Annotated in this window: 44 protein-coding genes and 1 pseudogene (1 of these 45 running past the window's edge); 27 read left to right on the forward strand and 18 right to left on the reverse strand. The window is 31.3% G+C overall.

Translation table 11 applies throughout. The features are described 5' to 3' along the window. The first annotated feature begins 200 nt into the window (after positions 1–200). The 6 genes and pseudogenes from ABD816_RS06640 to ABD816_RS06665 all read left to right on the forward strand — a co-directional run bounded on the left by ABD816_RS06640 (position 201) and on the right by ABD816_RS06665 (position 6462). Entirely contained in the window at positions 201–704 is a 504-nt protein-coding gene (locus ABD816_RS06640; RefSeq protein ID WP_344925795.1) for a hypothetical protein, read from the forward strand. 180 nt (positions 705–884) lie between these two features. Further along, complete coding sequence (locus ABD816_RS06645) at positions 885–1754, forward strand: hypothetical protein (protein WP_344925798.1); 870 nt, start codon at positions 885–887, stop codon at positions 1752–1754. A gap of 248 nt (positions 1755–2002) precedes the next feature. Continuing rightward, entirely contained in the window at positions 2003–3565 is a 1563-nt protein-coding gene (locus ABD816_RS06650; RefSeq protein WP_344925800.1) for a right-handed parallel beta-helix repeat-containing protein, read from the forward strand. 57 nt (positions 3566–3622) lie between these two features. Continuing rightward, positions 3623–4362, forward strand: a pseudogene (locus tag ABD816_RS22285) (IS982 family transposase); the annotation flags it as partial. 262 nt (positions 4363–4624) lie between these two features. Then, positions 4625–5200 carry a hypothetical protein gene (locus tag ABD816_RS06660; protein WP_344925804.1) on the forward strand — a complete coding sequence of 192 codons (576 nt, stop codon included), beginning with the start codon at positions 4625–4627 and terminating at the stop codon, positions 5198–5200. A gap of 275 nt (positions 5201–5475) precedes the next feature. Next, positions 5476–6462 (forward strand): YARHG domain-containing protein, encoded by a 987-nt coding sequence (locus tag ABD816_RS06665; protein WP_344925806.1) that lies wholly within the window; start codon positions 5476–5478, stop codon positions 6460–6462. Positions 6463–6832: 370 nt separating this feature from the next. On the opposite strand, the gene ABD816_RS06670 is transcribed toward ABD816_RS06665, so the two are convergent. Next, positions 6833–7141, reverse strand: coding sequence for a winged helix-turn-helix transcriptional regulator (locus ABD816_RS06670; protein ID WP_344925807.1), 309 nt, complete (start codon positions 7139–7141; stop codon positions 6833–6835). 88 nt (positions 7142–7229) lie between these two features. On the opposite strand from ABD816_RS06670, the gene ABD816_RS06675 reads away from it, so the two are divergent. Beyond that, entirely contained in the window at positions 7230–8006 is a 777-nt protein-coding gene (locus ABD816_RS06675) for an MBL fold metallo-hydrolase (RefSeq protein ID WP_344925808.1), read from the forward strand. A gap of 628 nt (positions 8007–8634) precedes the next feature. Here the strand turns inward: ABD816_RS06675 and ABD816_RS06680 are convergent. The 3 genes from ABD816_RS06680 to ABD816_RS06690 form a co-directional block, all read right to left on the reverse strand. After that, positions 8635–11220 (reverse strand): phosphoenolpyruvate carboxylase, encoded by a 2586-nt coding sequence (locus ABD816_RS06680; protein ID WP_344925810.1) that lies wholly within the window; start codon positions 11218–11220, stop codon positions 8635–8637. Positions 11221–11583: 363 nt separating this feature from the next. Further along, on the reverse strand, positions 11584–12063 hold the full coding sequence (locus ABD816_RS06685; RefSeq protein WP_344925812.1) for an Lrp/AsnC family transcriptional regulator: 480 nt from the start codon (positions 12061–12063) through the stop codon (positions 11584–11586). A 74-nt stretch (positions 12064–12137) separates the two neighbouring features. Further along, positions 12138–13349, reverse strand: coding sequence for a M14 family zinc carboxypeptidase (locus tag ABD816_RS06690; RefSeq protein WP_344925813.1), 1212 nt, complete (start codon positions 13347–13349; stop codon positions 12138–12140). 327 nt (positions 13350–13676) lie between these two features. Between ABD816_RS06690 and ABD816_RS06695 the strand changes: the two genes are divergently transcribed. The 4 genes from ABD816_RS06695 to ABD816_RS06710 all read left to right on the forward strand — a co-directional run bounded on the left by ABD816_RS06695 (position 13677) and on the right by ABD816_RS06710 (position 16081). After that, positions 13677–14165, forward strand: coding sequence for a helix-turn-helix domain-containing protein (locus ABD816_RS06695; protein ID WP_344926183.1), 489 nt, complete (start codon positions 13677–13679; stop codon positions 14163–14165). Positions 14166–14234: 69 nt separating this feature from the next. Then, positions 14235–14612: a DNA topoisomerase IV gene (locus tag ABD816_RS06700; RefSeq protein WP_344925814.1), complete on the forward strand. Its 378-nt coding sequence runs from the start codon at positions 14235–14237 to the stop codon at positions 14610–14612. Further along, positions 14612–15412: a TerC family protein gene (locus ABD816_RS06705; protein WP_344925816.1), complete on the forward strand. Its 801-nt coding sequence runs from the start codon at positions 14612–14614 to the stop codon at positions 15410–15412. The genes ABD816_RS06700 and ABD816_RS06705 overlap by 1 nt, the downstream gene beginning before the upstream one ends. Positions 15413–15502: 90 nt before the next feature. Next, complete coding sequence (locus ABD816_RS06710) at positions 15503–16081, forward strand: PhnA domain-containing protein (protein WP_344925818.1); 579 nt, start codon at positions 15503–15505, stop codon at positions 16079–16081. A gap of 182 nt (positions 16082–16263) precedes the next feature. Here the strand turns inward: ABD816_RS06710 and ABD816_RS06715 are convergent, their stop codons facing one another. From ABD816_RS06715 to ABD816_RS06725, 3 genes are all read right to left on the reverse strand, one after another. Continuing rightward, positions 16264–20610, reverse strand: a complete 4347-nt coding sequence (locus ABD816_RS06715) for a VPS10 domain-containing protein (protein WP_344925820.1) — start codon at positions 20608–20610, stop codon at positions 16264–16266. Between the two features lie 845 nt (positions 20611–21455). Continuing rightward, a complete protein-coding gene (locus ABD816_RS06720) occupies positions 21456–24095 on the reverse strand; it encodes a DNA gyrase/topoisomerase IV subunit A (RefSeq protein ID WP_344925822.1) in 2640 nt (879 codons plus the stop codon). A gap of 122 nt (positions 24096–24217) precedes the next feature. Then, positions 24218–26077 (reverse strand): DNA topoisomerase IV subunit B, encoded by a 1860-nt coding sequence (locus ABD816_RS06725; RefSeq protein WP_344925824.1) that lies wholly within the window; start codon positions 26075–26077, stop codon positions 24218–24220. A gap of 323 nt (positions 26078–26400) precedes the next feature. Here ABD816_RS06725 and ABD816_RS06730 point away from each other — a divergent pair, with 323 nt between their 5' ends. From ABD816_RS06730 to ABD816_RS06745, 4 genes are all read left to right on the forward strand, one after another. Then, positions 26401–26997 carry an LURP-one-related family protein gene (locus ABD816_RS06730; protein WP_344925826.1) on the forward strand — a complete coding sequence of 199 codons (597 nt, stop codon included), beginning with the start codon at positions 26401–26403 and terminating at the stop codon, positions 26995–26997. 601 nt (positions 26998–27598) lie between these two features. Further along, positions 27599–28147 carry a class I SAM-dependent methyltransferase gene (locus ABD816_RS06735; protein WP_344925828.1) on the forward strand — a complete coding sequence of 183 codons (549 nt, stop codon included), beginning with the start codon at positions 27599–27601 and terminating at the stop codon, positions 28145–28147. Then, complete coding sequence (locus tag ABD816_RS06740) at positions 28144–28647, forward strand: hypothetical protein (protein ID WP_344925829.1); 504 nt, start codon at positions 28144–28146, stop codon at positions 28645–28647. Before ABD816_RS06735 ends, ABD816_RS06740 begins: the two co-directional genes overlap by 4 nt. 20 nt (positions 28648–28667) lie before the next feature. Then, a complete protein-coding gene (locus tag ABD816_RS06745; protein WP_344925830.1) occupies positions 28668–29360 on the forward strand; it encodes a metallophosphoesterase in 693 nt (230 codons plus the stop codon). A gap of 113 nt (positions 29361–29473) precedes the next feature. Here ABD816_RS06745 and ABD816_RS06750 read toward each other — a convergent pair whose 3' ends face one another. Next, the gene (locus tag ABD816_RS06750; protein ID WP_344925832.1) at positions 29474–30316 is read right to left on the reverse strand and encodes an oxidoreductase; all 843 of its coding nucleotides are present in this window, start codon (positions 30314–30316) and stop codon (positions 29474–29476) included. Between the two features lie 552 nt (positions 30317–30868). Between ABD816_RS06750 and ABD816_RS06755 the strand changes: the two genes are divergently transcribed. The 3 genes from ABD816_RS06755 (at position 30869) to recQ (ending at position 35808) form a co-directional block, all read left to right on the forward strand. Continuing rightward, positions 30869–32914, forward strand: coding sequence for a hybrid sensor histidine kinase/response regulator (locus ABD816_RS06755; protein WP_344925834.1), 2046 nt, complete (start codon positions 30869–30871; stop codon positions 32912–32914). Positions 32915–33067: 153 nt separating this feature from the next. Continuing rightward, on the forward strand, positions 33068–33592 hold the full coding sequence (locus ABD816_RS06760; RefSeq protein WP_344925835.1) for a DUF6438 domain-containing protein: 525 nt from the start codon (positions 33068–33070) through the stop codon (positions 33590–33592). 74 nt (positions 33593–33666) lie between these two features. Beyond that, positions 33667–35808: a DNA helicase RecQ gene (recQ, locus tag ABD816_RS06765; RefSeq protein ID WP_344925837.1), complete on the forward strand. Its 2142-nt coding sequence runs from the start codon at positions 33667–33669 to the stop codon at positions 35806–35808. Here the strand turns inward: recQ and ABD816_RS06770 are convergent. The 3 genes from ABD816_RS06770 to ABD816_RS06780 form a co-directional block, all read right to left on the reverse strand. Beyond that, positions 35805–36461, reverse strand: coding sequence for a hypothetical protein (locus ABD816_RS06770; protein ID WP_344925839.1), 657 nt, complete (start codon positions 36459–36461; stop codon positions 35805–35807). The two genes, recQ and ABD816_RS06770, sit on opposite strands and share 4 nt — an antisense overlap. A gap of 243 nt (positions 36462–36704) precedes the next feature. Next, positions 36705–37349 carry an MOSC domain-containing protein gene (locus ABD816_RS06775; RefSeq protein ID WP_344925841.1) on the reverse strand — a complete coding sequence of 215 codons (645 nt, stop codon included), beginning with the start codon at positions 37347–37349 and terminating at the stop codon, positions 36705–36707. Between the two features lie 34 nt (positions 37350–37383). Then, positions 37384–38187 (reverse strand): tRNA pseudouridine synthase A, encoded by an 804-nt coding sequence (locus tag ABD816_RS06780; protein ID WP_344925843.1) that lies wholly within the window; start codon positions 38185–38187, stop codon positions 37384–37386. A 150-nt stretch (positions 38188–38337) separates the two neighbouring features. Between ABD816_RS06780 and ABD816_RS06785 the strand changes: the two genes are divergently transcribed. Together ABD816_RS06785 and ABD816_RS06790 are read left to right on the forward strand one after the other, a co-directional pair. Beyond that, a complete protein-coding gene (locus ABD816_RS06785; RefSeq protein ID WP_344925844.1) occupies positions 38338–38715 on the forward strand; it encodes a LysM peptidoglycan-binding domain-containing protein in 378 nt (125 codons plus the stop codon). 465 nt (positions 38716–39180) lie between these two features. Next, the gene (locus ABD816_RS06790) at positions 39181–42486 is read left to right on the forward strand and encodes a reprolysin-like metallopeptidase (RefSeq protein WP_344925846.1); all 3306 of its coding nucleotides are present in this window, start codon (positions 39181–39183) and stop codon (positions 42484–42486) included. 82 nt (positions 42487–42568) lie between these two features. On the opposite strand, the gene cmk is transcribed toward ABD816_RS06790, so the two are convergent. Together cmk and porQ are read right to left on the reverse strand one after the other, a co-directional pair. Beyond that, positions 42569–43270, reverse strand: a complete 702-nt coding sequence (gene cmk, locus ABD816_RS06795) for a (d)CMP kinase (RefSeq protein WP_344925847.1) — start codon at positions 43268–43270, stop codon at positions 42569–42571. Beyond that, positions 43270–44289 carry a type IX secretion system protein PorQ gene (porQ, locus tag ABD816_RS06800; protein ID WP_344925849.1) on the reverse strand — a complete coding sequence of 340 codons (1020 nt, stop codon included), beginning with the start codon at positions 44287–44289 and terminating at the stop codon, positions 43270–43272. The genes cmk and porQ overlap by 1 nt, the downstream gene beginning before the upstream one ends. Before the next feature lie 329 nt (positions 44290–44618). On the opposite strand from porQ, the gene mreB reads away from it, so the two are divergent. After that, entirely contained in the window at positions 44619–45653 is a 1035-nt protein-coding gene (mreB, locus tag ABD816_RS06805; protein ID WP_344925851.1) for a rod shape-determining protein, read from the forward strand. A gap of 178 nt (positions 45654–45831) precedes the next feature. Here the strand turns inward: mreB and lon are convergent, their stop codons facing one another. Next, positions 45832–48282, reverse strand: a complete 2451-nt coding sequence (gene lon, locus ABD816_RS06810; protein WP_344925853.1) for an endopeptidase La — start codon at positions 48280–48282, stop codon at positions 45832–45834. A gap of 218 nt (positions 48283–48500) precedes the next feature. Between lon and ABD816_RS06815 the strand changes: the two genes are divergently transcribed. The 5 genes from ABD816_RS06815 to ABD816_RS06835 all read left to right on the forward strand — a co-directional run bounded on the left by ABD816_RS06815 (position 48501) and on the right by ABD816_RS06835 (position 52584). Further along, entirely contained in the window at positions 48501–49049 is a 549-nt protein-coding gene (locus ABD816_RS06815; protein ID WP_344925854.1) for an RNA polymerase sigma factor, read from the forward strand. Positions 49050–49087: 38 nt separating this feature from the next. Continuing rightward, positions 49088–49651 (forward strand): hypothetical protein, encoded by a 564-nt coding sequence (locus tag ABD816_RS06820; protein WP_344925855.1) that lies wholly within the window; start codon positions 49088–49090, stop codon positions 49649–49651. Beyond that, positions 49632–50732, forward strand: coding sequence for a DUF4097 family beta strand repeat-containing protein (locus tag ABD816_RS06825; RefSeq protein WP_344925856.1), 1101 nt, complete (start codon positions 49632–49634; stop codon positions 50730–50732). Before ABD816_RS06820 ends, ABD816_RS06825 begins: the two co-directional genes overlap by 20 nt. A 20-nt stretch (positions 50733–50752) precedes the next feature. After that, positions 50753–51484 carry a head GIN domain-containing protein gene (locus ABD816_RS06830; RefSeq protein ID WP_344925858.1) on the forward strand — a complete coding sequence of 244 codons (732 nt, stop codon included), beginning with the start codon at positions 50753–50755 and terminating at the stop codon, positions 51482–51484. Positions 51485–51849: 365 nt separating this feature from the next. After that, on the forward strand, positions 51850–52584 hold the full coding sequence (locus ABD816_RS06835; protein ID WP_344925859.1) for a tyrosine-protein phosphatase: 735 nt from the start codon (positions 51850–51852) through the stop codon (positions 52582–52584). Positions 52585–52647: 63 nt separating this feature from the next. Here the strand turns inward: ABD816_RS06835 and ABD816_RS06840 are convergent, their stop codons facing one another. The 4 genes from ABD816_RS06840 to ABD816_RS06855 all read right to left on the reverse strand — a co-directional run bounded on the left by ABD816_RS06840 (position 52648) and on the right by ABD816_RS06855 (position 56224). After that, positions 52648–53478, reverse strand: a complete 831-nt coding sequence (locus tag ABD816_RS06840; protein WP_344925861.1) for a cupin domain-containing protein — start codon at positions 53476–53478, stop codon at positions 52648–52650. Positions 53479–53666: 188 nt separating this feature from the next. Next, positions 53667–54890 carry a hypothetical protein gene (locus tag ABD816_RS06845; RefSeq protein WP_344925863.1) on the reverse strand — a complete coding sequence of 408 codons (1224 nt, stop codon included), beginning with the start codon at positions 54888–54890 and terminating at the stop codon, positions 53667–53669. Positions 54891–55093: 203 nt separating this feature from the next. Beyond that, a complete protein-coding gene (locus ABD816_RS06850; RefSeq protein WP_344925865.1) occupies positions 55094–55762 on the reverse strand; it encodes an SMI1/KNR4 family protein in 669 nt (222 codons plus the stop codon). Between the two features lie 147 nt (positions 55763–55909). After that, complete coding sequence (locus ABD816_RS06855; RefSeq protein WP_344925868.1) at positions 55910–56224, reverse strand: hypothetical protein; 315 nt, start codon at positions 56222–56224, stop codon at positions 55910–55912. 734 nt (positions 56225–56958) lie between these two features. Here ABD816_RS06855 and ABD816_RS06860 point away from each other — a divergent pair. After that, positions 56959–57671, forward strand: the 5' end (the start) of a protein-coding gene (locus ABD816_RS06860) for an OmpA family protein (RefSeq protein WP_344925869.1). 1138 nt of this gene lie beyond the right edge of the window; 713 of the gene's 1851 nt are visible here — the first part of the coding sequence; the start codon lies at positions 56959–56961; the stop codon falls past the right edge of the window.

Below are 57671 nucleotides of genomic sequence, written 5' to 3' on the forward strand. Positions count from 1 at the left end.
CATAATTTGGAATATGGTCACTAAAGGAATCCCATATCAAAATCCAGAAGACTATCTCTACCTCGACCAAAAAAGAAAACTAGGTCTGGTCAAAAGAATTAGAAAACAAATTGATAAATTTGGATTATCTAATGATGATTTGCAAATAACTGTAAATCAGTGATGTATTTTTACGTTAGTCAGAATTAAAAAACGGAACTATGATAACATTAAATCTTAAAGAAAAAACCTATGAATTCCCAAAATTTAGAGAGCAACTAGTTGAGTTTCTGAAAATATACTTGGCTATTAAACCACTTCAATTTTTTTATAAAACTAAATCGGAAAATACTATAAATCAACTAAAAGTTTTACCTAATGGGACTATTGGCTATGAATTATATAAGATGCTCGACAATAATAACCTTAAAGTAATACCTAAATTTGAAAATCATGACTTGAAACACATAATACTTGGATATGGAATGACATCTATTGAAGAAATTAAAATGCAGGCTTATCTATTTGGAAACGGAAATAAAACAATTTTTTGCATCCTTTTTTTAGCTTCTGGATTGATTTTTCCTGAAGAATGGAAATCATTTTATAAAGAGTTTAAAAAAGGTAAAAAATCAATATACATACACGATTTACAATTTAAAGAAACAATAACAAAACAAACTGAAATAATAAAAACTACCTACAATAATGGCTCCTATAATTAATATGGGTTTTAGTGTTTAATCTAAAGTTTATTGTCTATTTAGTTTGTCGTCAAAGATTTAAATTTAGTATTTTAGAAAATATAAAAACAAAACATAAATTTTAGCTAAGTACTGTCTCGAAAACCTGTGATTTTTTGCTCCCACACTACGCATAGCTAAACGTTGTAAACTATTAGTAAGATGAAAATATCTCAATATCTATTACATAATAATACACCTCAATGTAGAGAACTTGAGATAATACCTACCATTACTATAAAAAACAATCGTTTAGTTGAAAATTACTATCAGGATTATAAAACTAAATCTAAAATGAATTGGTTTATAAACGATCGGAAAGGTGAGGTAATATTCTTTGATGAAAACGATTGTGAATGGTTAAGCCCCTGCTTTATTAGAAATAAAAATGAACTTTATGGATTTTCACTAATTGAAAAAAGCAATTCTAAAAAAATTTTTTTGACGAAAGTAAAAACGCAAGTAGACTTTGAGTCATTTGAGCCCATTGGAAGATTTTATGCGAAAGATAAAAACCATTTTTATTATGGCCCTGGAGGAAAAAAAATTAAAGAAGATTACTTAGAATTATTTTTTGACGAAACATATAGAGAAGAATGGAATGAATTATATCCTGATAGAAATATTCCATCAAAGATTAAACGATGGAATTCAAAAATAGCGGTTTCCAATGAGAAGGTTTATTGGAATGGTATGTTAAAAAAAGACATTCATCCCAGTTTAAAACGAATCACTAAGTTATATTGGGCTGACGACTATTCAGTATTTGAATATGATTTACAAAGATTAAAAAAAATAGATCAATTTGATAGAAAGACCTTAATTTATAAAAATTTTATTAATAAGAATGGCTCAATAGTTAGTTTAATAACCGATATAAATAAACCTGCATATTGTTACAATGGTAATCTTAAACCAAATGAGAAGTATGATTTTAAAAAGTTTACTCCTCTTTTTGAAGAATTAAGAGGAAAAATAAGCAATGACTTTTGGTGGTATAAAATGGAAAACAGTTTACAAAACGATGTATAAAACATAGCTAATAAGTGCTAAACCGATAGGTTTGTGTATATTTAAAAAGTCCGCCTAGTTTTTAATTTGGCTTTTTAAAAGAGAAAATTAAAAACAAAATATAAAAATTCGGCTCTGCGCTAATCCGAAAAGTTAGTGTCCTTTTGCACGCTACGTTTCATACACTGTACCGTTAAGTACAATAACTCATTAAACCCAAGCTTTAAACAATAATAAAAACTTAATATTCCATCAAAATATAATAGAAAATGAAAACATATATTTTAATTGTATTGACTATCTTGTTTGTAGGTTGTAAAGATAAAATAAACAATACAGCTGAAAACAAAAAAAATCCAGTAAGTGTTAAAGAAATTAAGTATGTAAATGCGGAATCAGGCTTAAACTATAGAGACAACCCGAAAGGCAAAAAGCTCGGTAAATTCAACTTTAATGATAAATTGATCATAGCATCACACACGGGTATTTTTCAAACGGTCAGTGATGGACCTGATTCTATTAATGGCGAATGGGTTAGCACGCTAATCAGTGATCAAGAGGTATATATATTGAGTAGTTTTCTATCAGATATCAAATCTAAATCAACAGCTGAAATCAATTCTGAAATTGACTCCTTGAATGAGGTGGAGATAAAGAAAAGTATTGCGGAGGAACTTAGTAAGTCTACGCAGCAACGTATGGATGAATATCAATTTATAAAAGAAGAGTATTTAAACTCCTATAAAAACAGGTATAAAGACTTACCTCCTGGCAGCAGGATGCTTGAAAGCATGAAACTTGAAGAAAAATGGACTGAACAAGTAAATGAAGATATCAAACCGGTAAAAGACACTGTTGTTGTAATTGATGAAGTTAGTTTACTAAAAAACTTAAAATCAAATAGAGTTTTTCTAATTGATACTGCAGTTTTAAATTTCCATCAAAACGAAGTGATTTTAAGTAAAGAAAGTATGCTATTTAATCGCCACTTTCTCTCCACACAATTAGGAATTTTATTACTAAGAAATCTCAAAAATGTGGAATTCATTGGTAGAAAACAACGTGTATATTTCATCAGTTATGCATACGGTCAGTCTTTGCTCGAACTATTAGATGTTCAGAAATTTGTGTTCAAAAACTTTTGCTTCTATTATCCACCTAGTGAGTACGATCTTGAGCAACAAAAAGAAAACCTAAACAAAGAAGACACACACTATGCTGCTATTGAAATCAGCGGAGGGCATGGCAAGTTTATTAATTGTAATATCAAAGGTGCTTTTTTAGGAGCTGACATTTATAATATTTATGATGATGAAGGCATAACCTTTGAAAAATCTACTTTCACTAATATTCAGAAAAATGTAATAGCGTTGAATACAGCAACGAATATTGTTTTTAATAATGTAACAATTCGTAACAACGATTGTAAGTCAGTTTTTCAGATGAAGGAGGATGAAGGTCTTGGTTCTCACGGTAATGAAGAAATTAGTATTAACAACAGTTTAATTAGTGACAATAAAACCAAAAAACTAATAGGGTTCGGAAAAAGTTTTGACAATAGAGTTATGTCAAGTAATGTAAAGTTTAGAAAATGTAAAATTCAGAATAATAGCTTTCAAAGAACTTTCTTAGATTTTAACTATAAAGAACAAAGAAATGCTGCATTCTATAACTGTAAAATAACTAACAATAAAATATTTGATGATTATGAAGGGTATTCTCCTTTTTTCCTGAGTGGTAACCTGGATTATTCTGTTAAATTTAACAACACCTCATTTAAAAGCAACGATTGGAAAATTACTAAAGAAGAGCGTGAAAAATATTTTGAATAAAGAACACAATTCAAACAATATATATAATAAATTACTGTACTTAACATAGTATCATAATATATGAGTATTGACAGTGAATGTCAGCTATTTCGAATTTTACCTGCTGATTTATCTGATAAAATAGAGCGTAGTGTTTACAATAGAAAAAAGCGCAAATTATTTCCTTTTAGAAAATCGCTTCGCAAAGAAATTGGTATTGAGGTTGAATCGGTTTCAGCGCTGTTATAGTGTTGACAGTATGCCTGTAGAAGTTTGTAAATTATCAAGAAGCTCCAGAAGTAAAATATGCAAAGATCAAGACTTTAGTTTACCTGAAAAAGGTTATTGTGCCAGTCAATCAAGCCATTATTATGGTTATAAACTTCACGCTGTTTGTTCTGTTCAAGGTTTTATAGAGTATGGATAATAGCCCTACTTCTGTACGTGATATTAACTATTTGAAGGATGAAAAACATCAATTAAAGGATTGTGTACTACTTGGTGGTAGAGGGTATTTATCAGCATAATATCAACTAAACTTATTTGAGCATCATAATATTAGCCCTGAAACTCCTATGAGGGTTAATCAAAAGAATTATAAAGAACAACCTTATAATTTCAAGAAATCCAGAAAACGTATCGAAACATTATTTTCTCAACTTTGCAATCAATTCATGATTCGAAGAAATTATGCTAAATCTTTTGAAGGGTTTAAAAATCGAATCTTATCTAAGATCACTGCAATGACAGTTATTCAATACATCAACAGGTTTGAATTCAATAGAAACATCAATAATTTGAAAATTAATATTGTCTAAATGCACAACGGGTTATTATAATAACTTAGGGTACTGCTTTTACATTGTTACTATAATTAATGCGGGAGCAAGTGCTAGACCGAAAGGTCTGTGTATTTTAACAAAGTCCGCTAAATATAAAATTTGGCGTTTATAGGAGAAAAAATAAAAGCAAAATATTTATATTTAGCTAATTAATAAAGTAGAACGATAGTGCTTATCACCTGCCCTACATTTCTTATACTGAACGTTAACGATAATTTAACAAAACTAAAACTTACCAATGAAATTGACACTAATTTTGATGATTTCCATAATACATTTAAGTTGTTCTCAAACTGAGATGTCTGAAGAAGAAATTTATAAGATTGTTCAAAACCACTATGATGAAGACCAATTTTTCGACAAACCCGAAATACAAATTAAACTAATAAAAGACCTGGATTCAGAATACAAAGCGGTCATTGTAAATGTTGAAAATGAAAAATACGCTTATGGTTTTGTAAATAAAAGTTTAAAAAAATACAATCCTTTTCAAGAATTTGATAAAAAAAAAGATAGGATAACTCACGCTTCTAGTTGGGGGATTCAATTAATAAAAACGATTAACGGTCAAACAAATAAAGAGAAACAAGTTTATTCAACTTTTTTAGGAATAATACCATACGAAGGGTATTCTAAAGTAGAAATGAGTTGGAACTGTAAACAGGCTGAAACAATAGAATTAGTAGATAGAAAATATTTTATGTTTACATATCCTAAAGGGAACATGAGAAGATGCAACACAATATATCTAATTAATGATAAAGGAGAAAAATCTAAAGTTGAGTACAAAAACGGAAAATTCGCCTTGAACTAAAAACTATTACTAACAATGGCTTCTATGTAAAGCCCTTTCCCTAGTCCTATTTAAAGTGTTGAAATGTTTTTATTATAATAACTTAGGGTACTGCTTTTACATTGTTGCTATAAAAAATAGCGCAAGTCATTGCTAACACGAAGGCTTGGGCATATTTGGAAAGTCGCCAAATTATTAAATTTGAAAATTCGGCTTATGTTTAATCCGAAAAGTTATCGTTTGTTTTCAGCGCTACTTTTCAAATACGAAGCCGTTATGCGTAACCACTCTATAAAATGGATAAGTCAATTTATACAATATTATCAATTCTCTTTTTTGCAGTTTCTTGTAATACTAAAAAGGAGAATCAAAAACTTGAAAACACAATAAAAAGCAACACAGATTTATCAATTGTATTTACGGCATCAGAACTGAAAAGTAAGAGTTTAGAAGAACTACGGCTAATCAGAAATGAAATATACGCAAGAAAAGGTTATGTTTTTAAAAGTGAAGTCCTGCAAAATCATTTTGAAAATAAGGAATGGTACGTCCCTAAAGAAAAAGAAAAAATAACTCTTTCTGAAAATGAAAAACATAACGTTGATTTGATTAAACAAATCGAAGCTGAAAAGAAAAAAGAATTCACTCTTACTAAGCCTTCAAATGAAGATTCATCAAAATATAGTGATACAATAGTCGTAAATTATAAAGACAACAAAAAGATATTAGATATCTTAACTCTATTTCCAGAAACTAATATGGGGAGTTGGGATTGGAGTCAAAAGGAACGAATTGATTTAGTTAACGAGATTAAAAAAAATAATTTTTTCATTGATATTGACCCTATATTTTTGAACATAAAATACGTAGAGCCCAATACAATTGGACTAAGTGTTATTGATGGATTTTGGACTTTATCAGTATATGATATTGACTTAAATACGAAACTTGTAATTACAAATAACATTGTAGGTGATGGAAATTCTTTTACCGCATATAAATTAAAAAATCAGAAACTTAAAATACTGAATCTTGATACAATTTTTGGAGATTATTTTAATAGTTTACTGAAAAATAACTCAGAAGGGTGTGCATCTTTACTAAATGAGAATGAAATTACATTCGATTATGACTTTAGCCATCCAGAGTTTATAAAAATATCATCTTGGTATTTACATAAAATAGAAACTGATTGCTTTAAAGGAAATACAATAATTTTAAAATTGAATAAATCAAAAAGCTTATTTGAAACCAAAGAAGTTCTTTGGGAAGAAAACAAATAAGGCAACGCATAATCGAGTAGACAGCTCTCTCTATAATTGAGGAGAGTGCACCTCTCACACCAATAAGCGTAAGGGTCGGGTTCTTGGCAGTTCGTTAATGATGTTTAATTTTCTGATAATATTCCTGTAAGCTGTTACGTTCAAATTTGGCACTGTAGTGGGTAACTGTTATGTGTTTTTCCTTTACTTTCCCTAAGTAATTGGCTTATAATAAATTGTCTTTAATAGTCTACCTGAGGTGCGGTATTCTTTCTTTTTGGTTTTGCTATCATAGTTTAAAACACCTTTTTTCACCTGATAAAAGTAAAAAGCTTTTTAAAATCGTAACAATAAAACTAGATATTTTATACTTTAATAAGCAGTTAAAAAATTACTTAGAACCAAACTTATCTAATACGGAAAGAATATCGCCTAAAGATTTTCCTTTTTCAGACAGACTGTAATAAACCTCGACTGGAAATGAATCTACTTTTCGTTTTGATATCAAATCAACATTTTCTAAATGTTTAAGACGTTCTGCAAGAACTTTTTTTGATATTCTAGGAATTTCCCTCCAAAGATCATTAAATCTAATATCCTGATTATTAAATAAAAAATATAAAATAGGTGGTGTCCATTTACCTGATATCATATCTAAAGCTTTTTTAAGTCCACAACCTTCAAAATCTTCATATTTCATATTGAACTCATTTAATAAGATTACCAAAAAGTAACCCTCGTTAAAAAAAAGAATTTACTTTTTAAATTTATTCAAAAATATAAAAATAATGAGAATTCAACTCTGGCGAAATGCTACATTGAAGTTAACGATAAACAGAATTAATTTTTTAATAGATCCAATGCTAGGTGAAAAAGGTTCTTTTGGTTTTTTCCCTTGGACAGAAGATAGAAAAATGAATCCTTTAGTAAACCTTCCTTTTACTAAAGAGGATCTTACTCGGGAGTTAGAAGCTATTGACGCGGTAATTGTTTCACATCTTCATCCAGACCATTGGGATGAAGCAGCCATTAGATTATTAGATAAAACAATACCTCTGATTTGCCCTAATGAAATTGCTTCAAAAATCAGATCATTTGGTTTTTCTAATGTAAAGGAAATTAGCAATTTTTTATCTTTTAGAGGTGTTAAAATACATCTGACTTCAGGACAGCACGGCACTGGGGAAATAGGCAATAAAATGGGGAAAGTCAATGGTTTTGTTTTGAATTATTTAAATAATAATATCTACATTACAGGAGATACTATTTGGTGTAAAGAAGTACAAAATACTATTAATAAATATCACCCAAAACACATTATTGTTGCAGGAGGAGCTGCTACATTTTCTTTTGGGAATCCAGTTACTATGACATCAGACGATATTAAAAATATCGCATCTTTCGCAAATGAATCTAAAATTTGGATTACTCATCTTGAAGCTATAAGTCCTTGTAAAGAAAATAGAAGTTACTTGATAGAGTTACTGAAATCATTTAACTTGGAAAAGCAATGTCGCATATTAAAAGATGGAGAAAAGTCCTATTTAATTAACTATCGTAAATAGTACAAATGATAAAAGGGTTATGCCAAGAAAGCACGAATCAATAATAATCTAAATAATAGAATTTAAATGTTTATTATTAATCTAACCTATAAGACAGAATTGGAAAAAGTTGATCAGTATATAAACGCCTTTTTTGAATTTCATTAAAAATAGAAAACTGGAAAAAATAGTTGACAAATATCTTGACGAAATAGTTTCGTTGGAGATAAATTCCTTACCGATAAGAATAGAACCTGAAATGGCAGAAAAAAATTCTGACAAAAACCAGGAATGGAATAATTGGTTTCCTATTCAAAGCACAATTACTGACATTGGATTGAACTTCTATATCATAATGACATGCTTGTCATAATAATAGAAAATAAAGGTCATATAATTGTTGAAAGAAAATTAAATTTAACAGGTACAAAACAAAAATTCTGGTAAATATAGATTTTATTTGGCAAAATGAACGGTCGCAAATCACACGAGAAACTATTTATTCTCAAGAAATAATAGAAAATAAAAAGTGAAATTTCATTATTAAATAGATATTATCACGACTAGTTAACAACCAATATCTATAAAAAAAGCAAAGCGAAATGATGCATTTCGCTTTGCTTTTTAAAAACTTAATATGTATAAAAAATTATGCCGAATTACGACTGGCATTAATATTACCAAACAAAGAACGAGTTACCATTTTTTCATAAATTTCAAGTTCCTGAGCATTAATATCACCCGATCTTATAATTTCCTGAATTTTTTTCAAGGCGTATTGTTGTATTGTTAATAATGGCAATACAATATTTTCACGTATGTCAATAGATGCCTTTCCTGCAGGTTCATTCTCCATTAACTCCTTATATCCTGCTAACTCAAGTAAAAGTCCCTTAGTTAATTCGTATTCATCATGAATAATCGTCCAGAAAGCTCCATATTCCGTATCATCTTTCATGTATGCTGTTAGCGCAAAAAATGATTTGGTTAGACTCATCATACTATTTCCTACTAAGGTTCTAAAGAATGCAGAGTCTTTATACAACGCGGTTACTCTATCAAACTCTCCACGCTCTTTTAACGTTTTTAAAGCAGTACCTACTCCATAGAATCCAGGTACATTCTGTTTTAATTGGCTCCAACTTCCTACAAACGGAATTGCTCGTAAGTCATTAAAATCCAATGAGCTACTTTTACTACGTTTAGAAGGTCTACTTCCAATATTTGCTTTTCCATAGTATTTGAGCGTGCTCATATGCTCTAAATATGGTAAAAATTTAGGATGATTTTTAAAATCCACATAACTTTGATAGCTAATATCAGCTAATTCCTGCATGGTTTCCTTATTTTCTTTCGAAAAGAGGTTTTTTTCATTTGCAGTAAGTTCATTCTCTACTCCTGCTCCTAATAATTGTTCCAGATTATATTGACAGGAATTTAACGTTCCAAAATTAGAGCTTATCGTTTGTCCTTGCACTGTGATCTGAATTTCTTCATCCTCTACAGTTGGTCCTAATGATGCGTAAAATTGATTCGTGTTTCCTCCTCCACGCGCTGGTGGACCACCACGACCATCAAAAAAGATTACTTTAATATCATATTTTCTGGATATTTTGGTCAGTGCTTCTTTTGCCTTAAAAATACCCCAATTTGCCATTAAATACCCACCATCTTTAGTACCATCAGAGAATCCTAACATAATTGTCTGTTTCATTCCTCGACGTTTTAGATGCTCCATATACACTGGATTACTGTACATAGACTCCATTACTTGATCTGCAATCCGAAGATCTGGTACGGTTTCAAACAATGGAATGACATCTACAGTAGGATGTTCCCAATCACAAAGCCTAATCATAGCAAAGGTTTGCATAATATTAAGCACACTCCCATTATTACTGATAATATAACGGTTGGCTCCTCGCTCACCATTATTACTTTGTATTGTTTTTATAGCGTATATAGATTCTATAGTCGCCCTTGTCATATCATCATCAAAAATAGATGGATCTAATGCCCCATTTGCACTGGTAAGCATTTCAATCTGTTTATCTTCTGATAGAGACTCATAGTTATCAGGAAAAAAACCTAATCCTAATTCATTAGTCTTTCTTACTACTTCTGTAAGTACTTTATGATGTACTCTGGAATCTTGTCTGATATCAAGGGTTCCAAAATGAAAACCAAAAATCTTTATTTTATTAATTAAATCCTGTAATTCTTCTAAAAACAATGACTGATGATTTGTTATCAATTCTTCTCTAACTTCTAATAAGCCATTCATCAAAGTTTCTACAGATAGTGGCTTTGCGGTTTTTGCATAATAGAAATTATCATATAACGCTTCCTCTAAAACCATTAATTTATCCTGAAGATTACCAAAGGTAATTCTACGCTTTAATTTACGTATATCCCTGTAGTAATTAATTAAAATAGTTTTACGAAGCCTTTTTGCTACTTTTAGTGTTGTTTCTGTAGTAACAAATGGATTACCATCTCGATCTCCACCTGGCCAAAATCCAAGATTGATTAAATCATTCTCCAGATCTTCTCCTTTAAAAATATTTTGTTGTATGTAATTATATATTTTACTAACAGAGTGGTAAAATACATTCTCCAGATACCATATTAAACTTACCGCTTCATCATAAGGTGTAGGCTTCTCTTTTTTGAAAAAAGCAGTTTTACCAAGCTGCGCCAATAATTTTTTAATCATTTGCGAATCATTCTGAGTGATCGCAGTATCAAGATCATGAATGATCCCTAAAACAGTTCCTGGATAGAATTGAGTAGGATGTGCGGTTAATGTAGGTCTGATCTTAAAACGTCTTAAATATTCTTTAAGCTCATCTAATTGTCCTTTTGCTTGCGCCTCTTCTTTTATACTTCTTAGCGTTCCTCTGCCATCCATATTATTAACACTAGGAAATGCAGCATCTTCTATCGCATCAAATAATACAACCTGGCGTTCTATATATTGTATAAATCTGAATAACAAATCATGTTTCTCCTTTTCTGAAGGATTATTTTGATATAAGTTAAAGAAATTTTCTACTATTTCTGAAGGGTTTTGCCTTTGCTCATATCCTTTTTCACACACTTCTTTAAAAAGTGGTAGTAGCACCCCTGTATTTGTAATTTCATCGAAAGGAAGGGTAATAAATATACTATTGTATATCTGATACTTAGTAAGAACATCGTGGTTAAAACGTTCTATTTTTGGTTGTCTTGCCATAATTGCAATTAATTATATGCTGGTTAATATATTATTTATCCTTATCATCATACCATACCTATATTCACTGAACAAAAAAATAAGTTTTTATAGTGAATCTAAAATAGTTGGTAGACAATGTTCAAAGATACCAATAGCTATAGACACTGAATGAACAATTAATTAAAAAAATGAAAATTTATTCAAAAAAGCATTTAAATTATTAAATCCTAATTGAAAGCTTACTATTTTTCAGATTTTTATACTAATCAGTATCGTATCTTATCTATTGAATATATGTTAATAATGAATCTGGATCTACTGCATTAAAAACCCCTTCAAGATATAATTCTTAAAGGGGTTTCATATACTAAAATCGTCTATTTACAATTCCTGAAAAATAGAATGCATCAGACGTTTCTTATCATTAATACTTTCTTCTAGCGATATCATAGTTTCAGTACGGTATACACCATCAATATCATCTAATTGAAAAATAATATCTTTCGCATGATTTGTATCCTTTGCTCTTACTTTACAGAAAATATTAAATTTTCCAGTGGTAATGTGCGCAACGGTAACAAATGGTATCTCGTTGATCCTTTGTAATACAAATTTAGTTTGCGATGTATTCTGAAGATATATCCCAACATATGCAATAAAAGAATATCCTAATTTTTTATAATCTAATGTTAATGAAGAACCTTCTATTATACCAGCTTCTTCCATTTTTTTTACACGTACATGAACTGTTCCCGCAGAGATTAATAATTTCTTTGCGATATCCGTAAAAGGAGTACGGGTATTTTCGATCAGCATATCTAATATTTGGTGATCAACTTCATCTAATTTAAACTTTGCCATAATAATTCTATAAATTTTCCCGATTATTTATATTGCAAAAATAACAGAAAAAATATCTATTCATATATTTTTTTCTAACTTTTTCTCAATTTTGTTGAGAATAATTCATCATTTAGGCAAAAATTTAACAGCTTAGCTCCTTCGATCACCTCTACTGTAACGTTTTCGCAACGTATCTCTCTTTTGTTACCTATAATTTCTCTATGTCCATAAAATTTTTCCAAATTCGCAATTTTTACGATTTTAGGAATGAATTTTATGCTTTTTTCGGATAATTCTTCAACATACTGAATTGCGATATCGACATTTCTACCATTGAGCATAATATCTCTTACAATAATATCATAAAAACATTTTCCGTTTTCCGGAATTTCAAAATATCGCTTGTATCCTTCTCCAGAAATAGTATCTCTGTTTGCTATGTATTTAATAGCAGTAATTAACGAATAAAAAATAAACTCACGGGTTTTCTCTCGATCATAATCGGTTGGATAATGACCTGCTTCAAACAGTATAGTGGGAATCCCCAGAGAAGTCAAGGTATCACCAACACAATTAATATTAAAGCCATCATCATATCTACCTACACAATTTGGTATATATTCCTGTAGTACCGTGTTCATTTCGGCAATAATTTCCATCGCTATTTTCCTGCAAGGGACTATAGCTCTCTCTACATCTCCCGCAGGAGATAAAAACGATACTGTTGCAGAGTGACTAGACGTTCCTGCACTAAAAATAGTGCGTTGTCCATGCAAATTAAAGGCAACATCTGGTTGCACCCGTTGAATAAGGTCACTAAGTATGATACTTTCACGCTGAGTTTTATTTTGTGCATCTCTATTAAGATCTACTTGATTATGATTTAGCCTTGTATAAGCTTTTGCTCCATCAGGACTTAACATAGGTACTATATATAATGTACAAGTAGTAAGAATTTCCTGTGAAAACTCATTAGACCTATCAGATAACACATTAATAAGATCAAATATAGCTTTAGTCGTTGTACTTTCATTACCGTGCATTTGTGACCAGAATAACAATTTTTTTGGCCCATTACCTAAAGTAATTAAATCAATAGGTGCATTATTCTCTGAATATCCTAATCGCTCAATAATCCACTTTTCTGATAATTTAGTGAGTAATGGCGAAATGTGCTCCAAATGAATATAACGACCTGATAAAGATGATTCCTTATATGTAGTAAACCAGTTTGATAATATGTTCATGGTATAGCTGCCTCTATAATTAATAAACGAAATTACTATTGTTTCATGAGTAATCATAATATAGAGTCAAGTTTTACTTGTGTAAACAAAGTCAATGTTTACAATTGAAAACAACTAATTTTCACAAATGTAAACATTAACACCAAGCCTTTATGTTTACTATTGTTAACAGTTATTATATGGTATAACACTTAGGTATTGAGTTATTAACAAAAATTTATTTAATAAAACTTTTGATGCATAAATATTTATTAAAGAATACTTTATATCACTTAAACTAAACTTTAACTTTATATATAATACTTCTATTTACATATGTAAACAACTTAATCTTTTTAATTTGTTTACATTTGTACTATATAAACCAATTAACCTTTGTTTACAATGGTAAACAGTGAAGATTTCGGAAAGAGAATCCAAAAAATAATGGATCATTATGATTTATCTGCATCAGCGTTTGCCGATTCATTGGCTATTGGAAGGTCTTCTATTTCGCATATTTTATCAGGAAGAAATAAACCCAGTCTTGACTTTGCTATGAAAGTTGTACACACCTATTCAGATGTAAACTTCTATTGGTTATTAGAAGGTAAAGGAACTTTTCCTCCTTCTGAAAAACCTTTGACAAAAATTGAAAAGGTTTCTGACACCACACCGATTGCTAAGTCTGATCCTATTCCTGAGGATATAGCGCCTCAAAAAGATTTATTTTCGCAACACGCTCAAAAAATAACTGCTCCTATTCTGGAATCTAATAAAAATCTTGATAATCCTAATCTTTCCAGGCCACACGTTACTCATAAAAAAATAAACAGGATAGTTATTTTTTATTCAGATGGCTCTTTTGAAGATTATCAGAATAAAGAATCTTAACAACTTTTATCCTAGTTATAAGAATTTCTATTTTTTTACAATTATTTTAGTCAACTGTTACCATATATTATGACCTTACGTTTATTTTTATTCTTCATTTCTTTATCCATATTTGGTTGTTATCATCAAGAACGCAACTGTACTGATTTTCATACAGGAACATTTGAGTTTGAAACTTATCTTAACGGTAAAATGATTACTACTCAATTTTTTAGGAATGATTCTATAGAGATTGATTACTTTCTTGGCAAAAGTGATACCGCTAGTATTCGCTGGATTAATGATTGTGAATATATTGTAAAAAAACTGCACCCCAAGAATATGTCTGAAGAGAAAGCTATCCATATGAAGATCATAAACACAGACAAAGATGTATATATGTTTGAATATGGATTAGTAGGCGATCTTAAAAACAAACAGAAAGGAACTGCTAAAAAAATAAAATAATGTTCGAGATTTTTGCATCAGCAGACGCATGGATAGCACTGCTTACGTTGACATTTCTAGAGATTGTATTGGGTATTGATAATATAATCTTTATATCGATTGCTTCTAGCAAATTACCTGATAATCAACAACAAAAAGCGACCAATATCGGATTATTATTAGCAATGGTGATGCGAATTATTTTGTTATTCGGGCTTTCCTTATTAATTGCAATGGAAGCTCCTTTTTGGCATATCAATCTGCCTTGGATTCAGGCCGGTGTTAGTGGTCAAGCACTTATATTATTTGGAGGAGGTTTATTTCTACTTTACAAAAGTGTACATGAAATTCATGAGAAAGTAGATGAAAAAGGAGAAGAAGAGAAAGCTCTTAAAGAAAAAAGCGCCACCACATTATCTAAAGCTATTATGCAAATCACATTAATCAATGTTGTATTTTCTTTTGATTCTATATTAACAGCGGTAGGTATGACCAATGGATTAAGTGATAATCCTAATGACGCATTGCTTTTAATGGTTATAGCCGTTATAATTTCTGTATTAATCATGATGCTTTTTGCCACTCCCGTTGGTAGATTCGTAAATAAACATCCATCTGTACAGATTTTAGGATTGTCCTTTTTAATTCTGATTGGATTTATGCTTATCGCTGAGGCAGCTCACTTAGCTCACCTACAAATATTTGATTCTGAAGTAGGTACAATTCCAAAAGGATATTTATATTTTACCATTGCATTTTCATTATTTGTAGAATTCATCAATTTCAAAATCCGTAAAAAAGGAAAACCGAACAATGCATAGTATTAGACTATATTATATATTAATAATTATTGCATTTTTGCAGTTCATTTTTGGATTTGAGTTTACCTTCATAAATAATTATTAATAAGAATGAGTACAGTAAAAGAATTACAAAATCGTAGTGGATCTATATGTGAATTATGTGGTGCTTCGGAAAATTTATCGATGTACAATCCTCCAAAAGCTCCCAATATTGGACTGGACGCCAGCCTTCTGGGCTGTAATACGTGTATAACACAAATTGAAAAACCAGAAACTATGGATGCTAATCATTGGCGTTGTCTTAATGATAGTATGTGGAGTCAGGTGCCCGCTGTACAGGTTACTGCCTGGAGAATACTTACTAGATTGCGTGCAGAGGGCTGGCCACAGGATTTGCTTGACATGTTATATCTAGAAGATGAAATATTAGCATGGGCAAAAGCTACTGGAGAAGGTGATGATGAAAACGATGTTTTAAAGCATATTGATGCTAATGGAGCACTACTTAAGGCTGGAGATAATGTGGTACTTATCAAAGATCTAAATGTAAAAGGTGCTAATTTTACAGCAAAACGCGGTACTGCAGTTCGTAATATTTCCTTAGTACACGATAATGAAGAGCATATAGAGGGAAAAGTGAGTGGACAACATATTGTGATCTTAACCAAATATGTGAAAAAATCTTAAATAATTTTGTCAATTATAAAAGGTTTTCAATTGATAAAATTCGGTATGTATATAAACAAACAAAATAAAAGTCTGGCATTAAAAAACACCAGACTTTAAATTTAAATAGGTCTTAAACAAAAACTTTATATTAATTCCTATAAACAACTATATACTAAAGTTTTGTAAAAAAAAATAGTATACTATTTTTTAATAATGAGCTTCTTATTAACAACTTCTTTATTGACATATATTCTTATAAAATAAATCCCATTACTTAACTTAGACGTATTCACTTTTAAAATATTGGTCATTTTTTCATTGGTGCTCAATACTAACTTTCCATAAAGATCCATAATCTCTGCCTTTAATAATTCATTATTATTTCCAATAGAGAAAACAACTTCGTCAGTAGCAGGATTAGGATACATACTTATTTGTCCAATTCCGTTCCATTCATGTATTTCACGCACACCCAATGATGCACCAGGAAACACTGGAATGATAAATGGGTCGCACACTTGTAATGATCCGACACCTGATTTCCAGTTCCAGTTATTTAATGTACCTACTCCAGACTGATCTGATCTAAAAGCAAAATCATCAGCAATCCGGATGGTTTCACCAGAAGGTGAAGTTACATATACGTCATATTTTTTACTAGCCAGATCAACTTCTAAACTTATATTATAAGTAGCTCCTGCTGTATAAGAAACTATAGTAGAACTTGCATAAGAGCTTCCATTACGAACATCAAATTCGCCATCTTGATTTAAGCGCACAATAACAGCTAAATCAGCATACGCATCAGCATCACCATTAGACATCCCAATAACTCCATCCATATTAGAATCGTTAGGAATCACATTAAACGAAGTACGAAAAAAGGAGTTTTGATTTTCAGCTACTACACCCGACCATTCATCACTACTGGTATTACAAATTGAATTTTGAGCAGGTAGAACATTAATATTTACTGAAGTTGACCAAGTAATTGCTCCTTGATCATCTTCTGCTTTTGCTTTTATTTCATAACTTCCTGCTGCAACATTTTCCCAGGGTTTACTATATGGAGCACCAGAATCAGACCTTATTTCTGTATCGTTCTGATACCAGGTTACATTAACAATAGTCCCATCTATATCTGTAGCTGTAGATGATAATGTGATCGTATCACCTTCTTCATACGTAGTGTTGGCAAGTGGAGACGTCATAGCAACTTGTGGAGCTTGATTTTCATTAGATTCCAAAATTTCAAAATCACAAATAACAAGGGTACCTGTATTACCATAAGTAGCCCAATTATTGAAAACAGACACGGATGCTTGTTCTGTTCTAAAGTTAAAATCATCAGCTAAAAGCTGTTCAGTATGATTGTTATCCTGAACATATACATCATATTTTTTGTTGTCTAAATCTACTTTTATTCTAATATCATAAGTAGTTCCGCTTTTATAACTTTTTAGTAGTGTACTACTATAATTAGACCCGTCTCGGACATCTATATAGCCAGATGTATTAAACCTTACTATTACACCCATATCAGAATATGTAACTGCATCTTCATTAGATAAACCAATAACTGCATCCATAGTATCCAGACCAGGCTCTACACTAAATGAACACTCAAAAGTTCCAGTCTGTGTTGTCATTACATAGTTTTTCCAATCACTATTTGTACTAGAAATGCATTCTTTATCAGTTGTTCCGTCAATTTTCTCATCCATAAAAAACATGGCTTGGCTCACTACTTGTTTTATGATATCCGGACCAGAATACTGTAAGCTTAATTGAGATCCTCCTACTGCCTGAAAATATGGAATACGAAAGCTATGAAGCCCTTTTTTTAGCTTAATACTTCCTTGTTTCTCTGCAGGTGCGTGTATTTCATCATGATTTATGACTTCATTATTTCCAATAAACAATTTGCTCCCATCATCAGAACTAAGATAAAATATGTATTCTCCATCAGCTGGAATATTAATATAACCATCGTATTCTATACCAAAGTTAACTTCTCTTTCTTTTGGAGATACATTAATAGTATTTAAAACTCCTTCTTTTATTGGTATTAACGAATCAAATTCTGGTAAAATGCTCCATTCGCCTTCATAATAAGCATAAGACAACCCTTGAACCGGATTTGACGGGACATCTGCATTTCTATAAGTATCAGAAGATAAAGGATACAATGGTGATACCCACATTCCCCGTCCAAAAGTTCCTGCAAACAGTTTATCTGTAGTATATTGTATTGCTAATTCTTTTACAATAGTATTTGGCAAATTTTGTGCATAAGACACCCAATCAGAAATATCATCATTTATATAAAATACTCCTAAATCCGTACCCACATATAGTCCATTATTACTTTCGTATTCATATACAATACAATTTACAGGAATATTAGGTAATGAACCAGATGCATTAGTAAAATTTACTCCTCCATCTGTAGACTTTAATACTTTTTCCCCTTCATTAAAACCACCTACTGTTACCCATATTATATTAGGGTTTGTAGGATGAATAGCTATATACGTTTTTGTAGAATATTTAAACTGGTCACTTTGACCCCAAGTAGCTCCTCCATCTTTAGAATAATAAACATAATTAGACTTGGTAACATATATATAATTACTATTAGATGGTGCTATTTCAATCTGAGTACAATCACCAAATCCAATATCTCCATCTGTAATGTTTACCCAGGAATCTCCTCGGTTTGTAGATTTCCACACATCTCTAAACCCGGCATATATGATATTGCTATTATCAGGATCTAAAGTAAAAGGAGTATCCCAGTTTCCTTCTCTTCCATCCCCACCTTCATCAATATCTCTGGGATCATTAATAGTTGTTAATGTAGTCCCATTATCATCCGATCTAATAATCCCTCCGTTTTGAAAAGATCCATAAATGCGATCCGGATTAGAAGGGTCTACAATACAACCGAATCCATCTGCACCATACCAATGATAATACCCTCCATTTTCTATTTTATTGCTTCCATTATCCTGACTACCATGTAAAAGACGATTAGGATTAGTGGGATCCAATCCTATTCTATACATTTGAGAAATTACTAAACCGCTAGAAATATCTTCCCAATCACTAGCACCATTTGTAGTTTTATATATTCCTCCATCTGTACCGCTATAAAGCACTTCTCCTACAAATTCTAAAGCATGAATATCAGCATGCGTATAGTTGCCATTTCCAGCAGAAGATTCATACCAATATGATGTATTTATCCAACTTCCTCCCCCGTTAGAAGATTTCCAACAATTTATTCCACCTACATGGACCTCATCTGCATTGATTGGTGATACAGCAATAGCAAGATCATAAAAACTCTGAGACAGATCATCGGTGCCATATCTATTATACCCAAGTATATTAGGTGCATCAGCACGTAATGAAAATGAGTTACCGCTATCTGTAGAACGATATAATCCTTTCATACTGCCTAGCCCTGTAACCTCTCCATAAATTGCGTACACATAATCAGGAGCATCTGGAGTCACAGCAATAGCAACACGAGTATAAGAAGATGGTAATCCATTCGCTCCAGAAAGTTCATTCCAGCTATCACCCCCATCCGTAGAGCGTAAAATATTACCTGCCCCAGATGCATAAACATATTGAGGATTACCGGGCTTATATTCTATATCATAAATCCGCTCATAATCGATCGTTCTGGTCCAGGTCACAGCACCATCTATAGTTTTATAAACAGTATGACTAGTAGCTACCAGCATTTCATTAGGGTTTGTAGGATGCATTAAAAGTTTGTACCCTACAATATTGTCAATATCCCATGACAATCCTGTCGACACCCATGTAGCGCCATTATCTATTGATTTTAGAATCCCATTGGATTTAGTATGCTCTCCATCACCATCACCTGTCAATATAAATATAGTTCTATCATTAACCGGACTGCTATAATCAATGGCTATTCCTGATACTCCCATTGTTGGTAAATCATCGGTTAAAGGAATCCAGGAATCCCCTCCTGTATTACTTTTCCATAGACCGCCTGCTGGTGTACCAACGTATACAATCTGATCATTATCAGGATCGACAGCTATACAATTTATACGACCTATCCCGCCATTATATCCTTGACCAAAGCGAGTATAACCATCAGGTCCCATACTAGACCAATCACCTTCAAGTCCAGCTGCTACAGAAGATTTACTTTTACCTTTCTTAGAAAATATTGCATTTTTATTATACACATCTGACTCAACTGAACTTAGATTAGGCACTGTACCGTCCGGCATCAGTCGGGTGCTATAAAAGTTCTCCCATCGTTTCCATTGTTTATAACCAGATCCTTTACCTTTATCATTCTCTTCATAATACCTCTCTACCCTTTCTACAATCTCATCAAACTTGTTTGTTTGATCTAATATTTCAATAAAATAGCGCTGTTCAATTTGTGAGTGAACCATAAAAGGACACATCGAAATATATAGCATAATAAACACGAACTTTTTCTTGAGTACAATCAATTCATAAAATGATCTGTGTGAAAATTTTAACATTTTTTTGGTTTTAGTTAACACAACAAAGTTAAAATCCGTTTATTTCTAAGACTAATTAATTTAAATTATTTTTAATAATTTTCAGTTTTTAATGATTATTTTACATTAATAATTATATTTTAACATATTTAATTCATTAAATTATAATTAATAACCAATAAAATATATTATAAACAATAATAAATTTCAAATTACAGAAATCTAATTTTAACATTTATGATTGTTAAATATTTTCAGTTAATGATGAAAAAAATCAATAAAATTCAAAAAAACTATTGCGAAAATGTTTTCGTTTTGAAAATTTCATTATAGAATCACCTACTTATGAAGGTAAAAAAGGAAGTTTTTTCCTGTAAATCCGACTGTTTTTAAAAGGGAAAACAGTAAAAAACGTCAGATAAAGAAAAGTTAAATAATAAAAAAAACCTCAACTCAAATGCATAAAGTATCAAAAAAGAAAACTTCGATACAAAAATTGCGAAACAAAACTCCTTCATTCTGATTCTATGTGATACACTTGATGCAGAGTTTCGAGGAATTTTATTGATTTAACACTTAAAATCTATTATTTTTTACTAGTATACAAATGGCATTTACTATTGCTAAAATAAGTCGATTTACCATATGGTCTATGCAGATGAAACTTCATTGCGATTTATTAATAACAATTTATAAATCCAGAGATTCACTAATATACAGAAGATATTATTCACTATTAATAATCAACAAAAAGATGAATAAAACATAATAAACCTTTGTGAAAACCTCTTATCTTACAATAGTTACCTGCTATTCAGATTCAGCTCAATTAGCGTAATTAGAATATCTATTCTCTTATTATTTTTTTAAAACAATGTAGTTTGAGTTTCATCCTCCGGATCAATATCATTATCAGGGTTATCATCAGTATTGCCAGTAACTGATTCTTCTTCATGAACTTCTATCTCCTCTGCAGGAACTGGCTTAGGCTCTTCATGGGGTAAAGGGTCTAACAAATTGATTTGTCTTACTTTTTCTGATGTTAATTGATTACCTAAAGCTTTAATACCTTTAACTGATATAAACTCTTCTAAAAGTATTTCATCATTAGGCTTCTGATCTTTTCCTCTTAATTTGTTATATATGATTTCGGCCACAGGCTTATGATCGGTAGACACTATTTCTAAAAATGATTTATCATGCTCTGTAATAAAAGTATCCTCACGATCTGGATTTTCTATAATAAATCTCTTTACATAATAACGCTCTTTATCTCCATCCCAGTATATCGCAGAAATAGGTTTTACAGGATTCCATTTCTCCAAAACTATCATATCCTGATCAAAATGCAACGTTATTTCGGGGATAATGGTTTTAGCTACTCCTTTTTGGTTAATGATCAACAATCTATCTTTACCTCTGAACTCTCCTAGTAATTCTCCTCTGCCATCTACATTAAGACGTTGTACAGTATCATCAAACCAAATTTTACGAGGTTTTAGTGTAGATACACCTTGTTCCTTAAGTTCAATTTTTTTGATATTATACTTGGTAACAATATTACCTTTGACACCTCTCCCTTTGATCAATAAATCTGAAAAATCAAGGTCAAACTTTAATTTTTTAACACTCCCTGCCTGACGCAGTAATATAGTTATTACTTCTGCTTCGCCATTAGGATTGGCAGTAAAATAAGAAACCTTAGAGCCTTTTTTACCTTGTGTAAGTATATATTCTTTATCCCTGGTAACACCGGTAACGGCAAAACGTTTCACATAAGAAGCTCCTCCTCGACCATCCTGATAAATCATATTATATATAGTACGCTTATCTTTTTTCTTAAAAACAGCTACATGAATAATATTTTTTCCAATAAAGGTTTTAGCATCGACTTTAGTAATCATCAAGACACCTTCTGATGTAAAACAAATAATATCGTCTATATCCGAGCAATCACCAACATATTCATCTTTTTTTAATGAAGTACCAACAAAGCCTTCTTCTCTGTTTACATATAACTTAGTATTCCTAATAATAACCTTGGTAGCTTCAATATCATCAAAAATTCGGATTTCCGTTTTACGTTCCCATCCTTTCCCGTAGGTGTCTTTCAATCTTTTAAAATAAGAAATTGCATAATCAATCAGATGTTCCAGATGATGTTTTACCTGCGCGATGTCATTCTCTAATGCTTCAATTTTTTGTTGTGCTTTATCAATATCAAATTTAGAAATACGTTTGATCCTTATTTCTGTTAAACGAACGATATCATCTTCTGTAACCGCACGTTTCAGATGTTTAATATGGGGCTGTAACCCTTTATCAATAGCTTTTATAACACCTTCCCAGGTTTCTTCTTCTTCAATTTCGCGATAAATACGGTTTTCAATAAAAATACGCTCTAAAGATGCAAAATGCCATTGTTCCTGCAGTTCATTTAACTGTATCTCTAATTCTTTCTTTAATAATGCTACAGTATGATCCGTAGAACGTTTCAGCATTTCTGTAACCCCAATAAAATTAGGCTTATTATCCTCTATAACACATCCCAGAGGAGAAATAGAGGTTTCACAACTCGTAAAAGCATATAGCGCATCAATAGTTTTATCAGGAGAAATCCCTGAGGGCAAATGCACTAATATTTCTACCGTGGCTGCGGTGTTATCTTCTATTTTCTTAATTTTTATCTTTCCTTTTTCATTTGCTTTAAGGATAGAATCTATTAAACTAGAGGTTGTAGTAGAGAATGGTATCTCACTTACAACCAGTGTATTCTTGTCCAGTTGTGATATTTTAGCACGTACCCTTACCTTACCTCCTCTAATACCATCATTGTAATTAGTAAAATCTGCAATACCAGCAGTCACAAAATCTGGTAAAATAGTAAAACGCTTCCCTTGTAAATGTTTAATAGATGCATCAATAAGCTCCAGAAAATTATGTGGCAATACTTTGGTACTTAACCCAACTGCAATTCCCTCAGCTCCCTGAGCAAGTAATAAAGGAAATTTAACCGGAAGATTTATGGGTTCCTTTTTACGACCGTCATAAGATAATTGCCAATCAGTGACTTTTGGGTTATATACTACATCCAGTGCAAATTTAGACAAACGTGCCTCAATATATCTGGATGCTGCTGCTCTATCCCCAGTAAGGATATTACCCCAGTTACCTTGCATATCAATTAACAGATCCTTTTGCCCTATCTGTACCATGGCATCTGCAATACTAGCATCTCCATGTGGATGATACTGCATCGTATGCCCTACTATATTAGCCACTTTATTATAACGACCATCATCGAGGTCTTTCATAGAATGTAAAATTCTGCGCTGCACAGGCTTTAAACCATCTTCAATAGCAGGCACGGCACGCTCCAGAATTACATATGATGCATAATCAAGGAACCAGTCTTTAAACATTCCGGTAACTTTGGTTATTACTTCCTGAGGTTGATGATCTTCTGGCACAAGGTCGTGATCTAATTCTTCGTTTTCCTCTGACATATATTAAGTATCGCTATAATTTAGGGGTCTATTATCTATTCTAATCTTTATTTTCTATTCTTTATGTAAACTATAAACCTAACTTGCGTTAGACCGAATATTATATTTCTCTTTCGATATTATCACACCTCTTCCTCAACAGTATCCAATTCTACTTTTAAGTTGTCAATAATAAACTCCTGACGGCTAGGAGTATTTTTACCCATATAGAAAGACAACAGCTCTTCTATGGTTTTTTCTTTATCTAACATGACAGGATCCAAACGTATGTCTTCTCCTATAAAATGCACAAATTCATCTGGTGATATCTCTCCTAGCCCTTTAAATCGGGTAATTTCTGGTTTTCCAGATAATTTAATCATCGCATCTCTGCGCTCTTGCTCAGAATAACAGTAGATCGTTTCTTTTTTGTTTCTAACTCTAAATAGCGGAGTTTGAAGTATAAAAAGATGCCCTTCTTTGATTAACTCCGGAAAAAATTGTAAAAAGAATGTAATTAGTAATAATCGAATATGCATCCCATCTACATCCGCATCTGTAGCGATTACTATATTGTTGTATCTTAAATCTTCCAGAGATTCCTCTATATTAAGGGCTGCCTGTAATAAATTAAATTCTTCATTTTCATACACAATTTTTTTAGACATATTATAACAGTTTAGTGGTTTCCCACGTAAGCTAAATACAGCTTGTGTATTTACATCTCTGGATTTGGTTATCGAACCACTTGCAGAATCTCCCTCTGTTATAAATAAAGTACTCTCCAGATTACGATCTTTTTTACTATCTGTAAGATGGATCCGACAATCCCTTAACTTCTTATTGTGTAAACTTGCCTTCTTTGCTCGTTCTCGAGCTAATTTACGAATCCCTGATAAATCTTTACGTTCTCGCTCTGCCTGTAATATTTTACGCTGTAGTCCTTCTGCTACGTCTGAGTTCTTATGTAAAAAATTATCGAGCTTTGTTTTTAAAAAATCATTAATATAGGTCCGTACGGTAGGCAGATCTCCTCCCATATCCGTAGATCCCAATTTTGTCTTGGTTTGACTTTCAAAAACAGGCTCCATTACCTTAATACTGATGGCAGAAACAATAGATTTACGAATATCACTGGCTTCATAATTTTTGCCATAGAACTCTCTAACAGTTTTTACAATAGCTTCGCGAAAAGCTGCTTGATGTGTTCCTCCTTGTGTCGTATGTTGCCCATTTACAAATGAATGATATTCTTCACTATACTGAGTTTTACTATGTGTAATTGCAATTTCAATATCATCTCCTTTTAGATGAATAATAGGATACAAGCGATCTTCTTCATTGATCGTATCTGCTAATAAATCTTTTAATCCATTTTCAGAGAAATACTTCTCTCCATTAAACACAATAGTTAATCCTGGATTAAGATATACGTAGTTCTTGAGCATTTTGGCAACATACTCTGCTCTATATTTGAAATTTTTGAATATAGTTTGATCCGGAACAAATGAAACTTTAGTTCCTCTTCGACGTGATGTTTCGTCTAGCTTTTCTTCATTAGTTAAATTACCCTGAGAAAAATCTGCAGAAGCAGATTTACCATCTCTGGTAGATTCTACTCTAAAGTAGGAAGATAATGCATTCACCGCTTTAGTACCTACTCCATTAAGTCCTACCGATTTTTTAAAAGCCCGAGAATCATATTTACCACCAGTATTCATTTTAGACACTACATCTACTACTTTACCTAATGGAATTCCACGACCATAGTCTCTAACGATTACTTTATCTCCCTGGATTGAAATATCAATAGTTTTACCAGCACCCATGACATACTCATCAATTGAGTTATCTAGCACTTCTTTTAATAAAATGTAAATACCATCATCAGCAGATGAACCATCTCCTAATTTACCAATATACATCCCCGGACGCATACGGATATGTTCTTTCCAATCAAGAGATCGTATATTATCTTCGGTATATTTAGTTTCCTGACTCATAAATTTTGGGTAGAATGCTTGCTAATATAAGGCTATACAAATACATTTAAAATAGAGATGCTACAAAGTAATTAACAATTCCAGAACACATATTGTTGATTATTTGATAGACAACAAAGTAATGCATGATTTATCCTAAAAACATTGCTATGATCATCTTTAATCTATCAAATTAGGGCACCCCAAAAAAACACTAATTTATTAGGTAGGTTTTGTTTTTCATATATCTACGATAGAAATCAATATTTGCTTTCCAAAAATAAAAGGCATTTATTTACAGTAGACAAAATAGATTCAATCAGCACTAAAAATACATTTAAGAAATGAAAGACTTACAATTTCCTATCAATCTCACCTTTAACATCACCACCTTTTCTAATGACTTTACCGCAAAAGATGCGAATGGTAAAACGATTGCGTATGTAAAACAAAAAATGTTTAAATTAAAAGAAGAAATTACTATCTATGATAATGAACAAAAAGCAAATGTAAATTATAAAATTAAAGCGGATAAATGGATTGATTTTTCTGCGGCTTACAGTTTTGCAAATAGTGCTGGGACTGAGATTGGCAAAATAGCAAGAAAAGGATGGGCGTCTATATGGAAAGCAAAATATGAGATTATTGATCAGCATCAGAAACTACAATATCACGTTTCAGAAGAAAATGGCTGGGTAAAAGTAATGGACTCACTTTTAGGTCAAGTTCCTGTACTTAGTATGTTAACGGGATATCTATTTAATCCGTCATATAAAGTAACCAATCAAAAGAATGAAATGGTAGCAAGATTAAAAAAACAACCTTCATTTTTTGGAAGAAAATTCGAAATAACGAAACTAACAACTATTGATAGTGATGACGATGAACGAATTATCTTAGGATTGATGATGATGGTTTTATTAGAAAGAAAAAGAGGATAATCAGGATTAACAAGTCTGATCATCTCATATAAGTAAAAGAATTATAACTCAAAACCTGAGATCAGGGGTGCAAAAGAAATTGTAACCATAAACTAACCCGACTCAGCGGTACGATGTATTAGAAACAAAATCTATTTTGCAATATAAACCAATAAAAAGGCCTTTTTTATGCTAATTCCTGCATCTAAATGTCCTGATTCTATTCGCTACATCCGAGTCAAAGTTTGGTGGAATTCTCTTTATTAGAGATGTTTAATGTTCTAATATGAATACCTGATTTATATATGTAAAAAATTGATTTTAAAACATATTAATATAATATCTTATAATTGACAAGTCTTAAAAGAAAAATGACAGTAAGAGGATATATATCATATATACTTAATACAGTATCTGCAAATAACATAAACAATGTCTATTAGCTTGATTAAGAATTATCTTCAAATCCATATTGCTTATTGTTTTGTAATGAGGATATACCTGTAGCTTAATTTCGAAACTGCATACGTATTCGGTTGAGTATCGAAAATATTAACAGTACCAAAAATTTAATTTAAAAGTGAAAAATAAAACATCCTCATTTTACGATAAAATTTATTTTATGTATCCCATGATAGATGTTTTTTTAAAACCTCAAAAATATAATCTCTATAAAGAAGTAAATAGCTTCCCAGCGGGAAATCTATTAGAAATAGGAGTGGGTAATGGCAAATATCTGCATCTATACCAAAATCATAAAATAACAGGTATTGACATATCATCAAGGATGCTTAAAATTGCCCAGAAACAAGAGGTTTATGATATAAGATTGGTACAAATGAATGGGGAACATCTTCTTTTCAGCGATCATCATTTTGATTATATTGTAGTCTCGCATACAATCACTGTAGTAGATAATCCAGAAAAATTATTCCAGGAGATGTATCGGGTTTTAAAACCAACCGGACACATTTTTATTCTAAATCATTTCACACCAAAAAACTGGTTGAGATATCTTGATCTTGGGTTTCATAGGATATCACGCATATTGCATTTTAAGTCTAAGTTCAGGATAGAAGACATAGCATCTATCAAAAAATTTAACCTCATCAAAGAAATAGAATATAAGCCTCTCTCCTATTTTAAATTACTAATTTATTCTAAAACGTGAAGAAACATTATATCCTTCTCCTGTTATCATTATTGATTGGTTTGTTTATCTATTTATTTTTTAGAACCGAAAAAACCGTAATTAATGAATTAGTCATCAACATTATTTCACTTGAAAATTACTTAAATATTAAAAAGTGGATACTTGCGCATATTGTTCTCAATAATCATATTATCTATTCATTACCAGAAGGCTTATGGGTTTTTTGTATCTCTGTTACTTCTAAAAACCTTTTTATACGAGTTAGAGACCTAACTATTCAATGTATATATATACCATTAGTATTTGCTATTGGACTTGAGCTTTTTCAATTAGTTCATATTACAAAGGGAAGATTTGATATTTGGGATATTTTATTTTCTCTCTTATTTTGGTTGGTAGCAAATTATTTATTAAAATATTCATCTGAAAAGCAACATATAATAAAACCTTTTAATCAAAGGAGTATGATTTGTATTTTATCATATGCCATTGTGTATTTGGCACACGTTTGGGAATAGCAATCACAACACTATAATCTATGAAAATTTCGGAGCGGCAAGAATATATTAATCTACATAATGACCGTGAAGATCTTTTACTATTGCAAATCAGTGATATTCATTTATGGTTTTCTATAAAAATACTAGAAGTGCTGGAAAAAACAATAGAAAAGCATAAACCGGATCTGGTAGTTTTAACTGGTGATTATTTTGATATTCCCAGAGGTGCATATAATTTTAGAGATTTCCTACTTAGAATATCACTAAGATATCAGGTAGTCTTTATAAAAGGTAATCATGACACACTCTATGGATCAACTATATTTAATTTACTATTAGATATTCCTAATTGTCATTGTATAGATGATAAAATGTTCCTATATGAATCAAAAAAGGGGTATTCATACATGATAAGCTCATGGAAAAACAGATTTAATTTATCAAAAAAAACGAATCATAACAATATAGTATTACTTCACAATCCAGAAAAAATAGATGAAAATGAATTACAACATATAGATATTATTCTTGCGGGTCATCTACATGGCGGTCAAGTCATTTTTTATAAGTCAATAGGTACTGCTAATTTTCCAGGAAAGTTTTTTTATAAATATTGTATGGATCGAACACGAATTAAAGACACAATATTAGTAGTTAGTAAAGGACTAGGTGATACATTGCCTATACGATGGAATTGCCCTAAGGAAGTAATTCTTATACATATCAGTTAGTAGTGAGCTAACTATCTAAACAATAACACCAGTCATTACAAAATGACTGGTGCTGCTTATAAACTTTTAGATACAAAACCGTATCCTTATTAATTAGAATTAATTTCTATAAATTAAGCATCAAAATCAACATTTTTACCTAAATATTCAAAATCTGCTAATTCTTTACTCAGAGAATCAATTATTTTTTGACTTACTGTATATGCAATTTTACCCAATGGTAAATGTATCGGTGGATTTTCTAATTTAGTTAACTCATATATAGCTTTTGCAGCTTTTACAGGATCTCCTGGTTGATTACCACTTAAATTCTGTAATGCTATGATACGCTTTCCTACAGTTTCCTCATAATCTGAGATTTTTGTATTTTCAAAACTCGCTGAACTTCCTGCCCATTCAGTTTTAAAAGGCCCCGGCTCTACATTGGTAACTTTGATATTTAAAGGCTTTACCTCTGCAGCTAAAGCTTCTCCTATACCTTCCAGAGCAAATTTAGAAGCATTATACACTCCCAATCCTTCAGAACCAATACGCCCACCAATAGAGGTAATATTAATAATATGTCCTGAGCGTTTTGATCTCATTACAGGAAGTACCGCTTTTGTCAATTCTAATACACCAAAAACATTTACATCAAACTGATTACGGATTTCTTTATCAGAAACTTCTTCTAAACTTCCCATAGAACCATAACCAGCATTATTAACAAGTACATCAATTTTACCAAATTGATCTATCGTTTTCTTAACACCCTCGTGAATCATGTCATATGAAGTAACATCCATTAGAACCCCAAAAGACCTGTTTGGTACTTGCTTATTAAATTCTTCAACCTGTTCTTGCTTGCGAAATGTTCCAACTACAATATCTCCTTTATCCAGTACTTCTTTAGCAATTTGTTTTCCAAAACCAGATGAAACTCCAGTAATAAACCAAACATTTTCTGTAATATTCATTAACTTACTTTTTGTTATTATTTAGACAAAGGTATGTAAGAATGTAAATAAAAACCAAGTTATCATTACCTAAATTCATTTTGTTATTATAATTTTATAGTGCCTTAATAGTTTTTAACATTTGTTTATATCAATTGAAATAACACATCTCTTTATTCTACCTTATTTTCTTATGAAATAAAAAAATTTCCTGTTAATTTTTATCTGATTTCATAATTTTAAAATTGTTTCTATCAGCTACATTAGAAACAATTAATTTTTAAACCAGGGTTACCAGCATTAAGACCTTTTTTATTGAAAGTATGCAAAGGTATATTCTTGGTTTTATTAAAAAAAGGTTAAGAAATTTTCATTTTGAACAAAAAAAACACGAATTTCACAAACAAAGCTTGTTTTATCAAAAAAAATATCCCGTTTGTTTGATTTATAGACGTAAATCACCTTTGCTAAATCTTATAAACACCTTTAATTAAGAATATTACCAAAGAACTTAGTTTAAAAGCAAGATTCATTATTCGCTTGAACAGATAAATAATATAAAGCACAAAGTAAATGTTTAAAAAAAACACATTACTGTTACCGGTATTTTTTATCATTTTTTTAATCAATTCTTGTTCTACAAATGCTGTATTAACAGAAGAAGAAATCAACTGGTTAAAAGATAATAAAGGATTAAAAGTTTCTACATATGGGTTTTATCCTCCTTATCAGTTTAATAAAGAAAATGAAACTGTTGATGGTATTTTTATTGACTATCTTGGATTAATCGAAGATAAAATAAATTACAAATTCAATAAAGTTTCTTATAATGATTGGGCACTTTTAATGAAGGATGCCAAAAATGGTGAAATCGATTTAATTTTAGAAATTCAAAATACTGAGAAGCGATCAGCATATCTTAATTTTTATTCAGAAATTTTTAATTCTGAGCAAATGATCGTGACCAGAAAAGAAAATATAAATACAACTTCTTTTGATAACCTAAGGGATAAAATCGTTGTTTTACCAAAAGGATTTGCTATAGTAGAAGCTTTAAAAAATGTGTATCCTACTATTGATATAAAATATGAAACTAATGAAGAAGAATGCTTACGAGCTTTAAATGAAGGCAAGTATGATGCCTACATAGGTCCTAAACCGAATAGTCATTTCTATATACAAAATAATAATTTTGACAATTTAATAATTGGTGATAAAACTCCTTTTAATTATAAGCCTACCATTGCAGTTCCTAAAAGCAATATAATGCTAAGTGCTATTATTGAAAAAGCCGTAAACAATATTTCATTAGAAGAGCGAGAAGTCATTTTTAATAATTGGCTATTAAAAAAATCCTGGCCCATATACTATGAGTTACAGTTTTGGCTTTTTGTTTTATTTGGTTTAGGTTTATTCATAGCTGTTAATTTGTATCATAACAGACGCTTGAAAAAAGCAGTGATCAAAAAAACAAATGAAATCAGATCAGCTTTAGAAGCTTCTAAAAAAAGTAATCAAATTAAAAATAATTTTATTCAGAATATTTCTCACGAGGTTAGAACACCTATGAATGGTATTTTGGGGTATTCAGAATTATTACGCAAAGATGAAGTCTCTGTCGAACAGCAAAAATTATATGCAAACATCATTATCGATAGTGGAAAAAATTTAATACATATTATCGATAATATTCTGGAGATTTCAAGTTTACAGACGACTCAGCAAACTATCCATCCAGAATTAACGGATCTCACAGAGGTTTTTGAAGATTTAATTTCTCAATACAGGTTTCTGGTTGAAGAAAAAAAAATAGATCTTCTCTTTGAGCCAAATATTTTTAACCAGAAAGATCTCATTATTATAGATAAGATAAAACTGATTAAAATTTTAAGAAGTATCATAGATAATGCTATAAAGTTTACATCCGAAGGATTTGTGAAAATTTCTTACGTTAAAAAAGAGCAAATATTAAATATAACGATTGAAGATACCGGAATTGGAATGAACAGTGAAGAAACCAGTATCATTTTTGACAGTTTTTCACAATTAGAAAAAGAAATTTCTAAAAAAGCCGGGGGATTAGGATTAGGGTTGACAATTGCAAAAGAGCATGTTTCTTTGTTAGGAGGTGAAATCTCTTTTACTTCAAACGAAAATGAAGGTTCTATTTTTCATATATCTCTTCCCTTTACACCAACTAATTCTATTAATGAAAAAGAACAAAAACCAGAAAAAAAGAGAACTTATCAAGTTCTAGTAGCTGAAGATGAAGAGATCAACTTTTTACTAGTCAACTCATTACTTTCCAGATTTGATCCCTATAAGTTTTCAATTATCAGAGCAGGAAATGGTAAAGAAGCTGTTTCTATTTTCAAAAAAAATAAGCAAATTGATTTGATTTTAATGGATATTAGAATGCCAATTATGGATGGGTATGAAGCAACTACAATAATTAAAAAAATTGACTCAAGTATACCTATTATTGCACATACTGCCTACTCCTCTGATGTTGATGTACAAAATGCTTATCACGCAGGATGCGATAGTGTAGTCTCTAAACCTATTAATCTGGAGGAATTTAAACAAACAATTATAAATTATATTAAGAAGATTTCCTGATCTATATTAACACTGTTGTTTACAATCTTTGCTACTTTTAAAACAATATTTGGATTAAACAGTAGCACCATTATCCATAAAATATTTACATTATTTTTTATATAATTTATTTTATTATTCCTAACTATAATTAAAACATAATAAGCACTTTAGATGAAAAATTTTATTTTATTTTTAATATTGAACACCATGCTTCTTATCGTCGGTTGTATGAATTCTAATAAGAGACAATCAAATATAATGGTAAGTAAAAATCCGGTTATCCGATCTATAGATAGCTCGACTATAGTATTAATAGTAGAACGTGGTGCTTTTCATTATGATAAATTTGTTTTAAAAGATACCATCCTTAGCTTCTATCCAGATACCGAAAATAGTATTAATAAAGATACATTGGCATCCTATCATACATATTCTACACAAAAGGTTAGTAAAACAGAAAGAAACCAGCTTATTAAAAAAATTCTGGAAAGCGATTTTTTTAATTTAAAAGACACCTATAACAATCAGGCTTCTTGTAATAGTATGCTTACCATAACACTCTCATTAGGTAATAAACATAAAAAGATTTTGTGTGACGATTTTAAAAGAGATTGCCCTATGCTACTACAATACCTAGAATCAGAAATAATTAGGTTACATGGATATAAATTAAAGCGAATATTTCTACCTGGATAAATACAGTTTTATGTATCAAAGCTTATTTACAAAACCAGTTCATTTTTTCATACTATTTTCATTTCTTTGTATTTATGCCAGAGCAATTACAAATATTAAGTACATTAAAAGAATATTTTGGTTACGATCGTTTTCGTCCATTACAACAGGAGATTATAGATTCTATCTTTGACGGTCAGGATAATATGGTAATCATGCCTACCGGAGGTGGAAAATCAATGTGTTTTCAGCTTCCTGCAATTCTACTACCAGGAATTACTCTTGTTATTTCGCCATTGATTGCACTGATGAAGGATCAAGTAGATGGATTACGTGCTAATGGTATCAAGGCTGCGTTTGTAAACAGTAGTCAGCAGGAAAATGAACAACAGGACATCTATCAAAAATTAATTGATAAAGAAATCAAACTACTCTATATTGCCCCAGAAAGCTTATCATTTATAGATACCATACTCTCTCAGATAGAAATTAGTTTAATTGCTATTGATGAAGCTCATTGTATTTCTTCCTGGGGTCACGATTTTAGGCCTGCATATACACAGTTAGGATATCTAAAAAATCGATTTCCTGAGATTCCCATTATTGCATTAACGGCAACGGCTGATAAGGCAACAAGACAAGATATCTGTCAACAACTTAATATACCACATGCTAAACAACATGTAGCATCATTTGATAGAACAAATTTAAGCTTAGAAGTACGACCAGGAAATAAAAGAGTAGAACAAATTATTGATTTCCTTCGAGACAAACCTAATGATTGCGGAATTATCTACTGTTTAAGTAGAAAAACGACAGAAATGTTAGCCGATAAACTTCAGAATTCAGGGTACAAAGCAGCAGCATATCATGCAGGTATTGATCATCTTAAAAGAGCTGCTGTACAAGAAGGTTTTATTAATGATACTATACAAATTGTATGTGCTACAATTGCTTTTGGGATGGGAATTGATAAATCCAATGTGAGATGGGTAATCCACTATAATTTACCAAAAAACATAGAAGGGTATTATCAGGAAATTGGTCGTTCGGGGCGTGATGGATTACCAGCAGACACTCTACTCTTTCATAGCTATGCAGATGTTGTACAACTGCAAAAATTTGCAAATATGTCTGGCAATCAGGAAGTACAAATAGCAAAGCTGGAAAGGATGAAGCAATATGCTGATTCTCTTAGTTGCAGAAGAAAAATTTTATTAAGCTATTTTGGTGAATTGATTACAGAAGATTGTGGTAATTGTGACGTATGTAAAAATCCACCCAGTTTTATTGACGGAACAATTATTGCTCAAAAAGCCTTATCTACCGTAGCACGGGTAAAAGAAGAAGAAGCTATAGGAACCGTGATTGATATATTACGAGGAGCTCAGAATGCCGCTATACTCGATAAAGGTTATCAAAAATTGAAAACATATGGAATCGCCGCAGATATTCCATGGAGAGACTGGCAACAATATATTATCCAGTTGATCAATCAGGGATATCTCGAAATTGCCTTCCATCTTAATAATAAATTGAGACTTACCGCACTTTCTAAAAAAGTATTATTTGATGGTCAAAAAATATACTTGGCCAATCTCAAAGAATTCGAAAAGAAAAAAGAGGTAGTCACTAAGCAAACTAATAAAGGGGCTGCTCCCGATTTATTCCAAAAATTGAGAGAACTACGACTAGAACTTTCCAGGGAAGCTGGCATACCTGCTTATCAGATTTTTAGTGATGCTACACTAAAAGAAATGGAAAAATTCAGACCTATGAGTGATGAAGAATTTATGCAGATAAGTGGTGTAGGTAGATTAAAAATGCAAAATTATGGTCATCAGTTCATTAAAGCTATTATAGCATTTTCCAAAGAAAAGACTGCACAAATAAAAAAGAAAAAAACCAGCAACAGTAAAGGAGAATCTCTAAAAGAAACCTTACGCTTATACAAAGAAGGATTCTCTATCGAAGAAATAGCAGTAAAACGAAAATTAGCTTCTTCTACTATCTTCTCACATATTATGAAATTACACGCTACTGGAGAATCAATTGATTTAATGCAGTTTGTGAGTAAAGCAGATGTGAAAACAATTAAAAAAGCAAAAGAAACATTGCAGAACCCAGATAGTCTTCGTCTTTATTTTGATCATTTTGAGGGTGCAATTGGATACGACACGATAAAACTGGCGCTAACAATCCTACAATCTGAAGAAGAAACTTTAGAGCGTGGTTAATCTATTGCTGGCACTATCTTAAAAAATGGTCCCTGATCACACCCATCTGCTTGCCCTGAGAATCCAGATTCTATAAAAAAAGTTTCATGAATTTTACTTAACCAGGTACTTGTAATGGATTGATCTACCAAACAGTTTTTCTTATCATCGATTGCTCCACAACAATAACCGGAAGCCTTTAGTTTTGGCAAACTAAATTTTTTACTAACATAGGAACGATTTGCTAAATCTACCTGAATTTGTAATCTATCATCTTTTAGTTTTGTGTTTTCCTCTAAGCTGGGAAGCTTTTGTAGTGCATGATATGTAAACTCCTTTAGCAGTCGATTTGCATCTTTAAGAATTTCTTGCTTTTTTTCAAGAGTAAAAGGTGGATCAATTTCTTCACTTGAACTAAGTATTATTTCTTCTACAACCTTTCCATTACTTGCTTTTATTTTCTGTAATACACCTCCTAAATCCAGACAACAGGAATATTCGCTATATACCGCTAAGAAATAAGTACCATCTTCTGAAATTGCAGGAAAATTCACCCATTCCAAAACTTCATCACTATTCATTCTCACAACAGGTTGATCTGACTGTGGCGAACAAGAAATACTGGTAATCGATATGGTTAAAAGCAATAAGAAAATAATACAATTATTTTTCATTTTTATATGTCTGTATTTATAAGTAATTAATGTAAGACTATGACTCTATTTATCTTTACTGTAATTATCTTTAGTTTCATTAAGAGCTAAAACGTTTACAATTTCAGCTTAACACTGAAGTAACAAATTTAATATCAAAAACTCTAAGTACTCAATGTATTTTTCGGTTATTTTTAAACGTATTCAGTATATTTCTAATTTATGCTTTTTCAAAATATACGTCTGTTTATAACAGTATAATGTCTATATAATTTTCTTATATCTTTTATTTATTACTTCTTTATTATTCTCAACTACGAAAGGATCATTTAGCGCTCTTTTTGCCCATTCAGGATGTGATGTCTGATCATAAAGCAACCTATACATTTGATTTATAGACAAACCTTCTATATGCTCTTTCTCGATAGTTAGAATATCTCCTTTTCTCACATATCCAGCACTTAGTACCCTAACATATATTCCAGGAAACAAAGAATTTATAAATTCTTTAAGAACTTTTTGAGTTCCAAAACGTACTCCTAATTTATAACAAGGTTGTCTGGGTTGTGATACTTGAACGATGGCATCACCTAATCTATAGATACTTCCTATCTTCATCAAACGTTCATCTAACCCCAATACTGTTAGATTTTCTCCAAACATACCATAGTTCCATTCCAGATCCGGATATTTGTTTTTCCAAAAAGGATAATGATCTGCGGCATAGAGATAACAAGCTTTATCAACACCTCCATGAAATCTTCTATCCATAACATGATCGTTTTTTACATCCTCAATATCCAGGTAAACAGGCTCATTCACAGGATACTTGAAAATCCCTGTTTTCACTTTTTTTCCTCTCCAAGAAATGATCTGAGAAGTTCCTATATTAGTAGAAATAATTTTCATATACTTCCGTAATTATAATTATGTAAGATGAACTTTATACAGCATCTACCTCTTCTGTAAACGTTACTGAATTCAAGATCAATCCTGATCCCGGTACGATATGTTCTAAAACTATTTTTTCACTTTCAGGATCTAAAGTTCTTTTTATAAAATCGATATCAAACTTTCCTTTACCTACATCTAAAAGTGCTCCCATCATCAATCTAATTTGATTTCTTTTAAATCCTTCACCTTTTACTTGTAACATATAACTTTCTTCCGGAAAAAAATTAGCCGTATACAATTCATTTTTGATAATTTGGCAACGTAAAATCTCACCTTCCACTACAGTCTTTTCGTTAGGTCGATAACAATATGATCTAAAATTATGTTTCCCTTCAAATAATTTTGCTGCCTCCTGCATAATAGAAATATCCAAAGATTCCATTACGTTATACATAAAAGGAGCACTAAATGGATGAAACTTTTTCCCAAAAGTAAATAAATATACATACTCTTTAATCTTAGGATGCTGAATGATATTAAATTGTTCATTCGTTTCCTCAATCCTCAATGCTCTAATGTCCTGAGGAAGGTTTTCATTTAATAATTGAAAAAAATCATCTATTTGTAATGGATGATGATCTACGAATAATTCTATAAACGCTTCATTAGCAGAAACTTTAGCATCCGTCCTTCCCGCAGCTAGTACTTTAAAATCTTTATGCTCCAGCACATAGCTTATCGTTCTCTCTGTCATTCTCTGTAATGTATTCACATTAGGTTGTTTTTGCCAACCATGGTATCTAAACCCCAAATATTGAAGTTGAATAAGATAATAGAAGCGTTTTCTGAACATAATAAATGTTATTTACAAATATTCGAATATAGAAAAATTATGTATTTCATCGAGAATAAGACATTTTTAATAACAAAAAAGCACATTATCAATTTTAGAAATTATTATATTTGAGTAAATCTAATTAATTAATAAAAAGTCAACTTAGTTATGGTAAAAGCAAAATATCAAGATGTTCTTGACCTGGGACAAGAGTTAAATATTCAAAATGGCGATGTTTCTGAAGAAAATGGGGTTCTTAAGGTTAATGGAACTGCCAGTACTCAATATGAAAAAAATCAACTTTGGGATAAAATAAAAGAAATTGGTGGTGAATCTCCTTCTGATATTATCGCTGATATTAAAGTTGCTGATGAATCTATTTATCACAAGCATACAGTAAAAGGAGGTGAGTCTTTAAGCAAAATAGCAAAGCATTATTATAAAGATCCAATGAAATATAAAGCAATTTTTGAAGCAAATACTGGTATATTGAAGAATCCTGATGTAATTCACCCGGGACAAGAATTGATTATCCCTAATTTATAGTACTACTTTTAAAATAGTACTGAATAAAAAAAAAGACTGTCGGAAAAGGCAGTCTTTTTTTGTTCGCTTTTAAATGCTCTTTATTTAATATCACAACTCTCTTTAAAAAACAAATTTATCTATACTAGATAGTAAACGATCGTAATCAAACGCATACAAATTTATACTATACGTAAATAGTTAAAGAAATCTAAAAAAGCCTCTACTCGTATCTTTTCTATTCACACTAATTTTTCAGATAACAAACATTAATTATTATACATTATAATTGTTAAAAAAATAAGAATACCATTACAATTAAATTTCAAAATTTTAATTACAACTTCGTTATACAAACAGTAAAATCGTAAACAAACGATGGTTTTACCTCAAAAAAATAACCAAAATGGATTATTTGTTAAATATTTCACAGATTTCCATAATTATTTATAAATTTGACACTTACTAATTTATTAATTTTTTCACATGAAAACACAATTATCTATAATCACGGCGATGTTCATGATTACCTTTGGTTTCTCCCAAGATTTTTGGAAGAAATCAGACAACCAAACCAAGAACCAAAGTACTCTAAACTCGAGAGCAGAATTACCATTAAACACCTTATTTACATTAGATGTAACAGGTATTAAGCAAAGTTTGGAAAAATCTCCACTAAGAGGAAAATCTGCAGCTTCACCTCTACTTCTATCTTTTCCTAATGCAAAAGGAGAAATGGAAGTTTTTAGTGTATTTGAAGCCTCTGTTATGCATCCGGAACTTGCTGCCAAATTCCCGGAAATTAAATCCTATGCAGGACAAGGAATTACAGATCCCACTGCAAAAATCAGATTTAGTGTATCACCTATAGGACTACAAAGTATGCGTATGGGATCTGAGAATACTATATTTATTGAACCAGTAACTAAATCAGGAGATCTTTATACAGTGTACTCCAGATCAGAAAAGCCAGCAATATCAAAAAAATTCAGCTGTTTAGTAGATGAAAATACACCAAACCTAACCACATCATCTGTACAAAACAGAAATGCAGATGATAGTACTTTAAGAACTTTTAGGCTAGCCGTTTCTACAAATGGAGAATATGCACAATTTCATGGAGGTACTGTAGCAAGTACTATGGCTGCTATAAATACAACAATGACTCGTGTAAACGGAGTATTCGAAAATGATTTTGCTGTAACGATGCAATTGATTCCTAATAATGATGATGTAGTTTATACTAATGCCAGTACAGATCCATATACCGGAAGTTATAACAGTCAACTACAAGCTACTTTAACTAGTGTAATTGGAGAAGCTAATTATGATATAGGTCACGTATTTATTCTTGATGGAGATAATGGTAACGCAGGGTGTATTGGTTGTGTTTGTGTTGACGGAAGTAAAGGAAGTGCTTTTACTTCAAGATCTACTCCTGTAGGAGACGAATTTGATATTGATTATGTAGCTCATGAAATGGGGCATCAGTTTGGAGCTAATCATACATTTTCATTTAGAAATGAAGGTACAAATGCACACTTTGAACCAGGTAGTGGTACTACGATTATGGGATATGCAGGAATTACAGGAGCCACAGATGTACAGCAAAATAGCGATCCTTATTTTCATTTTTTCTCTATAGAACAAGTAACAGATTATATTAAATCTACAAGTTGTCAGGTAGAAACAAATACTGGTAATGCTGTTCCTACAGTAGATGCAGGAACAGATTTAACAATTCCTAGCGGAACACCCTTTGTTCTTACAGGTACCGCATCAGACGCAGATGGAGATGCACTTACTTATTGCTGGGAGCAAGCAGATGAAAATGATTCTGCAACTACTTATCCAAGTGTTACATCAACCTCTGGTGTATCCTTTAGGTCTTATAATCCTACAACCTCTAATGAACGATATTTTCCTAGATTAGAAACTATTAAAACAGGTGCAACCTCGTGGCAATGGGAAGCTGTTCCTGATGTTTCCAGAGATTTAAATTTCCGACTAACAGTTAGAGACAATAAAGCTGGTGGTGCCGGTAATAATAGTGATGATATGACAGTAAGTGTAACTGCTTCAGCGGGTCCGTTTGTAGTCAATTCTCCTAATACCAATGTAAGCTGGGAAGCAGGTTCTGCCCAAGTTATCACCTGGGATGTTGCAGGAACAACAGGAAATGGAATTAACGCAGCTAATGTAGATATTTTATTATCTACAGATGGTGGTGATTCTTACCCAATAGCACTAGCAACTGGTGTTGCTAATGATGGTTCACATAGTATTATAGTACCTAATGAGCAGGGCACAGAAAATAGAATTATGGTAAAAGGATCTGGGAACATTTTCTTTGACATATCTGATTCTGATTTTGAAATTGATGGTGAAACTGTACCTGATACAGAAGATCCAACAGTACCTACTGACCTGGCAGCTTCTAATGAAACGCAATCATCGATTGATCTTTCTTGGACTGCAGCAACTGATAATGTTGCGGTAGCAGAATATGATGTGTATCAGGGTGATGACCTTATTGCCTCCACAACAGAAACAACTTATACAGTAGTAGGGCTTACTCCTAGTACTACATACTCATTTAAAGTTTTAGCAAAAGATGCAGCAGGCAATAGTTCTGATTTTAGTAGTATCATTACTGCATCTACCACAGAAGCTGGTGCTGGATGTGCAGGAGGAATATCATCTTATCCATACACAGAAGGTTTTGAATCTGGATTAGGAGCGTGGACGCAGGCTACAGACGATGATATTAATTGGACTATAGATAGTAATGGGACTCCATCAAATAACACAGGGCCATCAAGTGCTACAGAAGGATCATTTTACGCATACATAGAAGCATCTGGTAACGGAACAGGGTATCCAACTAAAAATGCTATTTTAAACTCCCCTTGTTTTGACCTAAGTGGAACTACACAAGCTACTTTCTCTTTCCAATATCATATGTTTGGCTCAGCTATGGGAACTCTGAATTTAGAAGCAAGTAGTGATGATGGTATTAGCTGGACTTCTATCTGGTCAGAAACAGGGAATCAAGGTAACTCGTGGTTTACAGAGACTATTAACTTAGTCGCATATACGGGAGAAAGTCTACAACTAAGATTTAACGGTACTACCGGTACCTCTTGGAGTGGAGATATGACTGTAGACGATATTAGTCTTACTACAGGAAGTATTACAAATCCCTCTTGTACAGATGTAGATCTATCAATTACATTAGATGATTACCCTCAGGAAACAAGCTGGCAAATTACTGATAGCAGTAATAATGTGATTGCTTCTGGCGGAACTTATGGTTCTCAACCAGATGGTTCTACAATCACTGTAACAGAATGTTTAGATGCAGGAACATATACTTTTAGAATTGATGATACCTATGGTGATGGTATCTGTTGTTCTTATGGTAATGGATCTTACTCCTTAACTTCTAATGGAACAACATTAGCATCAGGAGGTCAGTTTGGTTCTTTTGAGTCTACCACGTTTACTATAGGTGGAACATTGGCTAAAGGGGCACAAGTAGATGAATTCAAAACCACACAGGCTACAAAAATTTCTATTTTTCCTACTTTATTAAAAGAAAGTAATATTATTAATGTTAGTACTCCTGATACAAAAGTTTCTTATAGCATTTATGATTTACAAGGAAGAGTTATTTCTCAAGGGCCTGTAAATAATAAAGTTATTGAAGTAAACTCTATACAATCGGGTCGTTATTTCGTCACTTTGACAGTAGATCAGAAACGATCCAATCATTCGTTTATAAAAGAATAAATAACACGTCTTTATTAAACATCTGTAAACAAAAAGACCATCCTTTCCGGATGGTCTTTTTCATTAATACTTATATAAAATATTATTCCATTTTCGAAATTATATCTTTAGTAATTTTCATAATTTGTTCGAACTGCTCTTCTAATGTAAGATTAGAATTATCAATCATTATAGCATCATCAGCCTTTCTTAGAGGAGAATCTTTTCTTGTACTATCAATATGATCTCTATTAACCACATTTTTTAGTACATCTTCATATGTAACTTTATCTCCTCTTTCTATTAGTTCATTGTACCGACGCTCTGCCCTATCCTTTGCGGTAGCCGTCATAAATAATTTAAGTTCAGCTTCAGGAAATACTACAGTACCAATATCTCTGCCATCCATAACAATGCCCTTATCCTTACCCATTAATTGTTGTTGTTCAACTAATTTTCGTCGTACTACAGAAACTGCAGCTACAGGACTTACCAGCTTAGAAACTTCTAATTTTCTAATTTCTTTTTCTACATTTTCATTATTAAGATATACTTCAGCAATTCCTGTTTTTGTATTAACCTCAAAATGTATATGAATAAATGGTAAAAACCGTTCAAGTGCCTCTTTATTAAAATGGGTTGCATCAACAAAACACTTCCTCATAGCAAATAATGTAACTGCTCGATACATAGCTCCTGTATCTACATAAATATATCCTAGTGCTTTTGCTAGTTGTCTGGCAACTGTACTTTTACCTGTAGATGAATATCCATCTATTGCTATGATGATTTTTTTATTGGCCACTATTGTAGATTTATATTAATACCAAAGGTACTGGTTGACGCTGCAGAATTATAACGGGCATACGAATAGGCAAATTTAAACTTTCCTAAGGTTAAAGCAATTCCACCACTTAACCCTGCAAATGACCGTTGGTTTTCTATTCTTAATTCTTCTGATCTTCTAAAATTATATCCTACTCTAATATTAAAACCACTATCAGGAAAAAATTCTAACCCCAAAACAGTATGCCTTAACGCATTATTAAAAAAGCCTGGATCATCTTCTTCTACATTGCCTTCCAGATCTGTTAAATCCCTGGCAGGATTACTAAAAGCTATATCCCATATATGTAAATTCTCAAGCGTAAAATTCCAGCGAATAGGAACATTTTTTAAGGTTTGAGCAAATCCAGCATCGACTGCTAATGGTAAATCCTCTCGTATTTCTGCATAGGTAGTAAATTGCGTACCAAGGTTCCTTACTACAATACCAAAATCAAATGTACTTTCTGGGTTATGATAAATTAATCCTAAATCTACGGCACCGCCTAATGATGTATACTCTTCTAATTTAGAAGAAATAAACTTAGCATTGGCACCTACATGTATATTAGAATTAGGAATAGTGTAAGCATAACCTATAGAGATAGCTACCTCACTTGCTCCAAAATCGTTTGTTGCCACACCAAATTCATCAAAACCAGCAAACGTTCCATAATTAATATACGTTACTCCTGCATGAAATACTCTTTCTTTCGCCCCAAAAGCTTTTGCATAAGACACCGATCCATAATTAACATCCGCTATATAATTTACGTAATTCACAGCCAGCTGATTATCCATTTGTAACTGAATTGATGCCGGATTGAGAATAGCAGAAGTAGGATCATCATTGTAGCCAGTGACATATTTACCACCAAGTGCTGCCTGTCTGGGTGAGGAAACCAAATTCAAAAACTGATAAGTATACCTACCTCCTATTTGTGAAAAAGTGCACGTTGTAATAAAAACGAATATTAATAAAAAATGTGTACGCATCATGAGCAACAAAAATAAAAGAAACAAACTGGAAAACGATAGTTAGCGATAAAAATTTTATTTACTCTGTATTCTGATCATTTTAGGATACTTACATTTTGCAAAATACAAGTACGTCTTATGTTTATTAAATGTAAAAGTCATGATTATCTAAAATACATATTTAAATAATCTACAATGAGCAAAGAACACAAATTATTGAAAATCAATATATTAAATTTATAAGTGCAATATTAAATAATTATAAGAGTTAGTATACTTTAGATTTTATGTAAATAACTAAGACCAACTTATTATATAAATCAATCAACACAAATATAACCCTTAACTCCATGAGTTTTTTTGACTTTCTAACAGAAAAAATCGCTATAGACCTAGGCACAACTAATACGCTAATTACCCATAGAGGTAAAATAGTCATCAATAGTCCTTCTATTATTGCTGTACATCGCATTAGTGGAAAAATTATTGCCGTAGGAAAAGAAGCTAATTATATGCGAGGTAAAATCCACAAAAATATCAAGACCCTTTACCCTCTAAGAAATGGTGTTATCGCAAATTTTGATTTATCAGAAAAGATGTTAAAAATTCTGATTAAAAAATTGTTTTCTTTACAAAAAGCAGCTTTTAGAACCTCTCTTAATATGATAATTTCTATACCATGTGGTATCACTAAAGTAGAAATGAGAGCAGTTAAAGAGTCTGCAAAACGACTCAACGCAAAAAAAATATACTTAATCGAAGAGCCTATGGCTGCTGCTATCGGAGCGGGTATTGATGTGTTACAGCCCATAGGAAATATGGTAGTAGATATAGGAGGTGGCACTACAGAGATTGCGGTGATTACGCTGGGTGGCATTGTCTCTGGTCAATCATTAAGAATAGCTGGTAATATGTTTAATGATGATATTATTCAGTATATCAGAGAACAACATAATCTACATATTGGAGAAAGTACTGCCGAAAAAATAAAGATCAAAATAGGATCTGCCATAGAAGCATTAGAGATTCCTCCCGATACCTTGCAAGTACAAGGTAGAGATATGCTCACCGGTAAGCCAAAACAAATTAATGTTTCTCATAAAGAAATTGCACGTAGTTTGGATAAATCTCTCACGCAAATAGAAAATGCAGTATTGGATATTTTATCCGATATTCCTCCAGAGATTTCATCAGACATCTATACTAACGGTATTTTATTAACAGGTGGCGGCTCTTTGTTAAGGGGATTAGACGAACGATTATCTGCCACCACAGACTTATCAATTTATAAAGGGGAACAACCATTAGAAGTCGTAGTAAAAGGAAGTGAAATTGTACTAAAAAATCTAAATCGTTATACTCCTGTATTAGTGAGAAATATGTGATACTAATATAAGACCACATTTAATAAAAGCTATGTTAACCTCGCAAAGGTTCCAGTTTGCAAAAAGTCATTTCGCCATGACACTATCCCATTTAGCTTTATTTTATAGTCCAATTAGGAATTAAAAAAGACTATCGATCGGATAGTCTTTTTTAGTTAATTGTAAGAGTTTATTAATACTACAGTTTCTTAGCATTTTTAACCTTACTCTTTGTCAATGCTAACCCTAGCACATCACTCATTTCTTTTACATAGTGAAAGGTAAGCCCTTTTAAATATTCTTGTTTTATTTCTTCAATATCTCTTTTATTATCTTCACATAACAATATTTCTTTAATATGTGCTCTTTTTGCTGCAAGAATCTTTTCTTTGATTCCTCCTACAGGCAAGACTTTTCCTCTCAGTGTGATTTCACCAGTCATAGCAAGACTTTTCTTAACCTTTCTTTGAGTAAATAATGATACTAAAGAGGTTAACATCGTCACACCTGCACTAGGTCCATCTTTTGGTGTTGCACCTTCAGGAACATGTATATGTACATTATATTTAGCAAAAATTTCAGAATCAATTCCTAATACATCTGCATTTGCCTTAATATATTCCATCGCAATGGTAGCTGACTCCTTCATTACCTTCCCTAAGTTTCCGGTAATGCTTAATGTACCTTTTCCTTTAGAGAGAATAGATTCAATAAACAATATATCACCACCAACACTAGTCCAGGCTAATCCTGTAACAACACCTGCCACTTCATTATTTTCATACTTATCACGCTCTAATCTTGGTATGCCAAGAATTTCAACCACATCATCATTCCCTATTTTAATATTATACGTTTCTTCCATAGCAATATTTTTAGCCGCATACCGGACAACTTTTGCTATTTGTTTTTCTAATCCACGAACTCCTGATTCTCTGGTATATCCTTCTACAATTTTTTCTAATTGCGATTTTCCAATTTTGAGATGTGTCTTATTAAGACCATGTTCTACTAACTGTTTTGGCAGCAAATGCTGTTTTGCAATCTCTACTTTTTCTTCTATCGTATATCCTGTCACATTAATGATCTCCATACGATCTCTTAACGCTGGTTGTATCGTATTCAAACTATTGGATGTTGCCACAAACATTACTTTTGACAAATCAAATCCAAGTTCTAAAAAGTTATCGTGAAACTCAGAATTTTGCTCTGGATCTAATACTTCTAATAAGGCTGATGAAGGATCACCCTGATTACCCATAGAAAGTTTATCTATTTCATCAAGTACAAATACCGGATTACTGGTTCCTGCTTTCTTAAGACTCTGAATGATTCTACCGGGCATTGCTCCAATATAAGTTTTTCTATGTCCACGAATTTCTGCTTCATCACGTAGTCCACCTAATGAAATTCTCACATATTCTCTACCCAGTGCCTCTGCAATAGATTTACCTAAAGAAGTCTTACCAACTCCGGGAGGTCCATATAGACACAAAATGGGTGATTTCATATCATTACGAAGCTTTAGAACTGCTAAATACTCAATAATTCGCTTTTTTACTTCATCTAGTCCGTAATGATCTCTGTCTAATATTTTTTTAGCACGTTTTAAGTCAAATTTATCAGTACTAAACTCATTCCAGGGCAAATCCAGAAAAAGATCCAGATAATTTCGCTGTATAGAATATTCTGCTACCTGTGGATTCATACGACGCATTTTTGCTAATTCCTTATCAAAATGCTTTTTAACTTTTTCATCCCATTTCTTATCCTTACTTCGTGCCAGCATCTCTTCTAGCTCATCATCGTGAGAAACACCGCCCAACTCTTCCTGTATCGTTTTCATCTGCTGATGCAAGAAATATTCACGCTGCTGCTGGCTCATATCATGCTGCACCTTATTTTGAATATCATTTCTAAGCTCCAATTTCTGGAACTCCATATTCATATATTTTAAGGTGGCTAAAGCTCTGTCTTTTAAGTTATCAATCTCTAATACTTTTTGCTTTTCTTCTACAGAAAGGTTAAGATTAGACGATACAAAATTGATAAGAAAAGAATTGCTTTCAATATTTTTAATAGCAAAAGATGCTTCACTAGGAATATTAGGACTTTCTTTTATAATTTCTAATGACAAATCCTTAATAGAATCAATAATGGTATTAAATTCTGCATTTTCTTTTGCAGGTTTAATCTCAGGAACATCAGACACCTTTGCTTTGATATAAGGTGTTTCTTCTAAAATTTCATCAATTTTAAACCTCTTTTTACCTTGTAAAATAACAGTGGTATTTCCATCAGGCATTTTCAGAACTCTTAGAATTCTTGCTACAACCCCTACAGTATTGATATCTTTAGAAGATGGGTTCTCTACTTCTTCTTCTTTTTGAGAAACGACCCCAATTGTTTTATTACCAACATTAGCATCATTAAGTAATTTGATTGATTTATCACGACCTGCTGTAATAGGAATTACTACACCAGGAAATAATACAGTATTTCTCAATGGAAGTATTGATAATATTTCAGGTAATTCTTCTTTATCTATTTCTTCTTCATCTTCTGGAGTCATTAATGGTATTAACTCTGCGTCTTCGCTTACCCCTTGAAATGACAAACTGTCAAGTGTTGTTAATTTGGATTTAGTCATACGTATATATCAAAGTCATTTTGTCATCTGTACAAAATAACATTTTGTTTTAAATTAAGTAAAATTAGTTTTAGAATCCTAAACCTTTGTAAAATAAAGGTATTCAGCTTAGATTCTATAACTATATTTCAATTGTTATGCCATATTTTAAAAAAAATAAATGTAAAACTGTAACAAAAGAAATCCATCTGTATCTTTATAAAAGAATCATATATTTTTTGACACTAACCACTTTACATATCGAACAGCTGATAGAAAAATGCCGCAACAGCGATCAGAATGCTCAGCTAGAAATTTATAATAGATATTATAAAACTATGTATAATGCCGCCTACAGAATTTTAAAAGATACAGCAGAAGCTGAAGATATTATGCAGGAAGCATTTCTGACAGCATTTACAAAATTATCATCACTTAAAGATGACAAAATGTTTGGCTCATGGTTAAAAAAAATAACGATCAATGCTAGTCTCAATGTATATCGAAAGCAATCTATAAAAAAGGAAGTTGCTATAGAAACTATAGAATATGCATTAACAGATACCGAAAGTAGTATTCAGGAAGATATAACTGACACAAAGGCTAAAACTGTATTACATATGTTAAAGCAATTAAAGGATAGCTATAGCACTGTACTTACTTTACACCTAATTGAAGGTTATGATTATGAAGAAATTAGCCAAATTCTAAATATTACTAATTCAAATTGTAGAACTCTTATTTCTAGAGCTAAAGAAAGTTTACGAAATAAATTACAAGCTGTTTAAAATTAATTTATTAAACACCTTGATAAAATAAAAACGAAATGAATAAAAAAGATGACATAGATATATTATTCGAAAATATAGAAGGTACACTAGATATTATGGAACCCTCTGCTGATCATGAAATGCGCTTTTTAGAAAAATTAAAGGAGCAACATAAAATAGTTCCTTTACACACTAAAAAACAAAATTGGCGGAAACCTTTAGCCATAGCAGCAACGGTAGCTATTATTTTTGGAATGTTATCCATCTCACTAGTACTAAACCAAAAAGAAGAGACTGACTTAGCCAGTGTATCTTCAAAAATGGAAGAAACTCAAAACTTCTTTACCGTTGCTATACAGGTCCAACTAGAAGAAATACATAAAAATCCATCTCCAGAAACAGAGAAACTGGTAAAAGATGCTATGGTACAATTAGAAAAACTGGAAAACAATTATCTCCAACTTCAAAAAGATCTGCTACAAAGTAATCATGACAAAAGAGTTATTAGCGCCATGATTACTAATTTTCAGAAACGTGCGACACTATTAGAAGGGGTTTTAGAAAAAATGAATACTGTTAAAACATTAAACTTATTAGAAGATGAAAACAATATATTATAATATCAAATATCTGCTATTTTTAGTTCCATTTATAGTTTTAGGAAACAGTGGAGGTCACATGAAAGGTAAATATACCAAAGAAAAATCCATGAATAAGGAATTCACTGTGAACAGCGATGCCTTATTAAAAATAAATAATGACTTCGGTAACCTACATATAACTGCCTGGAATGAAAACAAAGTTACAATAGAAATTATTATCAAAGTTAATGGAAATGATGAAGAAAAAGTGTTGAAAAAATTAAAAGGTATTGATGTACTTTTTGAATCATCTGCACAAATGGTTAGTGCTAAAACCATTTTTGATAAAGTAGAAAAATCCTGGTGGGAAAAACTTACAGAAAGTTGGGGCAGCGATAATCTAAAAATGGAGATTAATTATAGAATTAAAGTTCCTATAAACAATTCGATTGACCTCACTAATGATTATGGAAGCATTAATCTTGATAAAATTAAGGGAAATGCTATTATTAAATGCGATTATGGACAAATACTTATAGGGGAACTTATGGGTAATGATAACCTGGTAAAAATTGATTACACACATAATAGTAGTATTAAATATATGAAGAATGGTAAAATCAATGCTGATTATTCTGATTTTACTTTAGAAAAAGGTGAACAAATACAGTTAATTGCCGATTATTCGCAATCTAAAATTGGTGTTATAAAAGAACTTGACTACAACTGTGATTATGGAGCATTGACGGTACACGATGTGCACAGTTTAAAGGGTAATGGAGATTATCTGGATACAAATATCGGGGATATCCGAGCATATATGAATGTCAATTCTGATTACGGATCTATTGATGTCAAAAATCTGGCAGCCACCACAAAAAATATAATCATTAAAACAGATTATACAGGTGTTGACATAGGATATGAACCTTCACTGGATTTTAATTTTTTCATCAAAACATCCTATGGAGGAATTACACTAGAAGATGATATTCATATTCTGAAAAAAAACAAAGAAAATACTGGTAAGTATTATGAAGGATATAGCACTACTAACGGTAGTGGAAATATCATTAAAATAACCACTAGTTATGGAAGCGTAAACTTAAGAAAAAATTAATCATCAAATATCAATCAATCATGAAAACAGTTATTTTAAGTATTTTATTAAGTTGCATTACAGCAATAAATGCACAATGGTGGGACCAGGGAGAAAAGATAGAAGGTAATGGTAATGTGATCAACAAAACCAGAAATCTATCAGAATATGACCAGATAAAAGTAAGTAATAGTCTGGATGTATTACTAGTATCCGGAACCGAAGGGAACCTAACAGTTACTGCAGAAAGTAATCTGATTCCATACATCACTACAGAAATTGAAGGAGGTATATTAAAACTAAATATTAAAAAGGGGTACTATCTAAAACCGTCTAAGAGTAATAAACTATTAATTACTGTGCCTTTTAAGGATATCAATGCGGTTACTCTGGCAGGATCCGGAGATATTAACAGTGAAGCTGTTATTAAATCTAACGATTTTACAACTAAAATTTCAGGATCTGGTGATATAAAATTGGCTGTAGAAGCTACCAACATAGAAAGTTTTATCACAGGGAGCGGAGATATAAAATTAAAAGGAGCTACAGAAAATCTTATCTGTAAGGTAACAGGATCTGGAGGATTAAGTGCTTATGATCTAAATGCAAAAAAAGTTGAAGCATCACTTACTGGATCGGGAGATATCGAAATTACAGTTATACAGGCACTAAAAGCGAGAGTGATAGGTTCTGGAGATATTGATTATAAGGGAAATCCAGAAAAAGAAGATACCGCTGTTTCTGGATCGGGAGATATTACCAAAAAAGGCTAGATATAGCTACCTCTATTTAAAGCATTACCTCTACCCTTAGGTACAAAGTATCAAAAACAAGACCGCTTCACTACAAGAATCAGGAACCAAGACTCCTTTATCCTGATTTAATGTGTAGCTTAAGGCAGATCCTTAAGGAATTATATTAATTAAAGAACTATGTAGAAATTGGTTTCTATATAGTTCTTTTTATATCCAGTATATACAAATACTAAATAAAAATACTATCCTCGTATTTTCTACACCTCTTTTATATTTATAAAAACAACTTGGAATTACACCTTAAAATACATTAAATTGCAATTTAATATATACAGTTATATAATAGACTACGTGTTTCGATAAACCCCAAACAATAATAAATATTGCTATTTTCTAAAAAACAAGTTCCTTTTAAAGATATCATTCCAGATGGATATGTAGATATACATTCACACCTTTTAGCCAATATAGATGATGGTGTTAAAACAGTCTATCAATCTGCTTATATAATTGAGCAGCTTAAAAATATTGGAGTCAAAAAAATTATTACCACTCCTCACGTAATGCAGGAAATATGGCCTAATACTTCTGAAACTATAATTACAAAACGTGCAGAAATATGCGAAATATTAAAATCGCTTAATATTACTATAGCCTTTGAGGCCAGCGCTGAATACATGCTAGACGATTTATTTTACAAACGACTAAAAGAGAAAGATATCATACCATTGTCTGGTAATCATTTATTAGTAGAAATGTCAACTTTTGCTGCTCCTATCAATCTTAATGAATTGTTATTTGAAATGAAATTGGCTCAATATATTCCTATTATAGCTCATCCGGAACGCTATTCTTTTTATCATAATCAAATGCATAAATATGATGAGCTCAAAGAACGGGGAGTCTTATTTCAACTAAATTTACTATCTCTATCCGGATTTTATGGAGAAAGAGTTAAAGAAGTAGCGATTAAGCTTCTCAATGGTAATTATTTTGATTTTTCGGGTTCTGACATACATAATTACCGTCAATTAGAAGTTTTACAAAAAGGGTTTCCTGCTAAATATGCAAAAAAAATAACCCAGTTGATGGAAAAAAACGCAGTATTTTCTGAATAGAATGATGCATTCTGAGGATATTAAAACTAAGTAAAAGCTTTCTGAAAATAATAAAACACTACTCTATTCTTCTTTAATTTTTTTATGTGTCTTCAGCCATTCTTCACCTTTTTTATCTAAAAAAAAGTCCATCCACATGTAATACATCTTATTTCCTTTTTTAGCTTCTACAGAATGGCTTGAACCTAATGGGATATGTAGTAAAGAATAGGCAGGAAAATCTATCTTAGCATCATCAGCATAGACAATAACTTGATTATCAGTTAGCCCCAGAAATAATTGTTCTAACATACCGTGCTCGTGAGGATCAACTTTATCAGGTCCTGTGGTTTCAACAGTTCCCATAGCAATACGTGGTATATATTTGTTGGGTAAAACAGTCCGGCTTATCGTATTCGGACTTTTTATTGGCTCTGTATACGCTTCGCAATCTGTAAATTTTGCAAAATATGAAGTTTGGATATTTTCTTTAGGAAACTCTTTTAAATCCGCAATATCCTGTTCCGTTAATTTACTAGAGATTTTAAGAAAATGTAAGGTGTCTTTTGTTGTTGCATTGATTGATAAACTCTGAACCATATTTGGTACTAATATAGTCTCTGGTACAATATCGTATTTTTTTGTATTTACAACCACATTTCCCTCTCCTTTGATAAAGAGGTATATAAATTTATATCCTTCTTCAATACTTTCTTTTCTTACTATATCTCCTGTTAGTGCTATATGATCAACTTTAATTCCTTTAATTTCCTCTTCAAGCACTGCTTTACTGTATTCCTGCTTATTTGGTTGTAATTGCATTATTAGATTTTCAATAGGAATTTCCTGTGCGTTTACAAGCCCGAAGGGTACTATAGTCATCGTATAAATTAAAAAAAGAATCGTTTTTTTCATGAAAAAATTGTTAAAACCTATTAATTTGTTAAATACTCTTCTTTGTGCATGTAATTACTAATGTAATAAATTCTAATGGATGATATTCAGTTTTGAATTATTCTTTTCAACTGTCTGATAGTTATTTATGATTTTGCAATCACAGTTTACTCCATCCATGTCCTTTAGATCATTATATAAAACAAGTATTAATTTTTCTCAATTTCTTCTATATCTTTACTTGTTTCTATTTCTTTTTTTAATTTTTCTAATCGTTCAAAAAAGTCTTTGTCACAGAAGTTAATCGTTTCATTTTTTGTTAACTGTTTATCCGATTTAGTCGCAGTATAGTATTCAATTTGACGAACTGTAGTTAGTACTACCAATTCATCTTTACAAGAACACTTTACAATCCAATTTCCATTATCATCATACTTATAACTATATTCTTTAACAATTTTATCGTTTTTAGTTCCGTTACTAAAATTTCTTATCTCCGTCACTAAATTTGAATTAAAGTCGTATTCATAATTGTTTATTATTTTTATGGTATAATTTTTTCTGTTAACAATCTTGAGACTTGATTTTAAATTCCCTTCTGAGTCATATTGTCTGCTTTCTTTTTCAGTTATATGATTGATAGAATCAAGTTTTATAGAACTAAACATATTCAACCTTGAAAATTCTTTTATTTCTAACGATTTCATAGTTCCGTTTGCGACTCTCTTTTTTACTTTTTTTATTAACTCCCCTTTTATATTAAAGTTGAATGCTTCTTCTGTATAAAATGTATCAAAAAATAGAATAACAATTTCTTGTTCTATCATAGTATTTTTATATTGATATTTGTGTATCCTCTTTACATCTCCATTAAAAGCATAGTGCATTATAGAATCCAGCTTACCATGAGTGTAGAAAAAATCCAATGTTGCAATATCTCTTGCATTAGAATTAGAATTTTTTTTATTAAAAACTTTCACCAATTCTCCGGCAGAATTATATATATTTTCAGGGTTCGATGAATACTTCAGACTCTCTAATCTGTTTTCTATATTCATCAATTTTTTATCCCTTTCAATTTTTAGCATATTATAATACCTCTTTCCAGGGGACTTTCCATCAAATTTAATATCGATTAGAGAATCATTTTTATCATAGATAAATTTATTATGTACATCATTATATCTATGTTTCTCAAACTCTTCTACAAGTACTCCACTTTTATTGAAGGAGAGAATTCCTAATCCTGATGGCTTTGTTTGTTCGACTAACTGCCCCTTATGATCTACAGCATTAAAAATAGTTAATGGATATGATATAGTTTTTATGGTCTTAACCTCTCCTTTTAATCTAAAATCTTTAGTATATTCTATTTGCGCGTAAATCAAAAAATTGAATAAAAGTAAAAAACTAATGAGCATATTTTTGATCATAAAATCTTTTATATTTTAAATATATGATAGGTGTCTGACAAAACTTTTATTCTCCAGAAATTTCAAAATATTTTTCGATTTACTATTCAATTTAGTATCTTTTTTTGTGTAAAATCAGGTTTAAGATATTTTGTGATTTTCATAAATGCAGCTAAAGGTTCATATTATATTTTGTGTGAAAGAATATTTATTGTGTTATAGTTTTACTTCAAAAAATTTTGATACCAATTAAAAAATTCATCATCAGAACTTTCATCATCCATAGTCGCCGGGTGTTTTACTATTTCTAATGCTGTTGTAGGGATAGTCATATTAAATGTTTTCTTTACCCATTGTTGAAATTCTTTATTAGGTTTAACAATAAACGGATCGTTATTTTGATTAGGTGGATATGGAAAATTTTCATCCCAACATAATTCATCGTATCCAATGGCTAAAAGACGAATGAAATCAATCATATTATCCGCTAAAACACATGATAACAAAGAACCTGATCCAGACCCCATATGAACAATTTTCAACTCATTATTATCATTTAACCATAGTGCACATTCAGAACCTTCAGCACCACTCTGAGCAAAAACACATAATCTTGACTTTAATTCTTTAGTATCTTCCCCTCCGAACCAATATTTTAAATTGTCAGTTCCACCAGCTGCAAATTCAATTTGAGTACCCCCTTCTCTTTCTGTTTCTGTCCAACTTTCTTTTAATTTTTTTTCAGGATAAAGAAAACCTATTCTATCTCCATTTTTAGTATCAACATACAATTTTCTATCTTCAATCCATTGATACAAAAGTGTTAATTCATAAGGAACTGACATTCCCTTTGGTAAAACACGCTCTAATTGATCAGTTAATTTAGTTTTCATATGGACGTATTAGAATGATATCATATATGATTAGATATCTTTATCTTACTAATTATAAAAAATTAATCATACCAATATACATTAAAATCAGTTGCTTTTTCAGCACAGTATAATTGCCAATAAACTTCGGTACCACTGTTTTTCTCTCTAATTAGTTCCGAATTCATATAATTCCTCTTGAGGATCATCATATCTCATCCTTTTGTTAATCGATTGTATTGGAAATAACCTAGTAATTGTTTTTAATGTTGTTGAACTTTCGATTCTAAATCCATTATACTCTAAATAATTATCATTTAGCATAAAATCGATATTTGAGAAGCCTACTGCTTCATTTAGCTCCTCATATTCCATTCCATTTTTATAATAAAATCTAATATTGAAATCATCATATACCCAACCACCATTACCAAGCTCAAAATATTGCCATTCTAAATTTCTAAAATAAATAGGGGTAAACACCTGTATGAATTCCAGCCAAAGTCCCTTTATTTTGTAAGACAGATATATATAGTTTTGGAAAATAAAATGAATAAACTTTTAAATATAATTTTATGAAACAGTTTTTCTACCCTTTACACGTATCATTTCCTATTACATTTTTCAAGTTTATAAGATTAAAACCATTCAGTATTACTTATAAATTATGAGTAGGAATAAAAAATCTATACCGATTTATACTATGTAATTTAAAAAAATCAACAATAGTTAATTATAAAATGATGGAAATAAAAAAGCTAAGCATTAAATTATTTTATTTTTTTTGTTAATAACACGCATTATTATTATATTATTAACATATTAATAATCATAAATATACACCAAGGCATTTAAAAAGTCAAGTATTTATTGAATAAGTAATAACATCATAAGCTTACATAAAGTATGGACACTTTTAATATTGTTAAAACGTTTAAATGAAGAGACCACCTAATTAAACATTGATGTAACTACAACCACGACAACTATCATATAAACATATATATTAGAGGGTCAAGTAAATTTTATATTCATACGAGTTACTTTTTTTTGTGATAAACATATCAAATACATTTTAAAAGTATTAATTCTGCACTATCAGCAGTATTATCAATGGGGAATAGACAATGAAAACATTCGTACAAATCACAATACTTTTTTTAATTCTGTGTCATTCTGGTATGTTCAGTCAAAAGCGGGATTTAAAAAAGGCTTCTATGAATTATGAACAGTACGAATTTGCCGAAGCCATTAACTTATATGAAAGTGCGGCTTCAAAAGGTATAGCCTCGTTAGAATTATATAAAAAGCTAGGAGATTGCTACTATTTTAATTCTAATCTAAAAGATGCTGCAAAATGGTATGAAAAAATGATAAATACTGGTGATCCATTACCAAGTGAATATTATATACGAGCAGTACAGTCACTCAAACATTTGGAAAAGTATGAGGAAGCTCATAAATTAATGAATCAACTTATTACATTTGATAGCGAGAACCCTAGCGCAAAACGATTTCTAAATAATCCCTTATATCTTGAAAAAATAGCACGCCAATCAGGAAGATACATTATTACCAATTTAACATCTAACTCTACAAATCAAGACTTTGCACCATCATTTTATAACGATCAACTTGTTTTTTCTTCCTCTAGAGTGCATAACGATGCCAGTATTGAGACTAGCACTTGGGCAAATAAACCATATCTAAAAATGTATGGTGGGTTTATAGAAAACACAGGACAAATTTTACATCCACTTGAATTTGCAGAAGAACTGGACTTAAAGTTTCACGAATCAACCTCATGTTTTACTAATTCTGGTTCTACTATTTATTTTACCATCAATAATAATCAGAATACCATATCACCATTGGACTCATTGAGATTAAGACGTCTAAAAATTGTAAAAGCTGATTTAAATGAACGTGG

This window comes from Aquimarina addita (assembly GCF_039539305.1).
In the GTDB taxonomy this organism is placed as follows: Bacteria; Bacteroidota; Bacteroidia; order Flavobacteriales; family Flavobacteriaceae; genus Aquimarina; species Aquimarina addita.

What these genes read in the sequence shown, in the direction of transcription:
- ABD816_RS06755 (WP_344925834.1), top strand. Translation starts at nt 30,869, where the DNA reads ATGTTTAAAAAAAACACATTACTGTTACCGGTATTTTTTATCATTTTT.
- ABD816_RS06680 (WP_344925810.1), bottom strand. Translation starts at nt 11,220, where the DNA reads ATGGCAAGACAACCAAAAATAGAACGTTTTAACCACGATGTTCTTACT.
- ABD816_RS06675 (WP_344925808.1), top strand. Translation starts at nt 7,230, where the DNA reads ATGAGAATTCAACTCTGGCGAAATGCTACATTGAAGTTAACGATAAAC.
- ABD816_RS06845 (WP_344925863.1), bottom strand. Translation starts at nt 54,890, where the DNA reads ATGATCAAAAATATGCTCATTAGTTTTTTACTTTTATTCAATTTTTTG.
- ABD816_RS06830 (WP_344925858.1), top strand. Translation starts at nt 50,753, where the DNA reads ATGAAAACAGTTATTTTAAGTATTTTATTAAGTTGCATTACAGCAATA.
- lon (WP_344925853.1), bottom strand. Translation starts at nt 48,282, where the DNA reads ATGACTAAATCCAAATTAACAACACTTGACAGTTTGTCATTTCAAGGG.
- ABD816_RS06645 (WP_344925798.1), top strand. Translation starts at nt 885, where the DNA reads ATGAAAATATCTCAATATCTATTACATAATAATACACCTCAATGTAGA.
- ABD816_RS06725 (WP_344925824.1), bottom strand. Translation starts at nt 26,077, where the DNA reads ATGAGTCAGGAAACTAAATATACCGAAGATAATATACGATCTCTTGAT.
- ABD816_RS06735 (WP_344925828.1), top strand. Translation starts at nt 27,599, where the DNA reads ATGTATCCCATGATAGATGTTTTTTTAAAACCTCAAAAATATAATCTC.
- mreB (WP_344925851.1), top strand. Translation starts at nt 44,619, where the DNA reads ATGAGTTTTTTTGACTTTCTAACAGAAAAAATCGCTATAGACCTAGGC.
- ABD816_RS06665 (WP_344925806.1), top strand. Translation starts at nt 5,476, where the DNA reads ATGGATAAGTCAATTTATACAATATTATCAATTCTCTTTTTTGCAGTT.
- ABD816_RS06750 (WP_344925832.1), bottom strand. Translation starts at nt 30,316, where the DNA reads ATGAATATTACAGAAAATGTTTGGTTTATTACTGGAGTTTCATCTGGT.
- ABD816_RS06745 (WP_344925830.1), top strand. Translation starts at nt 28,668, where the DNA reads ATGAAAATTTCGGAGCGGCAAGAATATATTAATCTACATAATGACCGT.
- ABD816_RS06780 (WP_344925843.1), bottom strand. Translation starts at nt 38,187, where the DNA reads ATGTTCAGAAAACGCTTCTATTATCTTATTCAACTTCAATATTTGGGG.
- ABD816_RS06730 (WP_344925826.1), top strand. Translation starts at nt 26,401, where the DNA reads ATGAAAGACTTACAATTTCCTATCAATCTCACCTTTAACATCACCACC.
- ABD816_RS06820 (WP_344925855.1), top strand. Translation starts at nt 49,088, where the DNA reads ATGAATAAAAAAGATGACATAGATATATTATTCGAAAATATAGAAGGT.
- ABD816_RS06760 (WP_344925835.1), top strand. Translation starts at nt 33,068, where the DNA reads ATGAAAAATTTTATTTTATTTTTAATATTGAACACCATGCTTCTTATC.
- ABD816_RS06770 (WP_344925839.1), bottom strand. Translation starts at nt 36,461, where the DNA reads ATGAAAAATAATTGTATTATTTTCTTATTGCTTTTAACCATATCGATT.
- ABD816_RS06775 (WP_344925841.1), bottom strand. Translation starts at nt 37,349, where the DNA reads ATGAAAATTATTTCTACTAATATAGGAACTTCTCAGATCATTTCTTGG.
- ABD816_RS06710 (WP_344925818.1), top strand. Translation starts at nt 15,503, where the DNA reads ATGAGTACAGTAAAAGAATTACAAAATCGTAGTGGATCTATATGTGAA.
- ABD816_RS06840 (WP_344925861.1), bottom strand. Translation starts at nt 53,478, where the DNA reads ATGAAAAAAACGATTCTTTTTTTAATTTATACGATGACTATAGTACCC.
- ABD816_RS06720 (WP_344925822.1), bottom strand. Translation starts at nt 24,095, where the DNA reads ATGTCAGAGGAAAACGAAGAATTAGATCACGACCTTGTGCCAGAAGAT.
- ABD816_RS06825 (WP_344925856.1), top strand. Translation starts at nt 49,632, where the DNA reads ATGAAAACAATATATTATAATATCAAATATCTGCTATTTTTAGTTCCA.
- ABD816_RS06785 (WP_344925844.1), top strand. Translation starts at nt 38,338, where the DNA reads ATGGTAAAAGCAAAATATCAAGATGTTCTTGACCTGGGACAAGAGTTA.
- porQ (WP_344925849.1), bottom strand. Translation starts at nt 44,289, where the DNA reads ATGATGCGTACACATTTTTTATTAATATTCGTTTTTATTACAACGTGC.
- ABD816_RS06690 (WP_344925813.1), bottom strand. Translation starts at nt 13,349, where the DNA reads ATGATTACTCATGAAACAATAGTAATTTCGTTTATTAATTATAGAGGC.
- ABD816_RS06660 (WP_344925804.1), top strand. Translation starts at nt 4,625, where the DNA reads ATGAAATTGACACTAATTTTGATGATTTCCATAATACATTTAAGTTGT.
- ABD816_RS06640 (WP_344925795.1), top strand. Translation starts at nt 201, where the DNA reads ATGATAACATTAAATCTTAAAGAAAAAACCTATGAATTCCCAAAATTT.
- ABD816_RS06650 (WP_344925800.1), top strand. Translation starts at nt 2,003, where the DNA reads ATGAAAACATATATTTTAATTGTATTGACTATCTTGTTTGTAGGTTGT.
- ABD816_RS06685 (WP_344925812.1), bottom strand. Translation starts at nt 12,063, where the DNA reads ATGGCAAAGTTTAAATTAGATGAAGTTGATCACCAAATATTAGATATG.
- recQ (WP_344925837.1), top strand. Translation starts at nt 33,667, where the DNA reads ATGCCAGAGCAATTACAAATATTAAGTACATTAAAAGAATATTTTGGT.
- ABD816_RS06850 (WP_344925865.1), bottom strand. Translation starts at nt 55,762, where the DNA reads ATGAAAACTAAATTAACTGATCAATTAGAGCGTGTTTTACCAAAGGGA.
- ABD816_RS06670 (WP_344925807.1), bottom strand. Translation starts at nt 7,141, where the DNA reads ATGAAATATGAAGATTTTGAAGGTTGTGGACTTAAAAAAGCTTTAGAT.
- ABD816_RS06705 (WP_344925816.1), top strand. Translation starts at nt 14,612, where the DNA reads ATGTTCGAGATTTTTGCATCAGCAGACGCATGGATAGCACTGCTTACG.
- ABD816_RS06715 (WP_344925820.1), bottom strand. Translation starts at nt 20,610, where the DNA reads ATGTTAAAATTTTCACACAGATCATTTTATGAATTGATTGTACTCAAG.
- ABD816_RS06790 (WP_344925846.1), top strand. Translation starts at nt 39,181, where the DNA reads ATGAAAACACAATTATCTATAATCACGGCGATGTTCATGATTACCTTT.
- ABD816_RS06695 (WP_344926183.1), top strand. Translation starts at nt 13,677, where the DNA reads ATGGTAAACAGTGAAGATTTCGGAAAGAGAATCCAAAAAATAATGGAT.
- ABD816_RS06700 (WP_344925814.1), top strand. Translation starts at nt 14,235, where the DNA reads ATGACCTTACGTTTATTTTTATTCTTCATTTCTTTATCCATATTTGGT.